Annotated in this window: 46 protein-coding genes and 1 pseudogene (1 of these 47 only partly in view); 24 read left to right on the forward strand and 23 right to left on the reverse strand. The window is 60.8% G+C overall.

Annotated elements, in window-relative coordinates; translation table 11 throughout:
* Nucleotides 1-3,111, forward strand: partial view of a helicase-related protein gene (locus tag CQ012_RS10585; protein WP_105662113.1) — the 3' portion only. The gene continues 381 nt to the left of window position 1, outside the view; the window shows 3,111 of its 3,492 coding nt (coding positions 382-3,492); the start codon falls outside the window, past its left edge; it ends in the stop codon at nucleotides 3,109-3,111.
* A complete protein-coding gene (gene drmB, locus CQ012_RS10590; RefSeq protein WP_105662114.1) occupies nucleotides 3,108-5,015 on the forward strand; it encodes an MrfA Zn-binding domain-containing protein in 1,908 nt (635 codons plus the stop codon). Before CQ012_RS10585 ends, drmB begins: the two co-directional genes overlap by 4 nt.
* Before the next feature lie 118 nt (nucleotides 5,016-5,133).
* On the opposite strand, the gene CQ012_RS10595 is transcribed toward drmB, so the two are convergent.
* From CQ012_RS10595 to CQ012_RS10605, 3 genes are all read right to left on the reverse strand, one after another.
* Nucleotides 5,134-6,405, reverse strand: a complete 1,272-nt coding sequence (locus tag CQ012_RS10595; RefSeq protein ID WP_105662115.1) for a DNA cytosine methyltransferase — start codon at nucleotides 6,403-6,405, stop codon at nucleotides 5,134-5,136.
* 236 nt (nucleotides 6,406-6,641) lie between these two features.
* Nucleotides 6,642-7,574, reverse strand: coding sequence for a NaeI family type II restriction endonuclease (locus tag CQ012_RS10600; RefSeq protein ID WP_105662116.1), 933 nt, complete (start codon nucleotides 7,572-7,574; stop codon nucleotides 6,642-6,644).
* 43 nt (nucleotides 7,575-7,617) lie between these two features.
* Nucleotides 7,618-8,343 (reverse strand): FadR/GntR family transcriptional regulator, encoded by a 726-nt coding sequence (locus tag CQ012_RS10605; RefSeq protein WP_286134643.1) that lies wholly within the window; start codon nucleotides 8,341-8,343, stop codon nucleotides 7,618-7,620.
* A gap of 174 nt (nucleotides 8,344-8,517) precedes the next feature.
* On the opposite strand from CQ012_RS10605, the gene eat reads away from it, so the two are divergent.
* From eat to CQ012_RS10630, 5 genes are read left to right on the forward strand one after another with little or no spacing between them, the layout of a single operon-like run.
* Nucleotides 8,518-9,954, forward strand: a complete 1,437-nt coding sequence (gene eat / locus CQ012_RS10610) for an ethanolamine permease (RefSeq protein WP_105662118.1) — start codon at nucleotides 8,518-8,520, stop codon at nucleotides 9,952-9,954.
* Between the two features lie 51 nt (nucleotides 9,955-10,005).
* Complete coding sequence (locus CQ012_RS10615) at nucleotides 10,006-11,397, forward strand: glutamine synthetase family protein (protein WP_181149057.1); 1,392 nt, start codon at nucleotides 10,006-10,008, stop codon at nucleotides 11,395-11,397.
* A 19-nt stretch (nucleotides 11,398-11,416) separates the two neighbouring features.
* Nucleotides 11,417-12,187, forward strand: coding sequence for a gamma-glutamyl-gamma-aminobutyrate hydrolase family protein (locus CQ012_RS10620; protein WP_286134644.1), 771 nt, complete (start codon nucleotides 11,417-11,419; stop codon nucleotides 12,185-12,187).
* Nucleotides 12,184-13,584, forward strand: coding sequence for an aldehyde dehydrogenase family protein (locus CQ012_RS10625; RefSeq protein WP_105662119.1), 1,401 nt, complete (start codon nucleotides 12,184-12,186; stop codon nucleotides 13,582-13,584). The genes CQ012_RS10620 and CQ012_RS10625 overlap by 4 nt, the downstream gene beginning before the upstream one ends.
* Nucleotides 13,585-13,639: 55 nt before the next feature.
* Complete coding sequence (locus CQ012_RS10630; RefSeq protein ID WP_073706995.1) at nucleotides 13,640-14,440, forward strand: 3-oxoacyl-ACP reductase; 801 nt, start codon at nucleotides 13,640-13,642, stop codon at nucleotides 14,438-14,440.
* Nucleotides 14,441-14,545: 105 nt separating this feature from the next.
* Here CQ012_RS10630 and CQ012_RS10635 read toward each other — a convergent pair whose 3' ends face one another.
* From CQ012_RS10635 to CQ012_RS10650, 4 genes are read right to left on the reverse strand one after another with little or no spacing between them, the layout of a single operon-like run.
* Entirely contained in the window at nucleotides 14,546-15,868 is a 1,323-nt protein-coding gene (locus tag CQ012_RS10635; protein ID WP_105662120.1) for an MFS transporter, read from the reverse strand.
* 5 nt (nucleotides 15,869-15,873) lie between these two features.
* Nucleotides 15,874-17,022, reverse strand: coding sequence for a galactonate dehydratase (gene dgoD, locus CQ012_RS10640; protein WP_105662121.1), 1,149 nt, complete (start codon nucleotides 17,020-17,022; stop codon nucleotides 15,874-15,876).
* A complete protein-coding gene (locus CQ012_RS10645) occupies nucleotides 17,019-17,663 on the reverse strand; it encodes a 2-dehydro-3-deoxy-6-phosphogalactonate aldolase (RefSeq protein ID WP_105662122.1) in 645 nt (214 codons plus the stop codon). The genes dgoD and CQ012_RS10645 overlap by 4 nt, the downstream gene beginning before the upstream one ends.
* 41 nt (nucleotides 17,664-17,704) lie before the next feature.
* A complete protein-coding gene (locus CQ012_RS10650; RefSeq protein ID WP_181149058.1) occupies nucleotides 17,705-18,697 on the reverse strand; it encodes a 2-dehydro-3-deoxygalactonokinase in 993 nt (330 codons plus the stop codon).
* A gap of 150 nt (nucleotides 18,698-18,847) precedes the next feature.
* Between CQ012_RS10650 and CQ012_RS10655 the strand changes: the two genes are divergently transcribed.
* From CQ012_RS10655 to CQ012_RS10665, 3 genes and pseudogenes are all read left to right on the forward strand, one after another.
* Nucleotides 18,848-19,645, forward strand: coding sequence for an IclR family transcriptional regulator (locus CQ012_RS10655; RefSeq protein ID WP_105662124.1), 798 nt, complete (start codon nucleotides 18,848-18,850; stop codon nucleotides 19,643-19,645).
* A 41-nt stretch (nucleotides 19,646-19,686) separates the two neighbouring features.
* Nucleotides 19,687-20,541, forward strand: a pseudogene (locus CQ012_RS10660) (ISL3 family transposase); the annotation flags it as partial.
* A gap of 68 nt (nucleotides 20,542-20,609) precedes the next feature.
* A complete protein-coding gene (locus CQ012_RS10665; RefSeq protein ID WP_105662125.1) occupies nucleotides 20,610-20,888 on the forward strand; it encodes a hypothetical protein in 279 nt (92 codons plus the stop codon).
* A 160-nt stretch (nucleotides 20,889-21,048) separates the two neighbouring features.
* On the opposite strand, the gene CQ012_RS10670 is transcribed toward CQ012_RS10665, so the two are convergent.
* The 4 genes from CQ012_RS10670 to CQ012_RS10685 form a co-directional block, all read right to left on the reverse strand.
* Nucleotides 21,049-21,495: an SRPBCC family protein gene (locus CQ012_RS10670; RefSeq protein WP_105662126.1), complete on the reverse strand. Its 447-nt coding sequence runs from the start codon at nucleotides 21,493-21,495 to the stop codon at nucleotides 21,049-21,051.
* Between the two features lie 379 nt (nucleotides 21,496-21,874).
* Nucleotides 21,875-22,345: a GNAT family N-acetyltransferase gene (locus tag CQ012_RS10675; RefSeq protein WP_105662127.1), complete on the reverse strand. Its 471-nt coding sequence runs from the start codon at nucleotides 22,343-22,345 to the stop codon at nucleotides 21,875-21,877.
* 70 nt (nucleotides 22,346-22,415) lie between these two features.
* Entirely contained in the window at nucleotides 22,416-23,780 is a 1,365-nt protein-coding gene (locus CQ012_RS10680) for an MFS transporter (protein ID WP_181149059.1), read from the reverse strand.
* A gap of 184 nt (nucleotides 23,781-23,964) precedes the next feature.
* Nucleotides 23,965-25,050, reverse strand: coding sequence for a carboxylate-amine ligase (locus CQ012_RS10685; protein ID WP_146112955.1), 1,086 nt, complete (start codon nucleotides 25,048-25,050; stop codon nucleotides 23,965-23,967).
* A 421-nt stretch (nucleotides 25,051-25,471) separates the two neighbouring features.
* Here CQ012_RS10685 and CQ012_RS10690 point away from each other — a divergent pair, with 421 nt between their 5' ends.
* Together CQ012_RS10690 and CQ012_RS10695 are read left to right on the forward strand one after the other, a co-directional pair.
* Nucleotides 25,472-26,266, forward strand: a complete 795-nt coding sequence (locus CQ012_RS10690; protein WP_105662130.1) for a YsnF/AvaK domain-containing protein — start codon at nucleotides 25,472-25,474, stop codon at nucleotides 26,264-26,266.
* Between the two features lie 241 nt (nucleotides 26,267-26,507).
* Nucleotides 26,508-26,975 (forward strand): DUF4383 domain-containing protein, encoded by a 468-nt coding sequence (locus tag CQ012_RS10695; RefSeq protein ID WP_105662131.1) that lies wholly within the window; start codon nucleotides 26,508-26,510, stop codon nucleotides 26,973-26,975.
* A gap of 152 nt (nucleotides 26,976-27,127) precedes the next feature.
* On the opposite strand, the gene CQ012_RS10700 is transcribed toward CQ012_RS10695, so the two are convergent.
* The 5 genes from CQ012_RS10700 to CQ012_RS10720 form a co-directional block, all read right to left on the reverse strand.
* Complete coding sequence (locus tag CQ012_RS10700) at nucleotides 27,128-27,436, reverse strand: DUF4193 family protein (RefSeq protein ID WP_105662132.1); 309 nt, start codon at nucleotides 27,434-27,436, stop codon at nucleotides 27,128-27,130.
* Nucleotides 27,437-27,596: 160 nt separating this feature from the next.
* Complete coding sequence (locus CQ012_RS10705; RefSeq protein WP_181149060.1) at nucleotides 27,597-28,151, reverse strand: type 1 glutamine amidotransferase domain-containing protein; 555 nt, start codon at nucleotides 28,149-28,151, stop codon at nucleotides 27,597-27,599.
* A gap of 189 nt (nucleotides 28,152-28,340) precedes the next feature.
* Complete coding sequence (locus CQ012_RS10710; protein WP_105658753.1) at nucleotides 28,341-29,870, reverse strand: tripartite tricarboxylate transporter permease; 1,530 nt, start codon at nucleotides 29,868-29,870, stop codon at nucleotides 28,341-28,343.
* Nucleotides 29,871-30,437 carry a tripartite tricarboxylate transporter TctB family protein gene (locus CQ012_RS10715; protein ID WP_105662134.1) on the reverse strand — a complete coding sequence of 189 codons (567 nt, stop codon included), beginning with the start codon at nucleotides 30,435-30,437 and terminating at the stop codon, nucleotides 29,871-29,873.
* Nucleotides 30,434-31,420, reverse strand: coding sequence for a Bug family tripartite tricarboxylate transporter substrate binding protein (locus tag CQ012_RS10720; protein WP_105662135.1), 987 nt, complete (start codon nucleotides 31,418-31,420; stop codon nucleotides 30,434-30,436). The genes CQ012_RS10715 and CQ012_RS10720 overlap by 4 nt, the downstream gene beginning before the upstream one ends.
* 155 nt (nucleotides 31,421-31,575) lie before the next feature.
* Here CQ012_RS10720 and CQ012_RS10725 point away from each other — a divergent pair, with 155 nt between their 5' ends.
* The 6 genes from CQ012_RS10725 (at nucleotide 31,576) to nhaA (ending at nucleotide 37,877) form a co-directional block, all read left to right on the forward strand.
* Complete coding sequence (locus CQ012_RS10725) at nucleotides 31,576-33,213, forward strand: sensor histidine kinase (protein ID WP_105662136.1); 1,638 nt, start codon at nucleotides 31,576-31,578, stop codon at nucleotides 33,211-33,213.
* The gene (locus tag CQ012_RS10730) at nucleotides 33,206-33,970 is read left to right on the forward strand and encodes a response regulator (protein WP_105658749.1); all 765 of its coding nucleotides are present in this window, start codon (nucleotides 33,206-33,208) and stop codon (nucleotides 33,968-33,970) included. The genes CQ012_RS10725 and CQ012_RS10730 overlap by 8 nt, the downstream gene beginning before the upstream one ends.
* Nucleotides 33,971-34,065: 95 nt before the next feature.
* The gene (tcuA, locus tag CQ012_RS10735) at nucleotides 34,066-35,553 is read left to right on the forward strand and encodes an FAD-dependent tricarballylate dehydrogenase TcuA (protein WP_105662137.1); all 1,488 of its coding nucleotides are present in this window, start codon (nucleotides 34,066-34,068) and stop codon (nucleotides 35,551-35,553) included.
* An 88-nt stretch (nucleotides 35,554-35,641) separates the two neighbouring features.
* Nucleotides 35,642-36,283 carry a GntR family transcriptional regulator gene (locus CQ012_RS10740; RefSeq protein ID WP_286134646.1) on the forward strand — a complete coding sequence of 214 codons (642 nt, stop codon included), beginning with the start codon at nucleotides 35,642-35,644 and terminating at the stop codon, nucleotides 36,281-36,283.
* Nucleotides 36,284-36,351: 68 nt separating this feature from the next.
* Nucleotides 36,352-36,513 (forward strand): hypothetical protein, encoded by a 162-nt coding sequence (locus tag CQ012_RS17605; RefSeq protein ID WP_166650850.1) that lies wholly within the window; start codon nucleotides 36,352-36,354, stop codon nucleotides 36,511-36,513.
* A gap of 86 nt (nucleotides 36,514-36,599) precedes the next feature.
* A complete protein-coding gene (gene nhaA, locus CQ012_RS10745) occupies nucleotides 36,600-37,877 on the forward strand; it encodes a Na+/H+ antiporter NhaA (RefSeq protein WP_105658747.1) in 1,278 nt (425 codons plus the stop codon).
* Nucleotides 37,878-37,931: 54 nt separating this feature from the next.
* Here the strand turns inward: nhaA and pstS are convergent, their stop codons facing one another.
* Both pstS and CQ012_RS17610 read right to left on the reverse strand, forming a co-directional pair.
* A complete protein-coding gene (pstS, locus tag CQ012_RS10750) occupies nucleotides 37,932-39,008 on the reverse strand; it encodes a phosphate ABC transporter substrate-binding protein PstS (RefSeq protein WP_286134369.1) in 1,077 nt (358 codons plus the stop codon).
* Between the two features lie 210 nt (nucleotides 39,009-39,218).
* Nucleotides 39,219-39,380, reverse strand: coding sequence for a hypothetical protein (locus CQ012_RS17610; RefSeq protein ID WP_166650852.1), 162 nt, complete (start codon nucleotides 39,378-39,380; stop codon nucleotides 39,219-39,221).
* A 196-nt stretch (nucleotides 39,381-39,576) separates the two neighbouring features.
* Here CQ012_RS17610 and CQ012_RS10760 point away from each other — a divergent pair, with 196 nt between their 5' ends.
* From CQ012_RS10760 to CQ012_RS10775, 4 genes are read left to right on the forward strand one after another with little or no spacing between them, the layout of a single operon-like run.
* Nucleotides 39,577-40,281, forward strand: a complete 705-nt coding sequence (locus CQ012_RS10760) for an ATP-binding cassette domain-containing protein (RefSeq protein ID WP_105662163.1) — start codon at nucleotides 39,577-39,579, stop codon at nucleotides 40,279-40,281.
* Nucleotides 40,278-40,952, forward strand: coding sequence for an ATP-binding cassette domain-containing protein (locus CQ012_RS10765; RefSeq protein WP_105662139.1), 675 nt, complete (start codon nucleotides 40,278-40,280; stop codon nucleotides 40,950-40,952). The genes CQ012_RS10760 and CQ012_RS10765 overlap by 4 nt, the downstream gene beginning before the upstream one ends.
* A gap of 58 nt (nucleotides 40,953-41,010) precedes the next feature.
* The gene (locus CQ012_RS10770) at nucleotides 41,011-42,546 is read left to right on the forward strand and encodes an ABC transporter substrate-binding protein (protein ID WP_105662140.1); all 1,536 of its coding nucleotides are present in this window, start codon (nucleotides 41,011-41,013) and stop codon (nucleotides 42,544-42,546) included.
* On the forward strand, nucleotides 42,546-44,351 hold the full coding sequence (locus CQ012_RS10775) for an ABC transporter permease subunit (protein ID WP_105662141.1): 1,806 nt from the start codon (nucleotides 42,546-42,548) through the stop codon (nucleotides 44,349-44,351). The genes CQ012_RS10770 and CQ012_RS10775 overlap by 1 nt, the downstream gene beginning before the upstream one ends.
* Nucleotides 44,352-44,471: 120 nt before the next feature.
* Here the strand turns inward: CQ012_RS10775 and CQ012_RS10780 are convergent, their stop codons facing one another.
* Genes CQ012_RS10780 through arsB form a run of 3 tightly spaced genes read right to left on the reverse strand, consistent with a single transcriptional unit; the run spans nucleotide 44,472 to nucleotide 47,422 of the window.
* Complete coding sequence (locus CQ012_RS10780; RefSeq protein ID WP_105662142.1) at nucleotides 44,472-45,899, reverse strand: FAD-dependent oxidoreductase; 1,428 nt, start codon at nucleotides 45,897-45,899, stop codon at nucleotides 44,472-44,474.
* Nucleotides 45,900-45,941: 42 nt separating this feature from the next.
* Complete coding sequence (locus CQ012_RS10785) at nucleotides 45,942-46,355, reverse strand: arsenate reductase ArsC (RefSeq protein ID WP_105662143.1); 414 nt, start codon at nucleotides 46,353-46,355, stop codon at nucleotides 45,942-45,944.
* Nucleotides 46,356-46,366: 11 nt separating this feature from the next.
* Complete coding sequence (gene arsB, locus CQ012_RS10790) at nucleotides 46,367-47,422, reverse strand: ACR3 family arsenite efflux transporter (protein WP_286134648.1); 1,056 nt, start codon at nucleotides 47,420-47,422, stop codon at nucleotides 46,367-46,369.
* A gap of 143 nt (nucleotides 47,423-47,565) precedes the next feature.
* Between arsB and CQ012_RS10795 the strand changes: the two genes are divergently transcribed.
* Nucleotides 47,566-47,940 (forward strand): ArsR/SmtB family transcription factor, encoded by a 375-nt coding sequence (locus CQ012_RS10795; protein ID WP_105662145.1) that lies wholly within the window; start codon nucleotides 47,566-47,568, stop codon nucleotides 47,938-47,940.
* Between the two features lie 179 nt (nucleotides 47,941-48,119).
* Here CQ012_RS10795 and CQ012_RS10800 read toward each other — a convergent pair whose 3' ends face one another.
* Nucleotides 48,120-48,335 (reverse strand): CDGSH iron-sulfur domain-containing protein, encoded by a 216-nt coding sequence (locus tag CQ012_RS10800; protein WP_105662146.1) that lies wholly within the window; start codon nucleotides 48,333-48,335, stop codon nucleotides 48,120-48,122.
* Entirely contained in the window at nucleotides 48,332-49,360 is a 1,029-nt protein-coding gene (locus CQ012_RS10805; protein WP_181149062.1) for an iron-containing redox enzyme family protein, read from the reverse strand. Before CQ012_RS10805 ends, CQ012_RS10800 begins: the two co-directional genes overlap by 4 nt.
* Before the next feature lie 921 nt (nucleotides 49,361-50,281).
* Here CQ012_RS10805 and CQ012_RS10815 point away from each other — a divergent pair.
* Nucleotides 50,282-50,518, forward strand: a complete 237-nt coding sequence (locus tag CQ012_RS10815; protein WP_105658704.1) for a hypothetical protein — start codon at nucleotides 50,282-50,284, stop codon at nucleotides 50,516-50,518.
* Nucleotides 50,519-50,804: the final 286 nt, after the last annotated feature.

The following is a 50,804-nucleotide window of genomic DNA, read 5'->3' on the forward strand; positions in this document are numbered from 1 at the left end:
CTAACTAGCGCGAATAGTTTTAAACCATCATCAATGGCGATTTCGTTTCAGTGTCGGGTATCGGATGAAGGCCTACTCAAGCTACGAGTAGATTGCGCCTACTACGATCGCATCTCAGCAAAGATCGCCGGAAACTCAAAATCTATCGATTGGTGGGTAAGGCATCCGCTTTCGCTGGCTGCCTCAATTCCGGGGAATCTATTGATCGATCGCATACACCGACTCACCCCTGTTTCAACCACGTCAGAACAATTAAATCCGAGGATTTCACCAATTGTTCAGGTGTTCAGTCGACCTGTTCCTAAATCGTCAGATGCCAATCTACGATTGGTCACGCTTGCTTTAGTCAATCAGACACCTGGCACTGGGCCTGAAAACACGTTCTTCCAAGTGTCCTTCTCCCTCGCCCCAGAGAACAAACTTGAGATCACCCCGTACCTTGATACCCAGTTGGTCGATCTTGATGAAGAAGAACAGTCCTTCGAGCTGCTGTATCGCAACAAACGAACCTACGCTATCGGGCACGGTTGTGCAGCTGAGTGGACTACCACTGCTAATGGAAGCTCTGTCAGTTCGCTAAGGGCTGCCGCTTTACCAGCCCACGAAGTAGTCAGTTTGACCCCAAACGTCTACTTGACCGATTCGCGAGGAGACTACCTTTACGATGCAGTTGGTCGTCGTCAGGCGCTAACTATAAGTATGAAGCAACTTGCTACAGGGAGCATGGAGGCTTCGACGCAAGTCGAGCTGCTTCTAGACTCATACGCTACTTGGATCGCCGCTAGGAAGGCCGAAATTATCGGCCTTCCTTCGCAATATCATGCTGCTGCGAAAAATCATATGGATAAAGCTGAGTCAGCCCTTGAACGTATGCGTTCTGGGTGGACACTCGTTAACTCTAGTGAGATTGCGCAGCAAGCATTCCGTTGGACCAACGAAGCCATGCTTCATCAGCAAATTCGCTCAAGTTTTCCGCTGCGAAAGGTAGTCCGGCAGAAGGATGGGACGATACGACCTGATGGTCGTCATCCATCCCTTGAGGTTCCGACTGGACGAGGTTCCTGGCGCCCGTTCCAGATTGCATTCATCCTGGCAAGCCTACCGGAGCTGATCGAGCCTTCTCACCATGTGAGAGAAACTGTTGATCTCATCTTCTTTCCAACTGGGGGAGGTAAAACAGAAGCGTATCTTGGAGCCAGTGCCATTAGCCTATTAGCACGGCGCTTACGGGATCCAAACGACTCCGGTACAGATACCATAATGCGGTACACGTTAAGACTTCTAACAGCACAGCAATTTTTGCGAGCTGCTTCGCTGATATGCGTGCTCGAGGACATTAGATCTCAGAACGAACGGGCATTGGGATCTGCTCCGTTCGGAATTGGAATTTGGCTTGGCGGGTCTTCCACGCCGAATACTTGGAAATCTGCAGTCGAAAGCTACTCTCAGCTAAGCAAGAATGCTGCTGCGAAAAACCCCTTTCTACTACTGCGCTGCCCATGGTGTGGCACCGAAATGGGGACGAAGCCTAAGGGACGCAATCAGCAGGATGTAATTGGCTACGAGTTGGTCGGCAAGAAAGTAAGACTACGCTGCATCGATCCAAGATGCCTTTACTCTCGACGGTCTGGACTCCCCGTTCATGTAGTTGATGAAGACATCTACCAGGCCCAACCTTCTCTGGTTATCGGCACGGTCGACAAGTTCGCTATGACTGCGTGGAAGCCAGAAGCCAGAGCTTTGTTCGGAATCGGCGATGATGGCACTCGGTTGTTGTCCCCTCCAAACCTAATAATACAAGACGAGCTACACCTAATTTCAGGCCCGCTTGGATCGATGGTCGGGTTGTATGAAACCATCATTGGCGAGTTATGCACCGACCGGCGGTCCGGTAAAAATATAGTTCCAAAAATCATTGCAGCTACCGCGACGATTCGCCGATACGAGGAGCAGGTTGTGAGTCTCTACGGCCGGACTAAAACGTCTCTCTTCCCTCCTCATGGATTAGAAGAAGGCCGTTCATTCTTTGCTGAGCCAGCGAGAGACGACAAGGGTCGGTTAGAACCCGGACGACGCTACCTCGGCATAATGAGTTCTTCGTTAGGGTCAATGCAAACTGTACAGACGAGGGTAACTGCCGCCACCTTACAAGGTGCGGCTAAGCTACCGGAAGAAAAGAGGGATGGATATTGGACCAATCTCAATTTTCTAAACTCACTACGCGAGCTGGGAAATACTGTGTCACTCCTCGAATCAGATGTTCCCGATTATCTTAGTGGACTCCGACGAAGGGACGGTATAACCCCGCGGTGGCCCAAAAGGGTATTGGAATTGACTTCGCGTAGGCGTTCAGATGAAATTCCTAAAGCAATTCAGGAGCTTCAGGTTAATTATGCGCCCGGCAGTGATGCCCAGGATGTTATAGATATATGCCTAGCTTCAAATATTATTGAAGTCGGTGTGGACATCGACCGTTTGGGCCTAATGACGATTGTTGGACAGCCGAAGACAACTGCCCAGTATATTCAAGTTAGCGGCCGGGTCGGACGTCGTGCTGATATTAGCCCGGGTCTTGTGATTACCCTTTATGGCGCCTCGAAACCACGAGATCGCAGCCACTATGAACGTTTCACTCCATATCATCAACAACTGTATGCGCAAGTTGAACCGACTTCCGTTACCCCTTTTGCAACGCCGGTTTTACGGCGCGCCCTCCACGCCGTGGCTGTCGCCTTCATCAGACAGACAGTTGACGCTGGAATCGCCCCTTACCCCTTCCCTGCCAAGGAATACAACGATGCTATGGAATTATTGCATGCTAGAGCACTACTAGTGGACAAGAAAGAAGCTCCTGCCGTTAAGCAGATAGCAACCGAACGGGCTAAAGAATGGCGTAATTGGCTTCGAACCGAATGGAACGCCAACCCCGCCCCTTGGGGAGATCCGCTAGAAGGACTAATGCAGTTCGCAGGGACTCTGCCTGATGAAGATCGCAAGTTCCCAATTTGGGATATACCCACAAGTATGCGAAATGTCGACGCAGAATGCCGACTAACTATTACGACGGCATACGCACTCGAAGATGGCGAAACGACGGAGAGCGAATCATGAGCAGCGGTTCAATACGTAGAGCGCAATTAGTCGCGCCTTTCGGTGTCGGAGCGTTAAGCGTGCTCGTTGACGGCACATCAGTTATTACGGCGGGGCTAGACCACTGGTATGAAAGCAGCGGTTCGACTCCTGTCGATATAAATGAGTACGAAGCGCACGATTGGAGACTTGAAGCCAGGCTTAAAGTTAACTCGTTTCGGCTTCCCGCGGATTACCGGCGTTCAAAACCGAGTGAGACTGACCGCAATGTAAAACTCAGCGTTCCCGTACTTCGATTTCCACGCTGGTGTTACTGCATGTACTGCAAGAGGCTTGAACTCTCCACTCTGACCATGCAGCATCCCACCAAATGCACGGACGCTAAGCACGCGGATTGGAAACATAAGCCTCGCATGGCGCAGGTACCTTTCGTTGCAGTTTGCACTAACGGACATTTGGACGACTTTCCATTTAACGAATGGGTTCACAGAACAGACAACCCATCGTGTTTCGGACCGTTGCGTCTCAAATCTATTGGTGGAGCAGGACTAGATGGGCAACGAGTCGTGTGTGTTTCATGCGAATCTCACCGATCGTTGGGTGGAATAACGCAAACCCGTCGCATCAACGGTGAAGAACACAGCATATTAAGCGATAGTTTGTCACCAAAGACTGAAAATCCTTTCCTATGTTCGGGCGCTCGACCTTGGCTCGGGCAGCTTACGGGCAACTGCGACAGGCCGCTGCGAGGAGCTTTAAGGGCAGCTGGCAATGTCTATTTCCCAAAAGTTGAATCTTCCATCTATCTGCCACGTAATGTAGGAAAAGTAACTGCAGAGATGCACGCGCTAATGGACCTGCCATCGGTAAGCGTCATCATGTCGACTCTCCATTCAGTTTTTGGTTCTGAACTAGGCGTAGACGTTCTGCGCAATAGTTTGCTGAATAAAGTTCCACCAGAGCTATTCCATGCTGCATCTGATGAGGAACTAATGGACGGATATCTCGAACGTTTCGGAGATTCAGGCAAAACGACGGAAGGCGAAGAGGAATCCGGCAATGAATCACTAAGCGAAACAAACATATGGCGGTATCCCGAGTATCTTCAGATTCGAGAAACACCTAAAGATGTTTTTTTGACTATTAGCGACCCCGGGATTCATTCAGACCTAGACGATCTCTTGGACCGAGTCAGGTCAGTAGAAGTGCTTCGAGAAACTCGTGCGCTACGTGGTTTTACGCGAGTTCATGATGACCCACTGACGTTATCTGAAGGCAAAAAGCAACTTCGGAGGCAGCCGCTAGCGCCACAACAAGATTGGCTGCCCGCTTATGTTGTCAAAGGCGAGGGGATCTACTTTGAGCTCAATGAACAACGACTATCTGCTTGGGAATCCACTCCCGGAGCTCGCGCCAGAGCCCAAAAGATTTCTGATCGGTACAAAATAGCTGCTGCACAACGTGGGCTTGAAGAACGAGAATTGACACCGAGATTTATATTGATGCATACGCTCGGTCATCTCTTGATCAATGAGTTGGTTTACACATGCGGGTATAGTTCCGCTTCACTACGGGAGCGGTTATATGTGTCCGAATCTCCTAATAGCCGAATGGCTGGGATACTGATTTACACGGCGGCGGGTGACTCCGAAGGTACATTGGGGGGCTTAGTTAGAATGGCCCAGACTGATAATCTTAGATCAACCTTCTACTCGGCAATTTCCAAAGCAAAATGGTGCTCTTCCGACCCTGTTTGCATGGAAACCGGTGCCAAAGGTCAAGGTCCAGACTCATGCAACTTGGCCGCTTGCCACAGTTGTTCACTGGTGCCTGAGACTAGTTGTGAAGAATTCAACAGGTTCCTCGACCGAGGATTGGTAATTGGCACCTTAGACGATCCTGCTCTTGGGTATTTTCACCCTTAAATTCATAGGGGTGGCAAATTCAGGCGATTCGTGAAACATTGGCCCGTTTGACGAATCGCCTGACATTGAATTAAATTCAATTTCATTATTTAGGTTAGGGAAGTGTAACTGGATTAGTTTAACTTACTTTGTGAATTGAATTCTCAAAAAATGCGTGCCTAGAATGTTGCTCTTGGCCTACGAACGCCTTGAATCTGCCTATTTTATAGGACCACTGAGTTCCAGTCTTGACCCTTTCCATTTCAAAGTCTTTCTCCAAAATAACTAAATGATTTTGAAGCTCACGTATTGTTATGTCAATACCAATGTTATCAACGATCTGTCTGGCAGTCTTGAATGAGTCACTGTTTTTGAGGAATTTGTAAACAGGATCCGTAATACGAGAATAATCTTGTTCTTTTTTTATCTCGCTAGTTCCATTTAAGGCGTCTGCAATAGCGAGGCCTAACGCCCGCGCTACAGGCGGAGGAAACGCATTTCCGATCTGTCGGTATGTGCTCGTCTTTTTGCCAGCGAAGTTCCATCTAAATTCTCTGCCACCCCATCCTTGGAGTTTTGCCACCATGCCCAAAGTCAGCTTGGGGCCGACTTCGAATTTATCGCCAGGCTGCGGCGCTGAATCAGCAATCCCCTTTCCGTTGACTCCAAGTTCGGCCCATGCCTGCTTCGCGCGGGTTGGTCCAAGATCCGCCCCACCGTGTTTTTTCGAGCCGCCCACAATAGTGGGACCGATACCATTAGCGTTCTGCGCCCATTCAGATGCGCCTTCCCACCCATTGGCAGCCATAAGGTTTTTCAGCGCTTTACCAACAGTTACGTGTGTACTCTTAGGTTCTGGCCAATGGAAGAATTGAAATTCTTTTTGCTCCATCGCGATAAGAACGAATCGCGGACGGAGTTGCGCAACACCATAGTCGGAAGAATTAATTAGGCGCCACTCTGCGCGATACCCCAATTCTTCAAACCTGTCTAAAACATGCTGACGGTACCCCGCGAAACGAGGCATGCTCAGCCCTCGGACGTTTTCCAACATTACAGCTCTTGGTTGAATTACTCCCACTTGTTCAACAGCCCAGGCAAATAAATCGCGCTCGTCACCCGACCCTAACTGCTTCCCTGCAATGCTGAATGGCGGGCAAGGAACACCACCTGCAAACAGATCTATACGGTATGGAAGGTTACTCGGAGAATAGTCAGCGGGATCCCATACAGACCGATTCGCCACATCTCCGACAGCTATGTTCCAGTTCGGACGGTTGAGTCGAAGAGTCGATGCGGCGGTTTCGTCAAGCTCAATAGCGAGCTCGTGGTGAAACCCCGAACGCTCGAGCCCCAGGGACTGACCGCCGGCGCCTGCACATATCTCGATTACGCGCAATTTGCTATTCATTAGAACGCTCCTCTAGCCTGCAAACACAACGAATGATTCGTTGAAAGGATGGCATCCTCTCCATATTACCGGTTGCAGATACCATCATTTTTCTATTTTCGCCTCCGAATACGACAGTATGATGCTCTGGCTTGCGGAGAGGTTCCATTTAGCGATTTATGGAAACTTCGAAACGTGCCGAATTCGTCACGATTCTATTGCAAGCAGCTCTGCGCCAATCATGCTGAAATGGCGAATTACTGGTTTCGAATAGTGGGTGCTGGGGCTGCGCTTCCATGGTATCCGGCATCGGCCACCCATCGCCCACCGTCGAGTTCAACGCTATTGGCCATTGCAATATCTGCCCTGACTACTCTGGTACTTACCAATTCCCCCTCGTGCGGTATTGCGCATCCAAGCTCCAAAGCAATATTGACTTGTCGCTTGTAGTCCCCCGACAATATTATGATTCCTTCCGACTGCAAGGTACTCCTTGCGCCGCCATTGGCTCGCACACGTTTCATGTAGTCGCTTTGCTGGGCTACCGTCGCAACAACATTTCGTGAGATTCTCCGGTTCGTCGCGATCCGGAAAAGCTGATTGATACGCGCTTGCCCACTTCGCGGGGCAAATATTTTTGCCACTTCATTCTCTGAAATATGGAGCAGAACGTTTGGTGGCATCGGTGCATCCTTTCGGATCCACCGGATGCGACGCTTACCCAACGCATTTAGCGTGCCCTTCTGATCGCGGTTCATGCCCACATTGCGGTTCTCCGCCGATGCACGGACTAAACCCATACTCCACTTTGATTTCTCATCACTCGCAACAGAACCAAGTATCAAGTGATCGATGCTTTCCGGTGGAAGCATCCAACTCCCCGTAGCGGAATACTTGCAATCGACTTCGTGTCCAGCGATCTGATAATCCATCAACAGCCCATCGGAAAAATCGAATTCACGTTGAAGATTAATTTCGATAAGTGTGCCGAAATGCGTTTTTTCGGTTTTGTAGAGCTGATCCCACCGATAGCGTCCAGTGCGTTGTCCGTCATACAATTGGTCGAAGGTTTCTCGGAAGACCTTGGCCATGCGACTCCCCGATGGGTCCTGTTCGACTATCCACCCAATAACTTCTTCAAGTGCTGAATCATTGTGTGAGAGGTCATGTCCAAGTGGGAGCTCCTGCATGCCTCCATCGTAACGGAACTAACCCGACAAGTACGCCTCTGACCTAGTCTAAGAACCCGCGCAGCAGGGTCGCAGTGCCATCAAGATGTTCTTGCATCAGCTTCTTTGCGCTGGCTCCATCGCCGCGGAGGATGGCGTTTAAGATGTCCTCGTGCTGGCGGCTCGAGTGCGCGATATTCGGCTTCAGGAACGGAATCCGGTCCAGCAGCTCGCTGGTTGCGTCGCGCGCTTCAGCGACAGCTTTTGCCAGCATGCTCGAAGCTGACAAATCGGCGATCATGACATGGAGCCGGGCATCCAGCGGCCGGTAGTTCGTCGCGTCGGCCGAATTGACGGCTTCGTGCGCCAGCATCAAATTATTTCGCTGGGTTGCAGTGAGCGATGCTCCCGCGGCCAATTCAGCTGCGGCAGGTTCCACGACCGATCTGAATGCAAGCACATCCTCAATGCGTGCACGGTCAGAACCATCCAATGGATTCTCATGCGAATTCGGTTGAGCCGCAACAACCGTTCCGCCGTATCGGCCTCGCTGCACCTGCAAGTAGCCTGCGCTCTGCAATTCCGCCAACGAGTCGCGCAATGTTGCTCGTGAAACACCCAGGGCTTCAGCAAGTTCCCTCTCCGCAGGCAATTTTTCGCCGGGCGGGAAGACACCTAGCCTCATGGCGCGCAACAGTTGCCCGAGGGTCTCCTCGAAGACGTTTCCCCGGCGCACTTGCCCAAGGAACCTCATCCCGTCCCGGGAATCCAATGGTTTAGTTTCGGCCATGATCTAAGAATGGCACACAATTTGGTTCAAGAAAACACCTTTCATTTTCTCTTACCAGCTCCATCTTCAAACTAACCTATTGACTTTCCTTCGTGACCCCTGCCACAGTTGAGCGCATGCAAAGGACTGATTTCAGTCCATTAGATTCAGGACTCATGGACCGAGGAAGCTCACATGACCAAGAATTCACACATCGACTACGCATCGGTCGACAAAGACTATCTACGACATAGGCAGCTCAAGAAAGGCGCCGCAGGTTGGATCCTGCTTGCCGGTTTGGGTATTGCCTACGTCATTTCCGGTGATTTTTCAGGCTGGAATCTCGGCTTGGCCGCTGGCGGCTGGGGCGGACTGCTCATTGCCTTCGTGCTGATGGGCATCATGTACACCTGCATGGTATTCGGTCTTGCCGAAATGTCATCCGCCTTGCCCACCGCGGGCGCAGGTTACGGCTTTGCCCGCAGGGCCATGGGACCACTAGGCGGTTTCGCCACCGGCATGGCAGTGCTCATCGAGTATGCCGTGGCCCCTGCCGCTATCGCCACCTTCATCGGCGGCTACATCGAGGCCCTCGGCCTGTTCGGGATGACCAATTCGTGGCCCGTCTACCTGGTCACCTACATTGTTTTCATCGGCATCCACATGTGGGGCGTGGGCGAAGCGCTCAAGCTGATGTTCGGCATCACCGCTATCGCCATTGTGGCGCTGGTGGTCACCGTCTTTGGCCTGATACCGCACTTTGAGCCAAGCAACCTCTTCGACATCGTGCCAGACGGTTCGGCCGGCTCCTCAGCCTTCATGCCGTTCGGCATTTCCGGAACCCTTGCCGCGCTGGTCTTCGGTATCTGGTTCTTCCTCGCAGTAGAGGGTGTCCCCCTTGCCGCAGAAGAATCGCAAGATCCGAAACGCGATATGCCCAAGGGCATCATCACAGCAGTCATCTTCCTGGTCTTCTCCGGTGCTGCCATGCTCATCCTGGTGCCCGGAGTCGCGGGAGCCGAAGCCATGAGCGTTTCCGGCTCCCCACTTCCCGAGGCGCTGCGCGAAGCCTACGGGCAGAATTCGGCGCTGGCGAACTTCGTGAACTATGCGGGACTGGCAGGTTTGGTGGCCAGCTTCTTCTCTATCGTCTATGCCTACTCCCGGCAGTTGTTCGCCTTGTCCCGTGCCGGCTACTTGCCCCGGGTGCTCTCGCTTACCGGCTCCCGCCATACACCGTGGGTGGCCCTGCTGGTTCCAGGCACCATCGGATTCATCCTGGCAGCAGTCATCCGCAATGGCGACCAGCTGATCAATATCGCGGTCTTCGGAGCCACCGTCTCCTACGTGCTGCTGAATCTAAGCCACATTGTCCTGCGGATCAAGGAACCCGACCTGCCCCGCGGGTATCGCACCCCGGGCGGCATCGTCACCACTTCCATTGCGCTGGTGCTGGCTGTCATTGCCCTCATCGCAACATTCGTCGTGGACATCCTCGCCGCAGGAATCACCGCAGGAGTCTTCGTCCTGGCACTCGCGTACTTCTGGTTCTATAGCCGGCATCGCCTGGTTGCTAGCGCGCCCGAAGAAGAATTCGCCATCCTGGAGTCCGAAGAAAATGCCCTGAAGTAAACCGGTCCCAGGCCACAGAACCAATCCCCGACAATCGAAGGAACATTCTCCATGCAAGACATCCAAGAACTCGTCAAGGCCTCCAAGAACGAACGCATGCTAAGCGTTGAACAGTTGACCGAGGGCATCCGCACCGGAGTCTATGATTCGGTCATTCTCGCCTTCACCGACATGCAGGGCCGGCTCCAGGGAAAAATCGTCCATGCCCAGTTCTTCCTGGACACCGTGCTGAATCACGGCACCGAAGCTTGCAACTACCTGTTGGCAGTGGATACCGAAATGAACACCGTGGAAGGCTATTCGCTGACCAGCTGGGACACCGGCTACGGCGACATGGAGTTCGTGCTGGATTACGACACCATCCGCCCAGTTCCGTACTTGGAACGCACGGCGCTGATCCAGACCGACTTGGCCACCACGGACGGACGTCCGGTTCCAGTGGCCCCGCGGTCCCTGCTCAAGGCGCAGCAGGAGAAAGCCGCTGCGTTGGGCTTGCGCGCCATGGCAGGTACGGAACTGGAGTTCTTGATCTTCAACGACTCCTACGAAGATGCGCAGCAGCGCGGCTACCGGGACCTCACCCCTGCCAACCAGCACAACGTCGACTACTCGATCCTGGGCTCAATGCGCGTCGAACCGCTACTGCGCGATATCCGCAACGCCATGTACGAATCGGGCATGATCGTCGAATCGGCCAAGGGCGAGTGCAACTTCGGGCAACACGAAATCGCTTTCAAATACGACGACGTGGTCACCACCGGCGATAACCACACCTTCTACAAGCTCTCGGCCAAGCACATGGCCTCGCAGCGCGGGCAATCCATCACCTTCATGGCCAAGCCCAACCAGCGCGAAGGTTCCAGCTGCCACATCCATATGTCGCTGCGAAAGCTCGACGGATCCTTGGCCTTCTGGGACGAAGCCCGCGGAGAACGCACGGAGATGTACAACCACTTCATCGCCGGAGTCTTGGCCACGATGCGGGAGTTCACCCTGTTCTACGCCCCGAATATCAACTCCTACAAGCGTTTCGCCAAGGGGTCCTTCGCGCCTACCGCCGTTGCTTGGGGCCTGGACAACCGCAGCTGCGCGGTCCGGCTGGTGGGCAAGGGATACGGCGCACGCATGGAGAACCGCTTGCCCGGAGCGGACGCCAACCCGTACCTGGCCATGGCCGCCATGCTGGCGGCCGGTCTCTACGGCATGGAGAAGAAGCTGGAACTGCCCGAGATGGTGACCGGAAGCGCCTACGACTCCGGATCCCAGCATGTGCCCCAAACCATGGCCGAGGCCCGAGAGCTCTTCGCGAACTCGGAAATCGCTTTGGAAATCTTCGGCAAGGAAGTAGTGGAGCACTACACCCGCTACGCGGACGTGGAAATCGAGCAGTTCAACGCGGCGGTCACCGACTGGGAAGTCTCCCGCGGTTTCGAACGCCACTGATCACGAAGGACAACTACAAGTGAACTATCCATCGGACCCGGCAGCGCAGCGCAGGCCGCGCATCGGGCTGACCACCTACTGGCAGGAAGCCAAATGGGGTGTCTGGGAAAGTACCGCGGCCATTGTCCCGGGCAAGTACATCAAGTCAGTAGTTGCAGCCGGTGGTACGCCAATGCTTCTTCCACCGGTTGCCACTGACATCTCTGTCTTGGACGTCCTGGATGGGCTGATAGTCATCGGCGGCGTGGATGTGGATCCTGCCAACTACGGCCAGCAACCGCACCCGCGCACGGCGGCACAGCCGGAGCGGGACCTGCACGACATGGCTTTGGCCGCCGCCGCGCTGGAGCGGGCCGTTCCGCTGTTCGCCATCTGCCGTGGCGCCCAGGTGCTCAACGTGCAGCAGGGCGGAACCCTGAACCAGCACCTGCCCGATGTCCTTCCGGATGCTGCCGAAAAGTACCAGCCAGCTCCCGGGGTCTTCGGCACAGTGGATTTCACCACCGCGCAGGGTTCTCTGGCGGAGCAGATCCTGGGCAACCAGGCCAGTGCTCCGTGCTACCACCACCAGTCCCTGCAGGAGGTAGCCAAAGGCCTTGAGGTCACCGCCCGCGCCAGCGACGGGACGGTGGAAATCGTTGAAATGCCGCAGGCCCGAGGCTGGGTTCTGGGCACGCAATTCCACCCGGAAGAGAACTTGGAAGATATCCGGCTCATGCAGGCTTTCGTCCAGGCTGCGCATGACTACGCCACCAGCAAATCTATTTCGACACCACAGGAAGCGCTATGAGCACTGATACCGCAGTGAAAGACACCTTTACCGTGATCAACCCGGCGACTGGGCAAGCAGTCCAGGACGTCGCGCTGGCTGATACCGCGCAGGCGGATGCCGCAATTGCCCGGGCCTCCGAGGCTTTTCCCGCCTGGAGCCAGGTCGCTCCTGCTGAGCGCGCCGCGCTGCTGCGCAGATTCGCGGCCGCAGTAGACCGCGACCTGGAAAATCTGGCTCAGCTGGAAGTGCTCAATGCCGGGCACACCATCGGCAACGCCCGCTGGGAGGCCGGAAACGTCAGGGATGTGCTGAACTACTACGCAGCAGCCCCGGAACGGAACTTCGGCAAGCAGATTCCCGTCGCAGGCGGAGTGAACGTGACCTTCCACGAACCCCTGGGTGTCGTTGGGATCATCGTGCCATGGAATTTCCCCATGCCGATCGCGGGGTGGGGGTTCGCCCCGGCACTGGCCGCAGGCAATACTGTCGTGCTCAAGCCAGCGGAGCTGACCCCTCTGACTGCCATCCGTCTGGGCGAGTTGGCCCGCGAGGCCGGCATTCCAGAGGGCGTCTTCACCGTCATTCCGGGCAAGGGCTCGGTAGTCGGCGAGCGCTTTGTCACCCATCCCGACGTCCGCAAGGTGGTTTTCACCGGTTCCACCCAAGTGGGCCAGGGCATCATGCGCGGATGCGCGGACCAGCTGAAGCGTGTCACCCTGGAGCTGGGCGGCAAGAGCGCCAATATCATCTTCGCCGATGCCGACCTCGACAAGGCAGCCGCCCAGGCACCGGGCGGTGTCTTCGACAATGCCGGACAGGACTGCTGCGCGCGGTCCCGGATCCTGGTGCAGCGCAGCGTTCTGGATTCGTTCATGGAGCGATTCACCCAGGCTGTCGCGGCGGTTACCGTCGGGGATCCGAGCGACGAAGCTACGGTGATGGGCCCTTTGGTCTCCGCCAAGCAATTGCAGACGGTGTCTTCCTTCCTGCTCGATGAGCAAGGCAATCCCCGCAATGATATCGCCTACCAGGGAAAGATCCCCCAGGGCGAGGGCTTCTGGTTCCCGCCTACGGTCGTGGTTCCCGAAGATCCGCAGGACCGGATCCTGCGCGAAGAGATCTTCGGCCCGATCGTCGCGGTGATCCCATTCGAGGATGAGGCCGATGCCATCCGCATTGCCAATGACTCGGAGTACGGGCTCTCCGGATCCATCTGGACCCGGGATGTGGGCCGTGCCCTGCGCGTGGCCCGCGCGGTCGAGGCCGGGAACCTGTCGGTGAACTCCCATTCCTCGGTGCGCTATTCCACTCCTTTCGGCGGCTACAAGAAATCCGGACTCGGCCGCGAGCTGGGACCAGATGCTCTCGAAGCCTTCAGCGAGGTCAAGAACGTCTTCATTGACACCGAAAGCTGATTTACCGCAAAGCCTCAAACAACTAAAACAAATCACTAGCAAGGAGAACCATCAAATGAGCGAAACTGCCCCATACAACGGCTTGGTCACCAATCGGCTTGCCGGACGAGTCGCCACTATTACCGGCGGAGCCTCCGGCATCGGCCTGGCCACGGCCAAGCGCTTGGCCCATGAAGGCGCCAAGGTGGTCATTGGCGATATCTGCGCCGAGGAAATCGGCCAGAAAGCCGCCGAAGAAGTCGGCGGGCTTTTCGTCCGCACCGATGTCACCAATGAGGAAGACGTCAAGAACCTGTTCGCCACAGCCAAGTCGACCTACGGTTCGGTGGATATCGCATTCAACAACGCGGGGATTTCCCCGGCAGACGACGCTTCCATCCTGGATACCGGCATCGACGCCTGGCGCAAGGTCCAGGAGGTCAACCTGACCAGCGTGTACTACTGCTGCAAGCACGTGCTGCCTTATATGCAGGAACAGGGCCGGGGCTCCATCATCAACACCGCTTCCTTCGTCGCTGTCATGGGTGCGGCGACCAGCCAGATCAGCTACTCGGCTTCCAAGGGCGGGGTGCTATCCATGAGCCGCGAACTCGGTGTCGAGTTCGCCCGGCAGGGCATCCGGGTCAATGCACTTTGCCCCGGCCCGGTGAACACCCCGCTGCTCAAAGAGCTCTTCGCCAAGGACCCGGAGCGCGCCGCGCGCCGCTTGGTGCATGTGCCGCTTGGTCGGTTCGCGGAACCGGATGAGCTGGCAGCGTCAGTTGCCTTCTTGGCATCTGATGATTCCTCGTTCATCACCGCGAGCCAGTTCCTCGTTGATGGCGGAATCGCCGGCGCTTACGTCACTCCCCTATAAACGGCCTAGAGCATCGAACGGTCGGAGGTGAACCTGAAATTTCAGGTTCACCTCCGACCGTTCGTTTCGGAGCCGAGGGCCCCGGATGCTTCCTCTAGGTAACGCCTAGCCCTCGACGCGCTGCACCTTGCCCACCAAGAAGACGTAGGAGAGTATTCCGACCGCCGCGATGACCGTCATGTAAATGAACGCCGGGCCGAAGTCCGTGGCCGAGACCAGCAGACCAATCACGATTGGGGTGGCAATCGAGGACAGGTTGCCGATGAAGTTGAACATGCCACCGGTCAAACCAATCAGGCGAGACGGTGCCAGTGCAGATACCAAGGACCAGGTAATCGAAGCCAGGCCATTGCCGAAGAAGGCAATAGACATGAAGGTGATGACCAGTGCGGTGCTGTCCGTGAAGATTGCACCAATCATGCTCATGGAAAGCAACAGCCCGGTGATGATTGGCAGCTTGCGGGAAGTACCCAGGCTCACCCCACGCTTGAGCATGAGGTCAGAGAGAACACCACTGATCAGTACACCGGCCAACGCCGCGATGAATGGAAGCGACGTCAGGAATCCCGTCTTGATGTAATCCATCTGACGGTAGGTCACCAAGTAGGTTGGGAACCAGGTCAAGAAGAACCACAACGTGGAGGTCAGGCAGAACTGGCCAATATAGATTCCCCACAGCTTCTTGCGTCCCAAAACCAAGGCAAAGTCAGCCTTGCTCAGCTTCGGTGCAACCGTCTTGGCCTTCTTGCTGCCAAGGTCAACAAGTCCGCCGCCCTCGCGGATGTACTCGATTTCAGCGGCATTGGCTCTCTTGGAATCCACCGGATTCCGGTACATGACGAACCAGATCAGGCCCCATACGACGCCTACCGCACCGGTAACCACGAAGACCCAGTGCCAGGTCAATGCATGCTGAAGCCACAGCAGGACGGGGGTCAGCAGCGCGAGACCTATGAACTGGCCAGAGGTGTAGAAGCCAATAGCGGTGGCGCGCTCACGTTCAGGGAACCAGGCAGTGACCACCTTGTTGTTGATTGGGTACGCAGGGGCTTCGAAGCCACCGACAGCCATTCGCAACACGATCAAAGCAATGAAGCTTCCGGCCATGCCCATGAAGATTGTGGCCACCGACCACAGCACCAGGCAAATTGGGTACAGCAGACGAGGCTGAACTCGGTCTACCAGCCAACCGCCCGGTAGCTGCATGGCCGCATAGGTCCAGCCAAAGGCAGAGAGCAACAGGCCTTGCTGTGCTGTGTCCAGGCCGAATTCCTCGGAGATCAACGGCGCTGCAACCGAGAGGTTTGAACGATCCATGTAGTTGATTACTACGGTGAGGAACAACATGAAGGCTACGGCGTAGCGCGTCTTTGTAGCTTTGCCAGCGCTCTTGAGTGTTGCAGCTGACGACAGTGTCGACTGAGACATACGATTTACCATTCTGCGAAGGATCCGTCCTTGTGACGCCAAATTGGGTTGCGCCAGCGATGACCTTCAGCTGCGCGTTCAATGACGTACTCTTCATTTACATCAATGCCCAGACCCGGACCTTCAGGGATGGCAACCATGCCATCCTCGTAGGCGAAGACCGACGGATCATTGACGTAGTCAAGGAGATCGTTGGATTTGTTGTAGTGGATCCCCAGGGATTGCTCCTGGATAAAGGCGTTGTATGCACCGGCATCGATCTGCAGGTTCGCGGCTAGAGCGATTGGGCCAAGTGGGCAGTGCAAGGCGACTGCAACGTCATAGGCTTCAGCCATCGCCGCAATCTTGCGGGCTTCGGTGATGCCGCCACAGTGCGAGGGATCCGGCTGAATGATGTCCACCGCTCCGCTGGCCAAGACATCCTTGAAGTCCCAACGGGAGAACAGCCGCTCGCCCAAGGCAATCGGAGTACTGGAATTGCGCAATGGCTCCAGCATGGATTTCACGTTTTCACTGAGTACCGGTTCTTCAATGAACATCAGCTTGAAGGGCTCTAGTTCCTTGAGCAGGACTTTGGCCATTGGCTTGTGCACTCGACCATGGAAGTCAACGCCGATGCCTACGTTCTCGCCTACTGCGTCGCGGACAGCCTGAACGTTCTCCAAGCACCCCTGAACCTTGTCCCAGGTGTCGATGTACTGGAGTTCTTCGGTGCCGTTCATTTTCACTGCAGTGAAGCCGCGTTCAACAGCGGCCTTTGCGGCGGTTGCGGTATCCGACGGGCGGTCGCCGCCAATCCATGAGTACACGCGGATCTTGTCGCGCACCTTGCCACCGAGTAGCTCATAGGCAGGAACCCCAAGGGCTTTGCCCTTGATGTCCCACAGCGCCTGGTCGATGCCGGCCAGGGCGCTCATCATGATGCCGCCACCGCGGTAGAAGCCGCCGCGGTACATTACCGTCCACAGGTCCTCGATGTTTCGCGGATCCTGGCCGATGAGGTAATCCGAAAGTTCCTCAACTGCTGCGGCAACAGTGGATGCGCGGCCTTCGAGTACCGGCTCGCCCCAACCGACAATTCCCTCGTCGGTTTCGATCTTCAGGAACAACCAGCGAGGTGGCACCATGTACGTGGTCAGTTTTGTAATTTTCATGCAGACTTCCTCATCTCATGGATCGTTTGGTAGGCAGAGACAAGATTGCCTGCCCTCGTTTTCAGGTCTTCAAGGCTTCGTCCGGACTTGTAAAGGGAGGAGCCAATGCCAAAACCTGTGGCTCCGGCTTCCAGCCATTGCGCCATGTTCTCCTCGTTGATGCCCCCGACAGGGATCAGGCCAATGCCGGAGGGAATCACAGCGGTCCACGCCTTGAATCCCGCCAGGCCTACTTGCTCGGCAGGGAAAATCTTGACGTTCTTCGCTCCGGCTTCAATGGCATCAAAGGCGTTGCTCGGAGTAGCAGCACCTGGGAACGAATCCATGCCCAGCGCCACCGTTTCTTGGATAACCCGCACGTTGGTGTTTGGGGAAACAATGATTTGCGAGCCCGCCTCGTGGCACGAGCGAACTTGGTCTACGGTGAGCACAGTACCTGCACCAACTACTGCGTCTTCAGGTAGCGCACCGCGTAAAATTTCGATGCTATTCAATGGCTCCGGGGAATTCAGCGGTACCTCCAAAGACCGAAAACCGCTGGCATAGAGCGCTTCGCCAACGCCTTGAGCTTCCGAAGGATGAAGACCTCGCAAAATGGCTACGAGTCCGGCAGCCTTCAAAGTTGTCGTCAGTTCATTCACGGCAAAACCTTTCTTGATAAATCGTGTGGCAAGTTGGTGGCTCAGACCGAGGCGGTCTGCAGGAGGCCTTGTGCGCTTGCAACGGCCCAGATTCCCCGAGGGGCTGTGCCTTGCAGTTCGCGCACCTGATCAATTCCGAAAATATTCAGCGCCCTGGTGTACCTGGAGCTGAGTTCCTTATTGCCGCAGATGGTCAGCGACAGGGCGTCGTTGGTGGCTTGCTTGCCAAGAACGGAACGGATTTCAGCACCGATCATCAGCCCAGAGAGATAGTTACTGACTTCGTTTTTTTCCAAACGCTCGGTCAGAACCAAGGTTCTCGCGGAGAAGGCCGTGAGCATCAGATCCGCAGCGCCCTCGCCCGATTGCGATACCTTCACGCCTCGATCAAAGGCCGACCAATTCGCCGATGGTGCTGGCTCGATGAGCTTGGAGAGGATGGACCGGGTGCTGAGCAGTGCAAACGTTTCACCTGTCATGGAAGTGCAGAATTCGGTAATCGTGCGTCCGGAGACCTTGACCCATTTGGAGTGCGTCCCCGGGAGCAGGAACAGTTGCTCTTCGGAGTCATCTGCGTTCACGGCGGCAAGATCAATGGCACCGAGGATTTGAGTTTCTTCACCGCGCATGACGTCTGGAAGTTCTTTGAGGTCCAAGACGCCGGGGATGATCTGCATCGTTCGGCCCGGAGCGATCTCCACTGATGCCAACCCGAATTCTGGATCAGCCAAATTGGCTGGAACTGGTCGGTAGGCCGCTTCGGTCCAGCCCTGCTGACTGCCAACCATTCCGCAGGCGATCACGGGGACATTCTCGAAGTTATCCAGCCAATCGCCGCACAGTTCGGTCAGCGTCGCCTTGAAGGCCTCATCGAGGGACTGGGTCTCGGCTTGCGCCTTCGAGGCCACTTGCATGATGCCAAGAGCTGCACTGCGTTCCGCCACGGTGTGGCCATCGGCGCCCATGAGGTAGGCGCGTGCGGACGTAGTTCCCCAGTCCAAGGCGATCAACTGGGCTTCGGCGATATTTGTCATAACTCCTGTTTTCATTTCATGGACTGCACAAGATCGTTCAGCTGTGCTCCCCTTCACATCTGAATAGTGTCGGAGGTATCCCAATAGTTCAAAAGGTGTTGTATATAGTGGGATGAAATACTTTGATCTTTTCATACCAAGGAACACGTCATGACCATGAATCCCGAACCCACCACAGACGATTCAATGGACGCTCCTCCTCCGGGCACGCTCACACTTGCTCGCGGACTGGAGATTCTGCGCGCTGTTGGCCGCGGTGCGACGAATCTGAATGAAGTGGCAGCCGCAGCCAATATCGGAAAGAGCGCTGCGCAACGCATGGTGAAGCTCCTGGTGCAGCGCGGATTCCTGCGCAGCACCCATGGCACCGATTTCAGCCTGGGCCCGGCACTGATCGAGCTGGGTTTCCATGCCCTCTATCAAAGCCCGGTCCCTGTTATTGCGAAACCCATTTTGGAAGAACTCGCCCGCAAGTACCAGGACACGGTGCATCTAGCGGTGGAAGACGAAGCGCAGGTGCTTTATGTCGACAAAGTCCCCGGAACTCGCGGCGCACAAATGCGCTCACGAGTCGGACAGCGCATGCCTCTAAGCCGCACCGGCATCGGCAAAGCGCTCCTGCTTGATACTCCCCTGCGCTGGGAATCCACCTTTGATTCCGAGTCGCCTGTAGAACAAGCCTCGCATCAAACCAAGGAGGCGTTCCTGTCCAGGATGAAAGCCTACGCAAAAGAAGGCATCGCCTTGGATCTGGAAGACAATGAGCCTGGCATCCGATGCGTCGCCGCACCGATCCGCGACGGCAGTGGCCAGATCATCGCCGCCATCAGCATGTCTGCCACTAATCCCTACATGCCTGACGAGCGGATGAAAGCGCTCAAGTCCGTGATGGGATCTACCGCCACGCAAATTTCGCGCAAGTTGGGCTACTCGGGCAAGACCTTCTAGAACGCTTCGCATTTAGAGCGCGAAACGGCGGTCCATACCTAGATGTGGACCGGATGTCCCTCCGCCTATTCGACATCGACAAGCACCGATTCCGCGAAGTCCGCCACGCTTGGGACAGGACTAGGAAAGTCGTGCGGATTGAGCCCTGGTCGATCGTGGTTACTGATCTGGATAACGGAAAGAACTTGGATACCGTGGACGGTCGCCGTGGCACCGCAGTGAAACGATGGTAGAAATCCCGGCCACGGTATTGGTATCAAAGTGTGCAGTACGTCGCAATCTACAAGTCATCGGAATTCTGCAAGGCGGTGCGAGATAATCTGCCGAAGGCTAAGGTCAGCATGGATCATTTCCACGTGATTCAGCGGGCGACTCTGATGATCATGCAGGTCCGCCGGCGCAGCTCCCACGAAGTGCACGAGCGTCGCGGCCGGGCGGCTGATCCGGCCTTACAAGTATCGGCAGCTGCTGAGCTGCAACTAGGAGAACCTGTCGATCGAGCAGGTTGAACGATTGAAGGTGATCATGGAACTGACGCGGAATTCGGGGTGATCCATGCGAACAAGGAGCGCGTGCGGCAACTGTTGAAAGCCGCGGATACCCATGAATTCCAATCCAGATGGGCGGTGCAGGAGAAATCCCTGATAACAACAAGATGGTTGAGGTGAAGTCGATGTACCGCACATTCGCTGCGTGGAGGAGTGAGTTTTTGGTGTTCAGCCGAACGAGGCTGACGAACGCCAGGAAACAGGAAAGAGGAAGCGAATCTGACAGCGAAGAACCTGAAACGGATTGGTCGGGGTTATAGGAATCATGGGCATTATCGGCTTCGGATATTGTTATACTCGGCAGGGTTGCGGCCCTGCCGAGCACTCTGCACCACGCTTAACTTTTAAGAGTCCGTGAAGACCTTTCTTGTGGCGCCCGGCCGACAAGCACCCCGGCCAGGAACGCCACCGCGCTCATGTACCAGTTATTCGTCGCCGCCAGGTTAATCCCGGGGGTTAGCACCACCATCGCCGCATCTCAGAGCCTGCACCCAGCGATCCGGACCGCCACCTACAAGAAGTTCAGATCGAAGAATGCCAGCGCCCAGTCGAATTCGGTTCCCGTGGTGGCGGACGCGTTCTCGGCGAACCTGCAAGCGTCGAAGAGCGCGGTCCAGTCCGAACAGCAAGGTTCAGGTGTAGGCGTTCTTGAAAGCGACGGCCACCAGTGCGACCACCACGTTGAGGAGCACTAGCACTCGCTCGATGGTGGAGAAGCCCGGTTGCTCCGCCCCGGATTGCTGTGTATTCCCATCAGACCGCCGATGAGCTCGATGAACTTGCGCAAGCATGCGTCGCTGCGGCTGGGCGCGGTGTTTTACCTCGTCTTCGACGAGCTGCTCAGAGCAAAGTCCCTCACTCGGTGGCGCCGGGGAACTGCGCGGCCAGCCGTTCCAGGGTGCGTTCCATATTGGGCCCGGTACTCCGAGTGAATCCTAGGATCCGTAACACCCACTTGTGCCGTAACCGGCTCGCATCCCAGGTTTCGCTGACCATGGTCCCGGACCCTATAGCTTCCAGCTCGTAGCGCCACCGATGCCCGCTGAAGTGCCGCCAAGCGATCTGCCGGTCCTGCTCGAATTCCACCACGGTATTGCTGATCCGGTACGGGACACCCAGACGCATCTGCATGCCGAACTCGCTGCCCAGGCTGAGCTTGCTGCCCTGCGCATTCGAGGCCCGCACCGTTCCTGAGCCGTCGATGACCGGGTGCATGGCCGGATCCCTGAGCAGTTCGAAGATCTCTGAAGGCGCGGCGGCAACGAGGCGGCGGCGGGTTTGCAGATACGGGGATGGATTCATCAGCCCATCCTATTCCTCATCTGGTCCTGAGCCCGGCAGCCGGGCCTCTCCTCAACGATTCAGTTGTGCCACTCGGGTTTGACTTGTACCACCAGAAAAGTCACAGGTGCTTCGGCTCTGCTTCCTCGCCCGACTCGCCGATGCCTGCCCGGTCATGCGGATACAACTCCGCTCCGGTGCGAATTATCAATCAGCCAATCAGCCCGCCATGGCCAAGAGCTATCGGCCAGTGGCGGGCTCTTGGCGGGTCGGCAAGCAAGCTTGCTGCATCCAGACCTCCTCGGCACTCCAGCCCTGCCCGAAATCGACCGAATTTGGTGTCCTTCATGGCCTTTGCCCCAACGGGCACAAGAATTCCTGTCAGTGTCCTGCCCCAGAGCTAGCCCAGTTCAAGTATCCGGGTCATGTAGATGCTGTTGGGGTCCTCCAGATAGGTCCCGAAGGGCTGGCACTGCTTGAAGCCGTGCTTTCGGTACAGCGAGCGTGCAGGTGCGAAGAACTCCATAGCTCCGGTTTCAAGGGATATGTACGATAGCTTGCGCTGCGCGGCATCCTCCAGAGCATGGAGCAGCAATCGGGAAGCGACGCCTTGCCCGCGGAAGTCCGGGTCCGTCCGCATGCTCTTGAGTTCCTCGTGACCCGGTTCCAATACCGCCAACGCACAGGCGCCCACGATGCGCTGGTCCTTCTGCGCTGCCCAGAGCCGGACGGTTGGCTGGCGTAGCGCAGCCAAGTCCAATGCATGTTGGGACTCCAGCGGCGACTGCGGCGCCATGTCAGCAAGGTGGGCTTCAAGGAAGGCTCTCAGGGAGGGATCCTCGAAGTTTGCGGGTTCGATGGACAACGTCATGAGCGACAAGTTATCAGCAGTTTGTATCGGAGATGTTACGGACAGCTACTTGCCCTTTCCCCACCAGTGCTCACAAATGCTCGGGCCCGGCTTCTTCTGTGTAGCCTCCCGATGCTCCGGTGGCGCCCTCCTGCGGATACAGATCAGCTCCGGTGCGGTCCTTCAATGTCAGGGTTGCGATCAGCGAAGCGCCCACCCAGATGAACAGGTAGGTCGAGACCGCCACGGTGGTATTGAACTGGCCCACCAGCGCGGCGGCAATGGTCGGGGCGAACGCGCCACCGATCACCGAGCCCAGGGCGTAGCTGATCGAGGAACCGCTCAGGCGGATGCGGGCCGGGAACAGCTCGGCATACAGTGCCGGCAACGGGCCGTAGGAGAAGCCCATGAAAGCGCCGAAGACCACCAGGGAGACAGTGACCCAGGCCAGGTTTCGTGTCTCGATGAGCAGGAACAGCGGGAAGAGCCAGGCCAGCAACAGCACCCAGCCGATGATGAACATCTTCTTGCGGCCAATGCGGTCCGAGACCACTCCGCCGATCCAGGTGGAGATCAGCCAGGCCAGCGAGCCGATGGTCATGATGTTCAGGATGTCGCCAGCCTGCAGTTCCAGCTTGTTCGTTGCATAGCCCAGGATGAAGCCGCCGGTGAGCATGTACCCGGCAGTGTTGTTGCCCATGAATACCAGCGTCGCCTGGATGACCTTCTTGGGGTGCTTGCTGAACAGCGTGGACAGCGGGGCCGACTCGGTCTGCTTGGTCCGGGCCATTTCCTCGAAGACCGGGGATTCCTCCACGCGCTGGCGGATGTAATAGCCGATGAGGATCAGCACGAAGCTGAGCAGGAACGGGATGCGCCAGCCCCAGGCCATGAACTGCTCCGGGGAGAGAACGGCGGCGATAATGGCGCTGACCGCGGAGGCCAGCAGCATGCCGGCCGGGACGCCGAGCTGCGGGAAGGCGCCGAATTTGCCGCGTGCATGATCCGGCGCGTGCTCCACTGCCATCAATGCCGCACCTCCCCACTCGCCGCCGGCGGAGAAGCCCTGGACGATGCGCAGGAAGATCAGGAGAATCGGAGCCCAGATGCCGATGCTCGCATAGGTGGGCAGCAAGCCCACCAATGTGGTGCCGACGCCCATCAGCACCAGGGTGATGATCAGCACCGCTCGGCGGCCGTATTTGTCGCCCACCCGGCCCATCACGATCGCGCCCAACGGGCGGAAGAGGAAGCTGATGCCGACGGTGGCGAAAGCGATGATGGAGCCCAGCGACGCTTCGGCGGGAGTGAAGAATTGCGGGGCCAGGACCAGGGCCGCCGCATTGGCGTAGATGAAGTAGTCGTACCACTCCACGGTGGTGCCCACCATGGTCGCTCCCGCGACGCGTTTCTGCTCCTTGGTCATGCGCCCGGGTACTGCAGCTGGAGTGCTCATGATTCCCCCTCGTTGTTGCGAGTATGCAGGAATCACTTTCCTCCGCCCCAGCACCCCCGTGCTGGCCATTCATGCAGGATCGACTCCCTGCCTTGATAGTAGGCTTCTGCCGAACCCGCTACAAGCGATATTTCTCCTTGCACGCCGCTCCCCTGGTTGTTCGCGCTGCTTCTGCGAAAACCTGTCAGTCTTGCGCGAACAGCTTGGCGGCATCAGCGACGACCTGCTTGGCGCCGCCCTGGTTCCAGCTCTCGAGTTGGCGCGTGGCGCCATTGCCGAGATTCGCGAGCGAGTCCAGGTAATCGGCCACGAACTGTTCATCGCCATTGCGTTGCAATTGACGGCCCGCGTAATCGAGCACCCGCTGGATCATCGCCTTGGCAGGCACGGGAGTTCTGGATTCGCTATCGAAATAGGTGCCTTCCACTCCCGACTTCGCCGCTTGCCACAGGCCCAGGTCAAGAACCTCGGACGCTGCCGTGCTGGCAGGGCTGTGTGTTGCCGAGGCGGTATCCACTATGGCCCGGATGAGCAAAGCCAGGGCCACGGATTCGCCGGCTGCCATCTGCGTGTCCGCCGCGCGGACTTCAATGGTCGGATGGTTCACCGACAAGCGGGCGAACCAGCCGATATGCCCCGGATCAAGCAGCGCCCCGGAGGCGATCATGTCCTCAATGCGCTGCTGGTATTCCTGCGCTGTCGCAAACGCCGGCGGAATGCCTGCCGCAGACCATCTGCGGTAGTGCACCGTCCGCCACGAGGCGAAGCCGGTCGGCTCCCCGTTCCAGATGGGAGAGTTCGCGCCCAATCCCGCAATCAGCGACAGCCAGCCGCGCAAGGCATTCAGCGCCCGGACTCCGGCGGCGGCATCCGGGACATGCACATGGATGTGCAGTCCGTTGATGAAATGCTCGCGGGCGATCCCCGGGACGAACTCGTGGATGGTTGCGTAGCGCTGGCCCTTGGTGAACTCCGTAGTGCTCGGAAGCCCCAGCGCCGTTCCCGAAGCAAAGGGAAGCGCCTGATGTTCGCGGCATATCCGCTCAATGGCGGCGCGCCGCCGCACCAGCGCTTCCACGGCTTCTTGCGCGGAGGTGCAGATTCCGGTGACGATTTCCAGCTGGCTGGCCAGAAGTTCGCGGTGGACCGTGGTGCCCGGCAGTTCGAGGCCAAGCAACTGGGCGCTGAGCTCGTCGGACATCGGCACCGGGGCGGCAGTTTCCGGATCCACGAGGAAGAATTCCTCTTCGATCCCAAAGGTCCTGGTCATGGATGCTGGTTCGCCTTCCCTGGGCAGCAATACCAACTGAACATTAGATGGCAGCTGGCCAGGGACGGCCGTTCCCGGCAGGAAACCCAGCGATTTTCCAGCTTCGCCGCAGTTGCGGACACGGCTGTCCGCAGTCACCCGTGCACCCGCCTCGCCCTACGCCCGATAGCTGCCCCGGGCACTTGCTGACCGCTTTTCACAGCTGCTACTGAGCTTGCGGCCATGCAAGCACAAGTCCCGGCGCAAGGGCTTGCAAAGTGTGCCACGCTCTAATCACCGTGGCTCGGCAAAGCACTGCAAGAAGCCAAGCTGCGGGCCGTCACGCCCACTTGGAGGCGCAGCTTCAGCCGGCCGGCCACTGGCCAGCCGGACTGGAATTACTGGATTGATCCGAAGTCGAACGCAGCAGGAGGACAGACCCATGATCAGCACAGAACAACTTCAGGAACTCAGCGCAATTGGCGGCACCGTCATTGGCCCCGACGGCCAGAAGATCGGCAAATTCGGCCAGATTTTCCTTGACGACCGCAGCGGGCAGCCGGAATGGGCGACCGTCCGCACGGGCCTCTTCGGCCTCTCCGAGAGCTTCGTTCCGCTCAGCCAGGCAACCGTCGCCGGCGATACGCTCTCGGTGCCCTATGGCAAGCAGACCGTCAAGGACGCCCCGAACATCGATCCGGAGGGCCAGCTCACCCCAGAGCAGGAGCAGGAGCTCTACCACTACTACAGCCTGTCCTACCAGGAAGCGGACCAGGCCGCCGTGCAGCCCGGCGTCCCGGAGACCGATGCCCGCGCCGAGTATTCGCGGGAAGACGTGCGTGATCCGGTGGACGGCACCTCCCCGGCATCTTCCATCCGTTCCGAGGAGCGGCTGCATGTGGGAACCGAAAGCGTGGAAACCGGCAAGGTGCGCCTGCGCAAGCACGTGGTCACCGAGGATGTGGCCACCACGATGCCGGTGAGCCATGAGGAAGTGCGGCTTGAGCGCGAGCCCATCACGGATGCCGAAGCCACTGGCACCAGCGGAGAACTGGTTGAAGACGAGCAGGAGGTGACCTTGCACGAGGAGCGCCCCGTCGTAGAGAAGACTGTTGAGCCAGTTGAGCGGGTCAGCCTGGAAAAGGAAACAGTCATCGAGGAAGAACGCCTCGAAGCGCAGTTGCGCAAGGAACAGGTTCAGGCCGAGGGCTGGGAAGGCGGCCGGCAAACCCGCTAGCGCCGGCGCGCTGGCTTAGCGCAGGAGCTGAACCTGCACGCAGCGGTGATCGGGGTGGAATCCGGCGGGTGCCGGGTTCCTCCCCGATCCACGCACCTCCGTTGCTGGACGTTCCCTAGGTACTGGAAGATTCCCGTGCCATCCAGTCGGCAATCCCCTAGCGTGGCTAGCATGACGGCGGCCGGCATGCCTGGCCAACGTTTCCTTCCGATCGCAACAGCCAGAATGAAGGAGCAAGATCATGGAACATCCAAAAGATCCTGCCATAGCAACACGTCCGCTGGTGCAGAAGGCCGCCCTGGCGGTCGGCATCGTGTTCTTCCTGGTCGGCGTCCTCGGATTCATTCCGGGAATCACCACCAACTACGAATCGCTCTCTGGTGCCGGCCACCACTCTGAAGCCAAGCTGCTGGGAATCTTCCAGGTCTCGTACCTGCACAATGCCGTGCATCTGCTCTTCGGTGTTGCCGGCTACCTGATGGCGCGAACCGTGCCTGCTGCCCGCAGCTACCTCATTGGCGGCGGAATCATCTACCTGGCCCTGTGGGTCTACGGGCTGGTCATTGATTTCAACAGCGCCGCCAACTTCATCCCGCTGAACGATGCCGATAACTGGCTGCATCTGGGGCTCGGTGCGCTCATGATCATCTTGGGATTGCTCCTCTCCCGCAAGACGACCGGACAGCATCGGGACCCGCACGCGGCTTGACCAGATGCTCAATTGCTGAAGCGGGCACTTTGGCATGCCGGGGTGTCCGCTTTTCCATGCAGTCCATGGCAAAGTCCTCAGCGTCATCGCCATACCCAACGCCTTGGAACGCCGAGGTCGCCGAACGCCGGGACTCTGGGAATCCCAGGAATCTAGGCGAGTTCGCTGGCGCAGTCGCGGCAGATGACGCCTAGGCCAGTCTTCTGCACGGCTTGGCTGCGATGGCGGATAGTGAAGCAACTGGCGCAGAGGAACTCATCCGCTGCTTGCGGGAGGACTTCAACGCTCAGCTCTTCCTCGACGATGGCGCCAGGGAGCTCCACGCCATCGGAAAGGTCGGTTTCTTCAAGCTCGGCCACAACGCTCTTCGCGTCGGGGGCATCGGCTTGTTGCACGTCCTTGAGCGTCTTCTCGGACGCCGCGGCGAAATCCGGACGAACCTCGTCATAATCTGCAGCCATGTTCCTGCCTCCACAGGTGGGAAAATACGCGACAACCACAGCGTGGTGGCGTGCGCTTCGATCGCCAAAGCCCTGGATGGCGTGCTTTGGTCCCAGCGCAGCGAAGCCGCCGTCCAGAAGGCTGGCTTCGACGGCGGCTTTGCCGGCTGGCCGCCAATTGCTAGGAGCCGAGCTCCGCGGCAATGGCGCTGTTGAACGCATCGAGGTCGCCTGGATTGCGCGAGGTAATCAGCACGAAGCCGTTTGCCGGGCAGCGGAAAACCTGTTCGTCCTTCCAGGTGCCGCCGGCATTGACGACATCGGTCCTGATCGAGGTGTATGAGGTCAAGGTCTTGCCCTTGGCCAATCCGGTTTCCACCAGCAGCCATGGCCCATGGCAGATGGAAGCGATCGGCCGGCCCGAACCTGCAAAGGACTTGGCAATGCGCTGGGCATCGGCATCCAAGCGGAGATTGTCGGCATTCAGTGTCCCGCCGGGGATCAGCAGCAGGTCGAAATCCTGTTCGTTCACTGCCGCCAGCGTTTCGCTGGCTTCGAAAACCTCCCCCAAATCCCAATCGCCGACCAGCGACTTGACCTGGCCGGCCTCCGGGGCCGCGATCACCACCTCCGCACCGGCTTGGCGCAAATGCTCCACTGGCTTCTTCAGCTCATCCTGCTCGACTCCGCGGTTGGAAACTGCCGCAAGAACTTTCTTGCCTGCTAGGTCTGGCATATTCATGCTCCTTTCATCGTCCACAGCCCACTGTGCTCTGGGCAGCTACCGCAGGCAAGCAGCAGTCAGGAAGCATCCAGCTGCCGGCTTCGGATCGGGCCTTCGCAGTGCTGCCATGCGCCTTGAACGCGCACAGCAGGCCTTGCCGCGGTAGAGGCGGCAAGGCCTGCTGTGCTGGGAAGCAGATGATCAGGCGTTGATCAGCTCGGCGTCTTCCTTGGCCTTCTTGCTAGCACGCACGTGCTTGTAGGCGGTGAATGCCAGCGTCAATGCGAGGATCGAGTACAGGGTAATCGTGATTCCGCTGGAAACCAGGATGCCCGCATCGCCTTCCGAGACGGTCAGTGCACGGCGCAGCTCGGTTTCGGCCAGGGGACCGAGGATCACTGCAATCAGTACCGGAGCCAAGGGGATCTCGTAGCGACGCATCACGAATCCAACCAGTCCCACACCCAGCAGGATCCACAGATCCAGCAGCGCGGCGCTGATGGCGTAGACGCCGAGGACCGAGAGCACGGTAATGCCTGCGTACAGGTAGTGGCGCGGGACCAGCAGCAGCTTGGCCCACAGCACCGCGAACTGCATGTTCATGACCAGCAGGATCACCAGTCCAATGAACAGCGAGGCCAGCAGGGTCCACACCATGGGGCCGCTGCGTTCGAACAGCAGCGGGCCTGGCTGCATGCCGTACTGCTGGAAGGCGGCGATCATGATCGCCGCGGTAGCGCTGGTGGGCAGTCCCAGGGCCAGCAAGGCGCCCATGGCGGTGCCGGCGGTGGCATTGCCAGCGGCTTCTGGAGCAGCCACGCCTCGGATGGAACCGATCTGGCCGAATTCGATATCGCCGCGGCGCTTGGCCAGGCGCTTTTCGGTGCCGTAGGCCAGGAAGGTCGGAACCTCGGAACCGCCAGCAGGGATGATGCCGAAAGGCAGGCCGAAAGCGGTACCGCGCAGCCATGCCGGCAGGGCCTTCTTGATGTCGTGGCGGTGCAGGCGCGGACGGCCGCTTGGCTTGATTTTCACGGCTTCCGGATCGCGGTGGATGCGCGAAGCAATGTGCAGCACTTCGCCCAGGGCCAGCAGGCCCACGGTGATCACCACAATGGAAATGCCGTCGAAGAGCTGCGGCAGGCCCAGGGTGTAGCGGATGGTTCCCGAAGGGCCATCCACCCCGACCATGGCCAAGACCAAACCGATGCCCAGGGCCACCAGGCCCTTGACGATCGAATCGGACACCACCGAGGAGATTGCAAGGAAGGCGAAGACCGCCAGCGCGAAGTATTCAGCCGGACCGAAAGCGGTGGCCAGCTTGACCAGGGTCGGGGCGAAGAACACCACGACGGTGGTGGCCAGCAGGCCGCCAATGAAGGCGCCCATGGCCGCAGTTGCCAGGGCCTTGGCGGCCAGGCCGCTGCGGGCCATCCGGTGGCCTTCGAAGGTCGAGGCGATCGCCGAGGAATTGCCCGGCGTATTGAGCAGGATGCCGGAGGTGGAGTCGCCGAACAGCCCGCCGTAGTAGACGCCGGCGAACATGATGAATGCCGCGGTGGGATCCAGCGAGAAGGTAATAGGCAGCAGCAGCGCCACGGCCATCGCCGAGCCCAGGCCGGGAAGCACGCCTACGGCGGTGCCCAGCAGGGCACCAAGCAGCACCCACAGCAAGTTCATTGGGGTCAGTGCGTTTGAGAATCCCTCAAGCAGCAGATTGAGCTGTTCCATCTAGAGCAGTCCTTCCAGGAATCCCGCAGGCAGGTTCAATCCCAGTCCGGCGTTGAAAGCCAACTGGATCACGCAGGAGAAGAGCAGTGCAATGCTCACGTCGAATAGCGCCTTCTTGCTGCCCAGTGCGCGGGCAACGACCCAGAACAGGGCTGCCGCGCTGAGGATCCAGCCGGCGTAGGGCAGGATCAGGATGAAGCCGATGACGCCGGCAACCACCATGCCCATGGTCTTCCAGTCCGACTGGGTCTTGTACTGCTTTTCTTCCGCGGCCGGCGCGGCTGCGCCGCCGCGCGGGGAGCGGAAAATCTGGATGGTGTGGGCGATGACCACACCGTAGAGCAGCACGCACACAATGGTCGGGAAGAACTGCGGGCCGGGGACCGACTTGCCCAGTACCTCCATGGTGGCGGTCTGCCAAGTCAGGAAGAGCGCCAGGGCCAGTACCAGAGCCGGGACGATCAGTTCGCTGCGCCCGCTGAAGAAGTTCTGGGCAGGGGCGGCGTTACGGCGGGTGCCGGTGCCGTTGCCGGTGCCTTCTGTTGCTTGGGGTGCTTGAATGCTCATAGTCCCAGTCCCTTGACGATTTGTTCCGTGACTTCGATTTCGCTGTCCACGTAGTCTTCGAATTCCTTGCCGATCATGAAGCTGTCGGTCCAGTTATTGCGCTCCAGCGCATCTTTCCACTGCTCGGATTCATGGATTTCGTGGACCATGTCCACGAAGACCTGCTTGTCCTCTTCGGTGATGCCCGGGGCACCGACGAAGCCGCGCCAGTTGGCCATGACCGCGTCAACTCCCTGTTCCTTGAAGGTCGGGACGTCGACCCCCGGCAGCCGTTCTTCGGAGGAGATGGCCAGCGCCCGCAGGTTTCCGGCTTCGATCTGGTCAGCTACTTCGTTATAGCCGGACATGCCGCCAACGGTGGTGCCTGCCAGCATCGAGGTCAGTGCCTCGCCGCCGCCGGAGTAGGCGATGTAGTTGGCCTTGGACGGGTCGATGCCCACTTCCTGGGCCACCGCACCGGTGAGCAGGTGGTCAATCGAACCCAGCGAACCGCCGGCAATCGAGGTTTTCCCCGGGTCCTTCTTCCAGGCCGCGATGAACTCGTCCAGGGTCTTGATATCGGACTTGGCCGGCACTACCAGCACCGCGTAGTCATCAGACATGCGCGCGACCAGCTCCACGTCCTTCATGGTGGCTTCGGAGTTGGCCAGCTCGATTGCGCCGATCATCACCCCGCCGGTGGCCATGAGCATGTCGTGGCGCCCGGTCATCTGCACGAATTGGCTCAAGCCGATGGTGCCGCCAGCTCCCGGGATGTTCGTGACCTGCACGTTGTTCACTGCGCCGATGGACTTCAGTGCCTGCTGGGCTTCACGGGCGAAGCCGTCCCAGCCGCCGCCGGGCGAGGCAGGGGCCATGATGACCAACTTGTTCCGCGCCGAGGACTCTCCGCCCGACGCTGCCGCGTTGGTGAATGCGAGTCCCGCTACCGCCACGACGACAACGCCGTACAGGGACCGGCTCAAGATGCGTTTGCTCACCATTTTCCGTAACCTCATTGTTAGTGATTCACCTCACCGATTCCCGGTGCGGCCTTTCCCAGTGTGCAGTCAAAGTGAGCCGAAACACACCGGGAATGCGGTTCTGGTCATAACGGGCAATTAAGAAAATAAAAACAACGGGAGCAAGCGGGTCCACCATGCAATGGATAAAGAACAGCCAGCGCTTCCGGGTTCGCATCCTGTTCCTGCAATTAGCCATCGTGCTGATCACGCTGCTGGCAGTTTCGGTGATCGTGATGCGCTTCGAGATCAACCGGGTGGAGGACAGCGCTTTCAGCCGCGTCGCCCTGGTGGCCGAGGAAACGGCCCAGCTGGCCCCGATTGGCCACGCGCTGGCCGAGGATCCCGGAAACGCAGCCGAAGTCGTCGCCCCGCTGGCCCACCTGGCCGAGTCGGCCTCCGGAGTGGACTATGTGACCATTGCCGATTTGAACGGCATTCGCGTGGCCCACCCCGAACCCGAGTCCATCGGCCAGCCGGTTTCCTCGGATCATGAATCCATCCGCAACGGCGAAACCTTCAGGGGCGTGGAGGAAGGCCCCCTGGGCGTCACCCTGCGGGTGAAGCAACCGGTCTTCGAGGAGGGGAAGATCGTTGGCACCATCTCCGTGGGCATCCTGCAAAGCAAGGTGCGCGCCAGCCTGGTTGATATCGTCTGGGCGTTCGCGCCGTGGATTATCCTGGCCGTGGCCATCGGCAGCCTCGCGGCCGCGCTGGTCGAACGGGCCATCCGCAGGATCTACCGGGTTGACCCCGAAGAGGTGGATTCGCTGAAGCAGGCGCAGCAGGCCGTGCTCTACGGAGTCAGCGATGGCGTACTGGGCGTGGATGGCAATGGCCGGCTCACCTTGGTCAACGGAGAAGCGCGCCGGCTGCTGGATCTTCCCGAAGACACTGTGGGCCAGCAAGCCGAAGAGGTCCTGGACCAGAGCCTGGTAGACCTGCTGCGCAGCGACTCCCCCGAGGCCGAATCGGTGCAGAACGTGCTCTCCGGAGAGCGTGTGCTGATCGCCACCCGCCGCGAGGCGATGCTGGGACCCAAGCACTATGGACGCACCCTGACCTTGACCGACCATACCGAGCTGGAAGAGACCTTGCGCGAGTTGCGCGGCCAGAGGTCCTTGGCCGATACGCTGCGCGCCCAGGCCCACGAATTCACCAACCGCTTGCACCTGCTCTCGGGGCTGATGTCCATCGGCGAATACGAAGAAGCCAATGAGCATATCCAGCGTTTCTCCGGCGCTCGCGGCGAGCATCCGGAAACGCACCTGGGCGACCCCACCCTGTCAGCGCTCTTCGTTGCCAAGCAGGCCGTGGCCAGCGAAGCCGGGGTCCGGCTGGAACTGCACCCGTTCTCCGCGGTGGTGCCCGGAACCGCGATTGACGACGATGCCATCACCGTCGCCTCGAACCTGCTGGCCAACGCCATCGAGGCCGCCGGTGATGGCGGCGTGGTGTCATTGCACTTGAACGCCGGGCCCACCGGCATGCGCATCGCGGTCAGTGATTCCGGCCCGGGCATCAAGGAAGGCGACGCGGCCCGCCTGGTGCAGCTTGGCTACAGCAGCAAAACCGGGGCGCCGGGAGCAGTCCACGGACGGGGCATCGGCCTGGCCCTGGTGGACCGCATCAGGACCCGGCGCGGTGGCGTGCTGAAGTTCGGTTCCAGTGATCTGGGCGGCGCCGAGGTCATCGCCGCCTGGCCTCCGTCGAAGCGACCTATGGTTAAGCAGAGCACTCCCATTCCCGTGCAAGGAGATTACTTCAATGATTAAGACACTCGTGGTCGATGACGACTTCGCAGTGGCCGGGCTGCACCGCCGCTACCTGCAGGGCATGGAGCATTTTGAAGTGGTCGGCGTGCTGGAGCGCGGTTCCGGCGTGGTTCCCTTTGTGCAATCCGGGCAGGTGGATCTGGTCTTGCTCGATGTGCACCTGCCGGATCTGACCGGGCTGGAAGTCTTGGCCCAGCTGCGCGCAGCTGGATCCGACGCGCACGTCATCATGATTACCGCCAACAATGAACGCGATGCGGTGCGCCAGGCAGTAGGCCACGGCGTCGAGGATTATCTGGTCAAGCCCTTCACCGTGGACGAGTTCAAGCAGCGCCTGGCGCTTTATGCCCAGCGCGTTTCGGAGCAGCCCGAAGCGGTGGCGCAACCAGAGGAGCAGATCGACGAGCTGGGCCAGGCCGAGATCGACCAGCTGCTCCAGGCCGCCAGTGGACGAGGGGATGCCAGGATCCCCGAAGTCCTCGAACTGGCACCCGGGGCCGTTACCGGCGCGCAGACCGAGCGGCTGCCCAAGGGCTTCACCGCGCCCACCATGGCACTGGTCGGAGAAGCCTTGCGCAGCGCACCGGGCCATCCGGATGGCACCCTGTCTTCCTTGGAGGTTGCCGAAATTTGCGGGATCTCCCGGGTCAGCGCCCGGCGTTACCTGGACTTCCTGGTCACGGCGGGCAAGGCCCAGCTGCGTCCGCGCTACGGTTCGGCAGGCCGTCCCGAGCACCGGTATTCGTGGGTCAGCTGAATTTTCTGCACCGCACTGGCTTTTAATGCACATTAGTGTATACACTAATTTCGGATCCACGTTTTCCCACGTCTTCATTTCCGAAAGGCCATCTCATGACAACCCATGCTCAGGAAACCGCTGCCAACGTCGCAGACGTCATCGTGGTCGGCGGCGGCAACGCTGCCTTCACCGCAGCGCACGCGGCAGTGACCCGCGGCCGCAAGGTACTGCTCCTGGAGAAGGCACCCCGCGACCAGTTCGGTGGCAACAGCTACTACACCGCAGGCGCAACCCGCATCGCGCACAACGGCCTGGAAGACCTGCAGGACCTGGTCGAATTCGATGAGCGCCACCCGCTCTCCGAAGTTCCGCCCTACTCCGAGGCCGACTACGCCGGCGACATCGCCAAGGTAACCGAAGGCCGCAACGACAAGGAAATGACCGAAGTCCTGGTCAAGGAAGCAGCACCCGGCCTGCGCTGGCTCAAATCCCTGGGCCTGAAGTACCGGCTGATGTACGAACGCCAGGCCTACAAGACCCCCGAGGGCGGCTACCTGTTCTGGGGCGGCCTGCACGTGGGCAACGTCGACGGCGGCGAAGGCCTGATGAAGGACCACCTGGAAGTAGCCCAGAAGCTGGGCACCGAAGTCCGTTTCGAGCAGGACGTCTACGGCCTGATCGTGGAAGAGGGCAAGGTGGTGGGCATCAAGGTCCGCGCCAACGGCGAAGAGCAGGAACTGCGCGCCGAGTCGGTCATCCTCGGCGCTGGCGGCTTCGAATCCAGCCCGCAATGGCGCCAGGAGCACCTGGGCGAAGGCTGGCAGAACGCCAAGGTCCGCGGCACCCCATTCAACAATGGCGAGATGCTGGCCGCCGGCCTGGAAATCGGCGCCGCCAAGGGCGGGGACTGGAGCACCTGCCACTCGGTCCAATGGGACGCGCTGACCCCGAAGAACGAATCCAACCGCGAGCTGACCAACCGCCTGACCCGCCAGTCCTACCCGCTGGGGATCATCGTGAACAACCGCGGCGAGCGCTTCCTGGACGAGGGCGCGGACTTCCGCAACCTGACCTACGCCAAGTACGGCAAGGTCATCTTGCAGCAGCCGGACTCCATCGCCTACCAGGTCTTCGACGCGTCGCTGCGTCCGATGCTGCGCGCCGAAGAGTACGAGATGCCGGAGATCTCCGAGGTCATCGCCGACACCGTTGAGGAATTGGCGCAGAAGATCGGCGTGGATCCAGCGGCGCTGTCCAAGACCGTCTCGGAATTCAATGCTTCCATCGACACCTCCATCGCCTACGACCCGAACGTGCTCGATGGGCGCGCCGCGAAGGTAACTCCGCCTAAGAGCAACTGGGCCAACCCGCTGGAGACCGGCCCGTTCTACGCCTACCCGGTCACCTGCGGCATCACGTTCACCTTCGGTGGCCTGAAGGGCAACACCGACGGCCAGGTGCTGGACGAGAACGGCGAGATCATCCAAGGCCTGTACGTCTGCGGCGAAATGCTCGGCGGCCTGTTCTCGGCCAACTACCCGGGCGGTTCCGGCCTGGCTGCCGGTGTGGTCTTCGGCCGGCGTGCCGGTAACCTTGCCTAAGTACTAAATCCCATTGTTCCGCCAGTACGCCTGTACTGGCGGAACAATGGTTTTACCCGCCATCCAGCCTTAGACGAGAATGGGGATCATGGCCAAGCTCGATTCGGATTCAATCCATGCCCAGCTCAAGGACGACTTGCTGCAAGGCGCATTCCAGCCCGGGGATGCCCTGCGCGAGGTCGCCCTGGCAGAACGCTTTGGAGTTTCCCGCACCCCGGTGCGCGAAGCCCTGACCCGCCTGCTGCATGAAGGATTGCTGGAGCGCCGCGCCCGCGGTCTTTTCGTCAAGGAAATCGACCCCGAGCAGATCATGCAGGTCTACGACCTGCGCATCCTGCTCGAAGGCCAGGCCGCCCAGGAAGCCGCTTCGGTGCGCACCGAAGTGGACCTGATGCGGCTGCAGGCCCTGGTTGACCGGGACCGCGCACTGTCCGAACCAGATGACGCCACCCGCTTGGCCACCAACATCGAGTTCCACCGCGCGCTCTGGCGCGCCGCGCACAACCCGGTGCTGGAGGATCTGCTGGAGCGCCTGGCCACCCACCAGATCCATGCTCCTACATCCACGCTCTCGGTTGGCTCGCGGTGGACCGAATCCCTGGATGAGCACCAGTGCATCGTGGACAACATCCGCGAGCGCGACAGCGCCAAGGCCAGCGGACTCATCCAGGCGCACATGGCCACCGCCAAGGCGCTGCGCTTGGAGATGTTCGCCAGCCTGATGCATTAGCGTCGGGCCCACGGCAGCCGGGACGTCTCGAGTTAGGCCAATGCATCGCTGGTCTGTAGACTGGAAGCATGGCCCTGGTTGTCTCAACGCATGCGCAGCGGCTTCTCGCTGCCGTTTTCCCCAAGGGAAAACTGCTGACCAAGCTAGCCAGCGGCACCAATGGGTGGTTGAGTTCCTGGGGAACCAACGCCCACGGCGAGATCGCCGGCTGCCCGCCACCGCGCCACTAGTTGCGCGGTCCCGATTCCTGGTTTTTCTCCGGTGGATTCCGCGCGCCCTCGTGCCCTTTTCCCGGATCCCAGAAAGACCCGTTACTTTGCCATACCCCTCAACTGGCGTATCCCGCCAAGCACCCCACGCCCTGTGGCGTGGAATCCGCCAAACCCTCAAGCAGGACTCGATGGGCGGACTGCTGCTGCTCTGCGCCACCCTCGCCGCCTTGGTCCTGGCCAATTCCCCTGCAGCCCCATGGTATGAGGGGTTGCGAGACTTCCGTTTCGGCCCCGAGTCCCTGCACTTGAATCTCTCGGTCGGAGCCTGGGCCGCTGACGGCCTGCTCGCCATCTTCTTCTTCGTTGTCGGCTTGGAACTCAAGGAAGAATTCGTTGTCGGCAAATTGCGCAATCCGCGCACGGCGATCGTTCCGGTGGCCGCAGCCGTAGGCGGCGTGGCGCTGCCGGCACTGTTCTACGTCCTTGTCATCTCCGCATCGGGAAGCTCCGCCATCAACGGCTGGGCAATCCCCGCAGCCACTGATATCGCCTTCGCGATCGCCGTGATCGCAGTGGTGGGCAAGTTCCTGCCCCCTGCCCTGCGCACCTTCCTGCTCACGCTGGCGGTGGTCGATGACCTGCTGGCCATTTCCATCATCGCCATTTTCTACACCGATGACCTGGCCTGGCTGCCGCTGCTCCTCGCGCTGCTGCCACTGGCGGCATTCGCGCTGGCAGTGCAGCGCGGGGTCCGCGCCTGGTGGGTCCTGATCCCGCTCGGCGCCACCGTCTGGGCATTGGTGCATGCCTCGGGAATCCACGCCACGGTGGCCGGCGTGCTGCTGGGCTTCATGGTTCCGGTGATTGCCACCCAGCGGGCGCATGTGCGCACCGGGAGCACCGAGCAGGGCGAAGCGATCCACGAAGGCCTGGCCGCCCACTTCGCGGACCGGTGGTCCATTCCCTCATCCATCATCGCCATTCCGGTGTTCGCCTTCTTCGCTGCCGGTGTTCCGGTCGGCGGCCTGTCCGGACTGGGCGAAGCGCTGGCCAGCCCGGTGGCACTGGGAATCATTGCCGGCCTGGTGCTGGGCAAGTCGATGGGCATCACCGCCGCCACCTTCCTGGTCACCAGGCTTCCGGGAATCAAGCTGGATGGCAGCATCAAATGGCCTGATGTGCTGGGGCTGTCCTTCGTGGCAGGCATCGGCTTCACCGTCTCCCTGCTGGTCGGCGAGCTGGCCTTCGGCCAGGGCGGCGAGGAAGCGCAGTACGTGAAGGTCGGGGTGCTGTGCGGTTCGCTGCTGGCCGCGGTCATCGGCGCGGCGCTGCTCGGGTCGCGAAATCGCGCGTACCGCGCGGCGGCCAAGACTGCTGCATAGCTAGCCCTGCTGCATCCTTCCTGCGGATGGATGCAGCAGGGCTGTTCGCCCGAATCAGGAACGCGCGGTGATCGAATCGATGGCTTCGCGGGCATCTTCGGCCAGCTGCTGCGGCATCGGCGCGCTCTTGGCCGAGTCGGACGCTGTCTTCTGCCCCTGGTCGCTGACGACGTACTGGCCGAAGGTCTTGGCCAGTTCCATGGTCTGCGGATCCTCATAGCCGCTGCAGAACAGCAGGTAGGAGACCAGCACCATCGGGTACGCGCCGGCGGCGGTGGTCTTGCGGTCCAGTTCCAGGGCGATGTCATGCTCACCGCGGCCGTGGACCCGCTCTGATTCGGCCACTGCCTTGGCCGCTGATTCCCCGCTGACTGCCACGAATTCCTCGCCGACCTTCAGCTTCACCTTGCCCAGCGACTTATCCACCAGGGAGTCATCGGCATAGGTAACCGCGCCCACGGCGCGGGTCACGGTGGTCACCACACCGGCGTTGCCCTGGGCCTTCTCCAAGCCGGTGGCGTCCGGCCAGCCGCCATCCGGCTCGTGCGGCCAGGCTTCGGGAGCTACCGCATGCAGGTACTCTGTGAAGTTCTCGGTCGTGCCAGAATCGTCGGCGCGCGCCACCCCGGTGATCGGCAGGTCGGGCAGCTGCACCTGCGGGTTCAGCTGGGCGATGGCCGGGTCCTGCCAGGAGCGGATCTCACCGGAGAAGATCCTGGCGATCGTTGGGGCATCCATGTTCAATTCCTTGATGCCCGGCAGGTTGAAGGCGATGCTGATCGGGGAAATATACGCCGGGATATTGATCGCGCCCTGCGGGCCGCAGGTCTCGATGGAGCGCTGGACTTCCTCTTCCTTCAGGTAAGCGTCGGATCCGGCGAATTCGGTGCCGCCTGCCAGGAGCCCGGCGCGTCCGGCGCCGGAGCCCACCGAGGCGTACTGCACCTGGACCTGGGGGTGCATGGTGGAGAATTCGGTGGTCCAGGCATTCATGGCGGAATTCTGCGCGGTGGATCCGCCGCCGGTCAGCGTGCCTTGGAGGCTAGAGCTATTCGATTCAGCGGCCTTGCGCTGCTCTTCTCCCAGCGGGTAGTCCGACCCGCAGCCCGAAAGCAGCAGGACCAGGCCCATGCTGGCAATCGCGGTGAAAGCGGCGGTTCGAGGCAGAGGTGGCCGGGCAGGTCCGGTGGTTCGCAAAACTTCTCCTGGGGTCCAAGGTGAACGGCGGGTGTACTTGAAATTCCAGTGAATCATCATCCCTGCACTTTCCGAAATCATTCCCTGGCCACAGCCGATGAATACTCGGCGGGCCCGCGGGCGTCGAATTGCTTTTCCAGACACCTAGTCCCCTCCGGTGCCAGTCCTCGAGTCAATGGCAGCGAGGTCCTGCGTAGCGGACCCGGTGAGCCCAGGGCACACGACGATGGCGTCATGGGTTGCGCCCGGCTGGAATTGGCCGGTGCCACCGGAAGAACGCTTCGCCTGCCATAACGACTCCATCATCGCTTTCTCCTCTTGCTCAGTTTGCTGCCGCACCCTGATTCCACGGTATGCACAAGCGCCGAGGTTCGGTACGGCCACGAAAAATCAGGCGAATTCACCCAGCTTGGCCAGCAGCCGCGGCCCGCCACGGCCGCCTTGCCGATCCCGCAGGCTGATTTGCGCTGCCGAGAAAACTTAAGTGATAATGATTCTCATTATGACTCTTGAAGAGCCCGGGCTCGCCCGCCAGCCCCGCGCCCCACTGCCGCCCAGCCCGGCCTTGTGCCTGCGTAACGCGCGCCTGGGACTGCCCGGCGCCGCCAGCCCGCTGCTCGACGTCGAGGAGTTCATGCTTCTTCCCGGCGAGCGCGTGGTCATCACCGGCCCGTCGGGTGCTGGCAAGTCGCTGCTGCTGTCGATGATCACCGGGAACTGGGCACCCGGACTGGAATTCACCGGAACCCGCACTCCCGGATCAACGCGCATCGGCTACATCCCGCAGCGCGGCCAGGACGCCCTGCATCCGCTGCTGCCGCTGGGACGGCAACTGCGCAAGGCCACCGGCGCCAGCGCGCAGCAAGTCCGCGGCATCCTGCAAGACGCCGGGCTGGGCGATCCGCAACTGCTCGCACGACGTCCCGCAGAACTCTCCGGAGGGCAAGCACAGCGCGCCGCCATAGCCCTGGCCGTGCTCAGCCAGGCCCCGGTGATCCTTGCCGATGAACCGACCAGCGCCCTGGACCACACCGCCCGGGACCTCATCCTGGAACTGCTGGGCACCCTGCTGGGCCAGCAGCAGGCCCTGGTGCTGGTCACCCACGACGCGGCAGTTGCCCAGGCGCTGGCCACCCGGCACCTAGTCCTGGACTCCGGGAAGATCGCCAGCACCCGCGCGCCCCGGCTGGAACGGGTACCGGCTTGAGCATCCCCGCATTGGAAGTATCCGCGCTCAGCGCACTGCGCGGGCACGGCGCAGCCCGCCGACTGGTCCTGGAGCCCCTTGGCTTCACGCTGGCCCCGGGCGAATCGGTGGCCGTCACCGGGCCGTCCGGCGCCGGCAAATCCACCCTGGCCGACATCGTGCTGGGCCTGGAACTGCCGGACTCCGGAGAAATCCGCGTGCTGGGCCAGCACTGGAGCTCACCGAAGCGCAGCCACGCGCCAGCACGCCGCCGGCTGGTCCAGGGCGTGCCCCAGGACCCTGCCGCCGCCTTCGTGCCGCGCTGGAGCATCCGCACCTCGCTGCAGCAGGCCATCCACCGGCTGGCTCCCCCAGCCGGCCCCGGAACGGGCATCGACCGGGCTGCCGAGCTGGCGCAATTCGACACGGCACTGCTGGATCGGCGCCCGCACCAGCTCTCCGGAGGACAGTTGCAGCGGGCCGCACTGGCCCGCGCCGTGGCAGTGAACCCCTCGGTGCTGGTGGCGGACGAGCCGACCAGCGCCCTGGATCCGGACACCGCCCAGGCAGTCGCCGGCCAGCTGCTCTCCACCGCCGCCAACTCCGGCATTGCCTTGCTGCTGATCACCCATGACCCGCAGCTGGCCGCGCAATGCTCGCGCACCATCGCCATCCGCCCACCGTCCCGATAACCCGCCCGCCAGCTGATCACCCATCACCCATCACCCACTTCCCAAGGACCTCGCACCCATGAATCGACCCCGCCCCAAGACCCTGGCTTTGCTCACCATCCCGCTGGCCGGGGCACTTGCCCTCAGCGGCTGCTTCTCCGCGGCCGCCGAGCAGGCCGGAAGCACCGACCGCATCTCCGTAGCCCACATGCAGCCGCCCCGCTCCGGGCTCAGCCCGCTCAGCGACGACGCGTTCAAGCTCTCGCGCTGGTCCACCGCCGAAACCCTGGTCAACCTCGACGCGTCCGGGGACGCCCAGCCGGCATTGGCTACCAGCTGGGAAAGCAGCGGCGAGCTTGCCTGGGACTTCGAGATCCGCGAAGGCGTCAGTTTCCACAACGGCCAGCCGCTGACCGCCCAAACGGTGGCGAACTCCTTGCAGCGGGCCATCGACTCCACCCCGGTGCCGCGCATCCTGAACGGAACCGCATTGAAGGTCGCGGTGCGCGGGGAGCACGGACTGCGGATCACCACCGCGGATCCCGACCCGCTGCTGCCCCAGCGGCTCTCCAGCCCGCAGCTGGCCATCTTCGCCGCCGAAGCCTACACCGCCAACGGGGTGGATCCGGCCGGCCACGGCACCGGCCCCTTCCAGATCGTGGACGTGGACGGGATCTCGGGGGCCACCCTGGACCGGTACGAGGGCTACTGGGGCGAAAAGGCCGCAGCCTCGGGCATCGACGTGAAGTTCGTGCCCGATGGCACCGCCCGCGCCGCCGCGCTGCGCACCTCGGAAGCAGATGTCATCGAGGCCATCCCCGCCGGGCAGGCCGCCACGGTGGACCAGGAGCTGCTCACCGAAGTGCCGATGCCGCGCACCAACACGCTGTACCTGAACACCGAGAAGGGCCCATTCGCCGACCCGGCGGTGCGCGCCGCAGCCCGCGAATCCATCGACCGGGCGGCCATCGTTGAATCGGTGTACGAGAACCGCGCCGATATAGCCGATGGCCTGCTCGGCCCGGCCCTGCCCTACGCCGCCGGACTGCGCGATTCTGGAGAATACCGGCAGCTGCTGGCCCAGCGTGCCGAACCAGCCAAGGTCAAGGACGTGGAAATCACCCTGGGCACCTTCACCGACCGCGCCGAACTGCCAGAAGTCGCGGTGATCCTGGAGCAGCAGCTGGAAGCGGCCGGATTCATCGTGAAGCAGGATGTGCGCGAATACCAGTACATCGAGGCCGACGCACTGGACGGCGCCTTCGATGCCTTCATCCTCTCGCGCGCCACCGTGCTGGATTCCGGGGACCCGGTTGCGTACTTCGCCTCCGACTTCACCTGCGAAGGCGGCTTCGCCATCGCCCAGCTCTGCGACAAGGACGTGGACCAGGCGATCGCCCGAGCCTCGGAAACCGAAGCCGGGGAACAGCGCCAGCAGCAGATCATGCTGGCCGAAGCCCGGATCCTGGGCACCGACGCGGCCATCGCGCTGCTGCACGAACGCGTGATCCAGGGCGAGGGCCCCGCCGTGCGCGATGCCGCGCAGGATCCGCGCGAACGCGAGCTGATCACTGCGCAGACCCGCCTGGACAGCGACCAGGAGCCGCAACGCTGATGAACTGGTTCGCCCTGAAGGCGCGGCGCCTCTCCTGGCCGTCCTTCGCATCCTGCCTGCTCAGCGCGCTGGCCCTGCTGCTGGTAGCCGGCGCGCTGCCCTGGCTTTCGCGCACGGACCCGGCCGCCGCGGTGCTGCGCGCACGCTATGCCGAACTGGAACCCACCGAGCAGGCGCTGGCCGCCGTGCGCGCGCAGCTGGGCCTGGACCAGGGCCCGCTGGCCACCAGCCTGCACTGGTGGTCCGGGGTGCTGCACGGGGATCTGGGCAGCTCCTGGGTCAGCGGGGCAGAAATCGCTCCCGGCGTCTGGCGGGCGCTGTCGGTCTCCGCCACGCTCACCGTATTCGCCACTATCATCGCGCTCGCCGTGGCCTTGGCCCTGGTGCTGCCCGCCGCGCTGCGCGTGCTGCGCAACCGGCCGCATTCAGGATCCGGGCCGCTGGGCGTGGCACTGACCGCCTTGCCCGAATTTCTGCTGGCCAGCTTGCTGCTGGTGCTGGTGGCGGTGCAGCTGCAATGGCTTCCGCCCTACGGGTGGACCGGGCTGGACACCGCGGTCCTGCCCGCACTGGCCCTGGGCATCCCGGCCGGCGGATTACTCGGCCGGCTGCTGGCCGACGCCATCGCCTCGGTGGCCGCCGAACGCTGGGCCGGGATCTGGCACCTGGCCGGAGCTCCGGCGCCGGCCATCCTCTCCGGGGTGCTGCGCCGGGCCGCCGCGGCAGTCATCGACCAGCTCGGCCTGGTGTTCATCGGCTTGCTCGGCGGCGCCGTGGCCGTAGAGCAGGTCTTCGCGGTGCCCGGACTTGGCCGCTATCTGCTCGGGGCCGCCAATGCGCAGGATATTCCCGCCTTGCAGGCCGGGCTGCTGCTGATGGCGGGATCGGCGCTGCTGATCGGAATGCTCACCGCAGCGGCCCGGCGCGCGCTGCGCGGCGGCGCCCTGCCCGCCGGGTCGCTGCCAGCCCCGCCCGAGGCGCGCGGCAACGGCAGGATCCAGCGCTGGACTGCGGCGATCACCTGCACCGCGCTGCTGGCCATCCTGGCTTTCGGACTGCCGCGCGACCCCTACACCCTTGCCTTCCAGAGGCTGCAAGCCCCGGGGGCCGGTTTGCCATTCGGCGCCGATTCCAGCGGACGGGATCTGCTGGCCCGCGTGGCCCACGGAACCTTGGGCACGGTAGGCCCGGCGCTGGGAATCGTGGCCTGCGCAATCCTGATCGGCCTGCTGCTAGCGGCAGCAGGCGAGATCTCGCGCGGGCCGGCGGTAATCGCCAACGCGACTCCGCCGATTCTGGCCGGGGTGGTCATCGCGGCCCTGCTGGGCCCCTCGGTCGGCGGTGCGGCGCTGGCCGTGCTCTGGGTGAGCTGGCCTCCGCTGGCCACGCATGCTGCCTCGCTGCTCGACGAAGCCCGGGCCATGCCGCATATCCGCTGGCTTCCGCTCTCCGGGGTGCCGCGCGGCCGGATCTGGGTCCAGCATCTGCTGCCCGCGGTGCTTCCGGCCCTGCTGAGGCACGGGATGCTGCGGCTGCCCGGGGTGGCACTGGCCTTGGCCGCCCTCGGCTTCCTCGGGCTCGGCGCGCAGCCGCCCACCCCGGAGTGGGGCCTGCTGCTGGCCGAAGGCATCGGCTACGTCGAGCGGGCTCCGTGGACTGCCATCGCCCCAGCTACCGCACTGGTGCTCACTTCCGTGTGCGCGGTGGCGCTCGCCGGAATCCCGGCGCCGCAGCGTACCGGCACAAGAGGCACGGCAACGCAGCAGGATCCAGCGGCCAGGAACACACCAGTCCCGGTGAGCTGAAACGCGGTCCTATCCCGGTCCTCGAAAAGAAAAATGGAGCCAAGGGGCAACGCGGCATATGCCGCGTTGCCCCTTGGCTCCATCGAATTTCCGTGGCGATCGCCCCTTGCCCAAGCTGGCTTACTGGGCGGCTACTTCGCTGTTGCCGTGCAGTGTTCCTGTGCTCAATCCCAGGCTCACCGGCTGCGGCGAGGCGCAGCAGCTGGCAGCTTCGGCGGGCTCGGTTCCCCTGGCGGTGTCGCCGTCCGCGGGGGCGTCGCAGGAACCGCCCAGATCCGTGGAGCAGACCCCGGTTTCCGGCAGATCCAGTTCAACCCGGCCTGCCCCGTCGGCATCGCCGGACAAGGCAGCGGCAATGGAGCGCACCTGCTCGTAGCCGGTAGCCATCAGGAACGTCGGAGCCCGTCCATAGCTCTTCATTCCAACGATGTAGAAGTTCTTCTCCGGGTGCGCCAATTGCTTTTCGCCGTGCGCGCTGACCGTTCCGCAGCTGTGGAATTCCGGGTCGATCAATGGCCCGAGCTGGCGCGGGGCTTCAACGCATTCATCCAAGTCCAGACGCAGTTCGGAGAGCATCTGCAGGTCCGGGCGGAAACCAGTGGCCGCGATGATGCGGTCAACGGCCAGCTCGCGCCCGTCAGCCAGTGACACGGATAGCTGCTCGCCGGCGCTCATCGAAGCCACGGACACGTTTTCCAGCAGTTTCACATTGCCGTTCTCAACCAGCCGGCGCAGGGACGTGCCCAGCTGGCCCCGGGCTGGAAGCTGGTCAGCAGCTCCCCCGCCGTACAGGCGAATAGGGTTGGCCGCCCCGCGCAGGCCCCAGAGGATCCGGGTGTCCGGGAACTTCTTCTGCAACCGGCCCAGGGCAATGACGGTATTCGCCGCCGAATGCCCGGCGCCAAGCACCAGCAATTTCTTGCCCGCGAGCTCCTGCTCATCGGCGCGCAGCGGATCAGGAAGCCCGCAGATGATGAAGCCGCGCTCGCGCGCCTGCGCTTCACCGATAGCTTCGATTCCGGCCCGGCCTACCGGGCTTGGCTGGTTCCAGGTGCCACTGGCATCAACCACGGCACGGCCGAGAAGATCCACCGGGCCGCCAGGAGTTTCGGTGCGCACCAGGAACGGGGCTTCATCGCGGTGCGCGGTGCGTGCCTTGTCGGCACCGCGGCCGTCGTCCAGCACGCGGCTGATTTTCGCCACGCGGTGGCCGTAGCGGATGCGCGGTGACAGTTGGGGGTGGGCGGCCAGCGGTTGGAGATATTCGCTGACCAACTCCGCGCCGGTGGGAAGCTTGGTGATCCGCGGTGCTTCCCAGCCTCCGGCGTATCCCTCGCTGGGGGTTTCCAGCAGCCGGCGGGAGGCCGCATCGATATTGAAGCGCCATGGGGAGAAGAGCTTGATGTGGGACCACTGGGCTATTGCGGCGCCGGCGCTGTCCCCAGCTTCCAGGACAAGCACTTCCTGCCCGCGTTCGCGCAGGTGGGCGGCGGTGGCAAGGCCGATGGGGCCGGCGCCGATGACGATGACTGGAAGGTTCTCCTGCATGGGTTTCTCCTTGGCTACTGGAATTCTGGAGACGGTCTGCGCTTAGCTGGCCGGCAGCAGGTCGGCGATGAGGTTCTCAATCCGGGCACGGATTTCATCACGGATTGGCCGCACACCGTCAATGCCCTGCCCTGCGGGGTCTTCCAGCTTCCAATCTTCATAGCGCTTGCCCGGGAAGAATGGGCAGGCATCTCCGCAGCCCATGGTGATCACCACATCGGAGTCCTTCACGGCTTGGGTGGTCAGCACCTTGGGGATTTCCAAGGACATGTCGATGCCGATTTCTTTCATGGCTTCCACGGCGGCCGGGTTGACCGAGTCGGCTGGGGCGGAACCGGCCGAGCGGACCTCGATGCGCCCTCCGGAGAGGTGGGAGAGGAAGGCCGCGGCCATCTGGGAACGCCCTGCGTTGTGCACGCAGACAAAGAGAACCGAAGGCTTTTCGGCAGCAGTCATGGGTGTTGTCCTTAGGAAGAAGTAGTGGAAGTGCTTACAGCTGGGAAGACTTTCCGGGACCACAGGGCCACGTAGACCAAGGCAACCAGGATCGGCACCTCGATCAGCGGACCGACCACGCCGGCCAGGGCCTGGCCGCTGGTGGCACCGAAGGTGGCGATGGCTACCGCGATGGCCAGCTCGAAGTTGTTGCCGGCGGCAGTGAACGCCAAGGTGGTGGTGCGCGGGTAGCCCAGCTTCAGCCAGTGGCCGATGAGCATTCCGGCGCCGAAGACCACCACGAAGTAGATCAGCAGCGGAATCGCCATGCGCAGCACATCCAGGGGCTTGGAGATGATGTTATCGCCCTGCAATGCGAAGAGCAGCACGATGGTGAACAGCAGCCCGTACAGTGCCCACGGCCCGATTTTCGGCAGGAATTTACCCTCGTACCAGTCGCGGCCCTTGGCCTTTTCGCCCAGGGTGCGGGTCAGGTAGCCGGCCACCAGCGGAATGCCCAGGAAGACCAGGACCGAGGCGGTGATGGCGGCAATGGAGAACTCGGCGCTGGTGGTTTCCAGCCCCAGCCACGATGGCAGCAGCTGCAGGTAGAACCAGCCCAGGGCACCGAAGGCGATGACCTGGAAGACGGAGTTGATGGCCACCAGCACCGCGGCCGCTTCCCGGTCCCCGCAAGCCAGGTCATTCCAGATGAACACCATGGCGATGCAGCGGGCCAGCCCCACAATGATCAGGCCGGTGCGGTATTCGGGCAGGTCGGCCAGGAATACCCACGCCAGCACGAACATGAACGCCGGGGCCAGGACCCAATTGATCACCAGCGAGGTGATCATCAGCTTCTTGTCGGCCAGCACGCGGCCGGTTTCGTTGTAGCGGACCTTGGCCAGCACCGGATACATCATGACCAGCAGGCCGATGGCGATGGGTACCGAGACCCCGGCCACGGTGAAGCGGTCCAGCAGCTCGCCCAGCTGAGGGAAGATGCGGCCCAGACCCAAGCCGACGCCCATGGCCAGCAGGATCCACAGGGCCAGGTAGCGGTCCAGGAAGGAAAGTTTTGCCGCCACGGGGGCAGTGTCTGGCGCAGGCGCGGGTGCCACTGATTCATCACTCCAAGAATAGGCATCGACGATTGTCGATGTTTTGAGTATGATGAAACATATCGACGTTTGTCAATCTCTGGCGCCAGCCAAGAAAAGAGCCAAGGCCCGTGAGTACAGCCACCGTGAATCCTGCCGGAGGGACTTCCCCAGCACCGGCAGCCGACGCCTGCTGCACGCCATCCCAAGGCGAGGCAATCCTCAACGCCGGGCAGGCCGAAGCGCTGGCGCTGCGCTTCAAGGCCCTGGGCGATCCCAACCGCCTGCGCATCCTGTCCATCGTCTCCGCCAGCGAGTCGGCCGAGACGTGCGTCTGCGACCTGCCCGAACCACTGGGCCTCAAGCAGCCGACGGTCTCGCACCACCTGAAAATCCTGGTGGAGGCCGGAATCCTGCACCGCGAAAAGCGCGGGGTGTGGGCGTACTACTCTGTCGTCCCTGGCGCTTTGGAATCCCTGGGCGCCAGCTTGGCGGCCAAACCCTAGACAGGCTTGCCGCAACTGCATTCCAGGCGGCTGGGATCACGCCACCCAGGATCCACCAACTAGCCGCATTCCCGCGTCCGCGCAGGCAGCTCGGCAAACGGCATCAAACGATGCAGGTGCCGGCAGCGCCGGCCCGCTGCGGACCAGATGCGCAATAGCCCATTTCAGGATCCAGTGCCCTACTTCGGGCGCTCGAACTTCATGAGCTTGTGCGTGCCATCGCAAAAAGGCTTGATGGCAGAGCCCCCGCAGCGGCATAGCGCGACGGGCCCTTTCCGGGCCTCGATGGATTGCCCCTCGGCATCCACGATTTCAAAATCTCCCCTTAGCAGCAAGGGGCCCTGCGGGCAAACGGTAATCATGGCGGCTTCCGAAGCGCTGCGCCCCTCGCTCATACCACTGCCCCCGCTCCGGCATGCAATGCTGATCTGCCAGCTTCCCACGCGTCCAGGTACTTTGCGCCGGCCAACGCGTCAACCGCGGCCGCGGCTTGGGCTCCGAAGAGTATGTCGGGCACCAGATCCGGTTCGTCTTCAGCCAGTCCGCCCGCCAGGTCGCGGCCGGCGATTTGCTCATGGACCGCATCAGCTTCCACATGCTCATCGAAGTAATCGGTCACCGGGGATTCATATCCCAGGCGCCGGAACCCGCGGGCATAAGCCGCCTGGGGTATCGAGGAAGTCATCTCGTACAGTGCCAGGTGGCCAGTGATGGCTCCCCGCAGGCGCCGGTGCATGCCGAAGAGCGAAATCATGTTCACTGCCGCCAGCGTCACCGCCGGAATGCGGTCCACGTACGCGCCGAAATCATCACGCAACCCCAGGCCCTTCATGGTCTGCCTGAACAGCTCGCTATGCATTCGCGGCAGCTGCCCATTTCCGTATTCATCAGCCTGGATCTCCACCATGGCGGCTTTTGCACGGCCTTCGAGTTTCGGGATCGCCCAGGTATGCGGATCAGCTTCCTTGAGCTGGTAGATCGACTTGAGAATCAGGAATTCGCCTGCTTGGCCGGCAGTGGCCTTGCGCTGGATGAATTTCGAGACCGACGGTCCAGCATCATCAGCTGCGAGCTCGAACAGGGCTTGGGCCACCTTCGCGGAGCTGGGTTCCACGCTTGGAATCGGGCCTGCCGCCTCGCGCAGCGCTTGCTCGAAACCCTCCTCGATCCGGGCCCGAAGCGAAATGAGCCCGGGGTTCCATTCCCAGCGGTCATCGACTTCTTCGAATCCCCGATAGTGCAGTTCGTAGAGCACGAAAAGGCTCAGCTGCAGGTCCCCGTCATCCAGCACATCCGAAGCCGCAGCCAACCGATCTCTTGCGACCGTTGCCAGATAGGCCGCGTATTCCTCCGAGGGGTTGCACAGCAACGCATTGTTCAGCGCTTGGGACAGGTCTCCGCGGGGTACGGGCAGATGCATGATGCTCCTTCGTTCACACTGATCGCACGGTCAGCAATAGTGGCAGTAGGATGATCGTGCCAGCATCCCCGGGATATAACCACCATTGGGAGGAAAAGCCAAGGTAGCCCCTGATCGTGCTCCCCAGCTATGTTCTCGACAGCACCTTATCCCTGAGGAACATAGGGCTGTCGGCCGGCCAATCTCGACATGATGTCTTGTCCCAGCTTTTCCATAGCCAGTGGGAGTTGCGACCGGGATTGGGTTGGGATCATGATGGCAACCGATTAGAGGCAGAACTTACCGGAGTCGTCAGAGAGCACCTGTCGCCGCCCACTCTTATTGGCACATTCAATCTGGCAAGTAAGCAGGTCATGCCGTGTAAAACTGCCGACAATACTGGCGCCCAGAAGTTGCTCGCACCTCTGACAACAAACCCGGTCCAGAATCTTTTGCTCCATATCCACACCCAACTGCTAGGTGTCGACTCGTTCATTTCCCCAAGATGAAAAACAGGTTCCCTAGGGCTGTCGCGTTGCCACTTTAGTATCGAGTAGGCCCGTCTGCTACTCCAGCAAGGGACCAATTACTTGGCATCAATCACTCGCTCGCACTTTCTAATAACGAACTTTCAGGGCCGCACTGGTCGTCAGGTCCGTGCTCGCTAATCAAGGAGAGTCATGCCCCTAAGCCACTAATATCACAGCTTTGAAGCAGTGGGCCCGGGCACTTCAGAGGCACTGGAAGTTTCACAGAGTTACTACAGTTGCTCCATGGGCCCTACTGCGATCGATTATTCGGGCTCCAGCGCTGGTCGCTTGGCAGGCGCTGTATAACGAGAAGCTGCTCCCTCAATACCCTGCTAGGCTCAAGATGCTGCCGACGTTGCGCCGCGTGTACGGAAGAAACATCCGAATTTATCTTCATCGATGGGAATATCTCATGGGCAACAGCCCTGAAGCAGCACTAGGTATCGCACTACTGACATCACTGGTCCGCCAAGACCGAGAAGCCTTCCTGATCATCGCCTCCGAGCTGGAAGGAGGCAACACGCAAGCCGTGGCGATCCTTGCACGGCTAGGTGAAGCAATGGTCGCGATGATCGCTGAGCTGCTGCAGATCGGCAACGAGGAAGCGCTCACACGCATCGCAGCGTCACTGGCTCTCAAAGCTGGATAGAACTCAAAGAAATATGTGAAAGAGCAGAATCTGACAGCGGAAGAACAGCGAGAGCGGCCGTGAACCTGAGTAGAATGGGGGTAATAGGCTCGGTCGGGTAATTTATTGTTCACGACGCAGCGAGCTCTTTCAATCAAGGATTATATTTGCCTCGCAGTTCTCTGCTGGACGTTCCAGCACCCACCGTTAAACCCGGTGATCCTCAAAGTTTCTTCCACGTCAAGAAGCTGGTCACCGAAGCTGGACTGGTCGGCCGCCGCCGCGGGCACTATCTCGGGTTGGGCAT

It is taken from the genome of Arthrobacter sp. MYb214, from assembly GCF_002979865.1.
Taxonomy (GTDB): Bacteria; Actinomycetota; Actinomycetes; order Actinomycetales; family Micrococcaceae; genus Glutamicibacter.

What these genes read in the sequence shown, in the direction of transcription:
- CQ012_RS10595 (WP_105662115.1), bottom strand. Translation starts at nt 6,405, where the DNA reads ATGAATAGCAAATTGCGCGTAATCGAGATATGTGCAGGCGCCGGCGGT.
- eat (WP_105662118.1), top strand. Translation starts at nt 8,518, where the DNA reads ATGACCAAGAATTCACACATCGACTACGCATCGGTCGACAAAGACTAT.
- pstS (WP_286134369.1), bottom strand. Translation starts at nt 39,008, where the DNA reads ATGGGCCTGGTCCTGCTGCTTTCGGGCTGCGGGTCGGACTACCCGCTG.
- CQ012_RS10655 (WP_105662124.1), top strand. Translation starts at nt 18,848, where the DNA reads ATGACCATGAATCCCGAACCCACCACAGACGATTCAATGGACGCTCCT.
- CQ012_RS10680 (WP_181149059.1), bottom strand. Translation starts at nt 23,780, where the DNA reads ATGAGCACTCCAGCTGCAGTACCCGGGCGCATGACCAAGGAGCAGAAA.
- CQ012_RS10605 (WP_286134643.1), bottom strand. Translation starts at nt 8,343, where the DNA reads ATGGCCGAAACTAAACCATTGGATTCCCGGGACGGGATGAGGTTCCTT.
- CQ012_RS10780 (WP_105662142.1), bottom strand. Translation starts at nt 45,899, where the DNA reads ATGCAGGAGAACCTTCCAGTCATCGTCATCGGCGCCGGCCCCATCGGC.
- CQ012_RS10815 (WP_105658704.1), top strand. Translation starts at nt 50,282, where the DNA reads ATGGGCAACAGCCCTGAAGCAGCACTAGGTATCGCACTACTGACATCA.
- CQ012_RS10770 (WP_105662140.1), top strand. Translation starts at nt 41,011, where the DNA reads ATGAATCGACCCCGCCCCAAGACCCTGGCTTTGCTCACCATCCCGCTG.
- CQ012_RS10675 (WP_105662127.1), bottom strand. Translation starts at nt 22,345, where the DNA reads ATGACGTTGTCCATCGAACCCGCAAACTTCGAGGATCCCTCCCTGAGA.
- CQ012_RS10705 (WP_181149060.1), bottom strand. Translation starts at nt 28,151, where the DNA reads ATGCCAGACCTAGCAGGCAAGAAAGTTCTTGCGGCAGTTTCCAACCGC.
- CQ012_RS10715 (WP_105662134.1), bottom strand. Translation starts at nt 30,437, where the DNA reads ATGAGCATTCAAGCACCCCAAGCAACAGAAGGCACCGGCAACGGCACC.
- CQ012_RS17605 (WP_166650850.1), top strand. Translation starts at nt 36,352, where the DNA reads ATGGCCCTGGTTGTCTCAACGCATGCGCAGCGGCTTCTCGCTGCCGTT.
- CQ012_RS10760 (WP_105662163.1), top strand. Translation starts at nt 39,577, where the DNA reads ATGACTCTTGAAGAGCCCGGGCTCGCCCGCCAGCCCCGCGCCCCACTG.
- CQ012_RS10800 (WP_105662146.1), bottom strand. Translation starts at nt 48,335, where the DNA reads ATGAGCGAGGGGCGCAGCGCTTCGGAAGCCGCCATGATTACCGTTTGC.
- CQ012_RS10740 (WP_286134646.1), top strand. Translation starts at nt 35,642, where the DNA reads ATGGCCAAGCTCGATTCGGATTCAATCCATGCCCAGCTCAAGGACGAC.
- CQ012_RS10665 (WP_105662125.1), top strand. Translation starts at nt 20,610, where the DNA reads ATGTACCAGTTATTCGTCGCCGCCAGGTTAATCCCGGGGGTTAGCACC.
- CQ012_RS10695 (WP_105662131.1), top strand. Translation starts at nt 26,508, where the DNA reads ATGGAACATCCAAAAGATCCTGCCATAGCAACACGTCCGCTGGTGCAG.
- CQ012_RS10700 (WP_105662132.1), bottom strand. Translation starts at nt 27,436, where the DNA reads ATGGCTGCAGATTATGACGAGGTTCGTCCGGATTTCGCCGCGGCGTCC.
- CQ012_RS10710 (WP_105658753.1), bottom strand. Translation starts at nt 29,870, where the DNA reads ATGGAACAGCTCAATCTGCTGCTTGAGGGATTCTCAAACGCACTGACC.
- CQ012_RS10650 (WP_181149058.1), bottom strand. Translation starts at nt 18,697, where the DNA reads ATGACAAATATCGCCGAAGCCCAGTTGATCGCCTTGGACTGGGGAACT.
- CQ012_RS10785 (WP_105662143.1), bottom strand. Translation starts at nt 46,355, where the DNA reads ATGACTGCTGCCGAAAAGCCTTCGGTTCTCTTTGTCTGCGTGCACAAC.
- CQ012_RS10630 (WP_073706995.1), top strand. Translation starts at nt 13,640, where the DNA reads ATGAGCGAAACTGCCCCATACAACGGCTTGGTCACCAATCGGCTTGCC.
- CQ012_RS10635 (WP_105662120.1), bottom strand. Translation starts at nt 15,868, where the DNA reads ATGTCTCAGTCGACACTGTCGTCAGCTGCAACACTCAAGAGCGCTGGC.
- dgoD (WP_105662121.1), bottom strand. Translation starts at nt 17,022, where the DNA reads ATGAAAATTACAAAACTGACCACGTACATGGTGCCACCTCGCTGGTTG.
- CQ012_RS10720 (WP_105662135.1), bottom strand. Translation starts at nt 31,420, where the DNA reads ATGGTGAGCAAACGCATCTTGAGCCGGTCCCTGTACGGCGTTGTCGTC.
- CQ012_RS10685 (WP_146112955.1), bottom strand. Translation starts at nt 25,050, where the DNA reads ATGACCAGGACCTTTGGGATCGAAGAGGAATTCTTCCTCGTGGATCCG.
- CQ012_RS10600 (WP_105662116.1), bottom strand. Translation starts at nt 7,574, where the DNA reads ATGCAGGAGCTCCCACTTGGACATGACCTCTCACACAATGATTCAGCA.
- CQ012_RS10690 (WP_105662130.1), top strand. Translation starts at nt 25,472, where the DNA reads ATGATCAGCACAGAACAACTTCAGGAACTCAGCGCAATTGGCGGCACC.
- CQ012_RS10775 (WP_105662141.1), top strand. Translation starts at nt 42,546, where the DNA reads ATGAACTGGTTCGCCCTGAAGGCGCGGCGCCTCTCCTGGCCGTCCTTC.
- CQ012_RS10670 (WP_105662126.1), bottom strand. Translation starts at nt 21,495, where the DNA reads ATGAATCCATCCCCGTATCTGCAAACCCGCCGCCGCCTCGTTGCCGCC.
- tcuA (WP_105662137.1), top strand. Translation starts at nt 34,066, where the DNA reads ATGACAACCCATGCTCAGGAAACCGCTGCCAACGTCGCAGACGTCATC.
- CQ012_RS10615 (WP_181149057.1), top strand. Translation starts at nt 10,006, where the DNA reads ATGCAAGACATCCAAGAACTCGTCAAGGCCTCCAAGAACGAACGCATG.
- CQ012_RS10805 (WP_181149062.1), bottom strand. Translation starts at nt 49,360, where the DNA reads ATGCATCTGCCCGTACCCCGCGGAGACCTGTCCCAAGCGCTGAACAAT.
- CQ012_RS10625 (WP_105662119.1), top strand. Translation starts at nt 12,184, where the DNA reads ATGAGCACTGATACCGCAGTGAAAGACACCTTTACCGTGATCAACCCG.
- drmB (WP_105662114.1), top strand. Translation starts at nt 3,108, where the DNA reads ATGAGCAGCGGTTCAATACGTAGAGCGCAATTAGTCGCGCCTTTCGGT.
- CQ012_RS17610 (WP_166650852.1), bottom strand. Translation starts at nt 39,380, where the DNA reads ATGATGGAGTCGTTATGGCAGGCGAAGCGTTCTTCCGGTGGCACCGGC.
- CQ012_RS10725 (WP_105662136.1), top strand. Translation starts at nt 31,576, where the DNA reads ATGCAATGGATAAAGAACAGCCAGCGCTTCCGGGTTCGCATCCTGTTC.
- CQ012_RS10730 (WP_105658749.1), top strand. Translation starts at nt 33,206, where the DNA reads ATGATTAAGACACTCGTGGTCGATGACGACTTCGCAGTGGCCGGGCTG.